Raw genomic sequence first — 57,671 nt, forward strand, 5'->3', positions numbered from 1 at the left:
ACCAATATATCCAACTAATAATGAAGCTAAAAAAGCTCCTAAGTTAATTCCTATATAAAAAATTGTAAATCCTTTGTCTCTTCTAATATCTCCTTGCTTATATAATCCACCAACCATGGTAGAGATATTAGGTTTTAATAAACCTACTCCAGCAATAATTAATCCCAGTCCTGTATAAAAAGCCCAATATTCTTCAATAGCTAAGATTCCATGTCCTAAAACCAAAAGAAAACCACCAATCATAACAGATTTTTTTTGTCCTATAAGTCTATCGGCGATGATACCTCCTGGGATTGATGCTACATATACTAGCATGGTATACCATCCATATAAAGCTAAAGCTTCAGTTTGTGTCCATCCTAATCCTGCGTTTTTGTCTGTTGTTTGTGCTACTAAATACAAAACAAGAATAGCTCTCATACCATAGTATGAAAAACGTTCCCACATTTCAGTAAAAAATAGTATAAACAAACCAGATGGATGTCCTAAAACTGTTTTTTGATTGTTTTTACTCTCTTCATATCTCAATTCCATAGAGTTGTTTAATTTAGAAACTCAAAAATACATTTTTGAATTTTGTTTTCTTTTGATATGTAAAATAAAAAAAGCTGCCTATTGGCAGCTTTTTTTATTGTGAAATGTATTTTATAACCATTTGTTGTATCCAAATACAAAGTTTATTCCAAATCTTAAATTAACTTGTTTAAGATCTTCTAAAGCTCCAAGAACTTTATTAACGTTGTCTGTAGCCAAGTAAATTTGTAATGGACCTAGTTTTGTAGCTAAGTTTAAACCAAAATCAATATCCCCTTGTGCATTTTTAATCCCTACTACACCATAAGTTGTTCTGTCTAATGCTACATTATAACCAAGTGCTATGGTAGAAGTGTTTTCAGTGTTTTTAAGATCATTAAACATAGTTGCTCTAAATTGGTGAATTCTACCTAATTTATAGCTAGCAGATACATAAGAATTTGTTGCTAAGGAAGTTTTATAGCTCTCACCTTCTCTTTCTCCATGACCTACCTTATCTTCTAGTTCATCACCTAATTGATTTAAAACATTTCCATCAGTATCTAAATCAACACCATTAACTACTAGATTAGTAACATCATCTAAATAATATTCTGTTATCTTTTCTTTCCACGTAATTGAACCAATGTCGTTAACAGCTACTTCAATAACTAAATTTGGAATGATCTCATAACTAGCTCCAACATCCAAACCAAATCCACTATTTGCTGTAGAAAATTCGTAATCTTCACCGTCTTTATATCCAGCAAGTCGAGATACGGCATCTTTTGTGTTTATAGTCCATGTTAAGTCATCATTTACTGTAACTTTAGCCATTCCATTTTCTTGGGTAGATCCATTTGCTAATCCAATAATGTATTTTGCACGTACTCCAATAGCTAATTTATCATTAAAAAATTGTTGAGTAAATCCGATACCTCCTTCTGCGTAAGAAGTAGTATTTATTTCATCATTAAATAAAACTTCGTCAACAATACCATTAGCTAATAAATTAACAATACCATTCTTACTCATATTCCAATTCATGTTTTCTTTTACATTAGTAAAGAAACTGATTGAACCGTGTTTACGTTTAAAGGCTAAGTTTAGAATGTTTATGGTAGCTTTTTGATTTAATTGGTTATAGTCTCCTTCAATTGTATTGTATACATTTTTATAATTATATTCTAACTTTTCTGTTCCAGCTATAGGTGTTAATAAGTCAGAAGAAGCAAATCCATTTCCTACTGCTAAACCAATTCCCGGCAGTCCAAAAGAGAATGAGTTTTTAGGAATGTATACAGGAGATACATCTGTAGATTGTTGAACGTAATCTCCTAAATGAAAGAAAGAGATTTCACTTTGAGCTTTAACACTGTTGTAACCTAAGACAGTGAAAGCTATAACTGCTATTAATTTTTTATAATTTTTCATGTCTATGTCTTTAGTTGTTAGGGTTAATTGCTAAATCTCCTTTAAGCGCTAAATCAATTCTTACTTGATCTGTACTTTTAACTTTCACAGGATTTGGATTACCATCATTAGTTGTGTCAGTATCAAATATAATAGATAGCTTAACTTCCTTGGCATCTTCAAGAGAATTAATTTCAGATTCATTAAAGGTGATTGCAAAATCATTTCCATTCATAGGGACATGAGCATTTACAGTATTGTTATTAGCATCTTTCAAGTTGTTGTCAGCATCTAGAGTGTAAGTAGAAAAACCGTTCGCATCAACAGGAGCAGCAACAATAGCTTCTATATTTTTGGTAAATAAAGAAGCTCCATTTTCATCAACAAAATCTAAAATAATAGAACCATTGAAAGGAATGGTGTTTTTTGTAGCAATTCTTAATGATAATTCTTTTGCATTGTCTTGAATATCATCATCTAAATCTAACTCAATTGGGTCTGGATTAAAAGTTACATCATCAAAAGTAACATGTAATGGTAATTCTACGTCTACAGAAACATCTAATGAATTGTTGATATTAAAAAAGTTATTATTGGTACCTGTTGAGTTTGGATTAGAAGTTCCACTAACATTTAAAATAAATTGTGATGGTTTTTCACCAAGTAACTGAGCCAAGTTAGAGTTACTACTGTTTAAGGTAATAACAGATTCTACCCCTCCTGTATTTAAACCAGCATCTATAATAGCATATGTTCCATTTCCGGTATCATTGTTGCTTTCAATATTGTTCCCAGATGTGTCGGTGATAATTAAAGTATTGTTATTAACTGCATCTGTTGAAATACCTTCTAAGTTGATACCAATAGGGAAACCATATTGATTGGTTGCAGTAAGTTTTAAAATTGGACTTTCAAAAATTAAAGATCCATTTCCAATTTCATTAAAAAAGTCTAAATCAAAACTTTGTCCACCCACATTAAATCCACTTTTTTTGAAATCTCCTTCAGCAGTATTCACTATAGGGCTCTCAAGGGCAATTGTGTAGGTTAACTTATCATCTGAACTAACAAGATCTCCAGTTTCAAAGGTAACAGTAGCATCTAATTGCACAGCTATGTTGTTAAATCCACCTTTAGTATCTGGATCATTCTCAATATTTGTGTAGGTAAAATCAAAGTCATATCTATTTAAATCTACTGATATAGTAAATTCATCAGAGCCTGAGTTGTTGTTTAATGTAAATTTTCTACAATAGCTACCCGGGTATTCAGGATTTTCTATTAGTCCAGGCTCATTTGGGTCTTTTCTTTTAAAAGAAGGTATGGTAAATATAATTTCTGTTTGAGCCTCAGTAGTAGTTGATAAAGTAATGGTAAAAGTACCAGAAGAAAAATCAGCAGCTGTTAGATCAGAATCTAAATTTAATGTTTGAATCTCTTTAAATGAATCTTCTACTTTATCATCTGGAACTAATCCTGATATGTAAGGTGCTTGCCCGATTAACCCAGAATCTTCTAGAAGATTAAAATTACCATTAAAAACCTGATCTTCAACACTTACGAAATCTGAGTTTCCAGATCCATCCAAAGTTTGTGAATAAGAGAAACTAATAATATCATCAGTACCTGTGTTAACTGTTAGATCTTCATTTAACTCTTGGAATAATTGATTTGCTGTGTAGTTGATATAACCAATTGGTAATCCTGAAATAGATATATCAAATGTTGGTTCTTCGATTTCCTTATCAAAAAAAGAAGTGTCAAAGCTTTCGGAACAGCTAACTGTGCTAACACACAAAGCTGTAAGAGCAAGAATATGAATTCCTGACTTTTTCATGTAGTTTTTCATAATCTAAATTATAGTTGTTTAAACAAAAATAGTGAAATGAACTATGTTTAACAAATGTTATATTGATTAACACTAGTTATTTTTAACTGGTATCTTAGCACTTTCTCTTTTTGTTAATGTTTAAAATGAATAATATATAAATGTTTAATTTTTAATAAATTATAGTTCTTAAGATGTTTTACAGCAAAACTACTTATTATGTAAATTTATTCACTAGCCTAATAAGACAAAAGAGTAGCCCAATAAGACATTTGTCTAGGTGTTTTGATTTATTAGAAAATTCTAATAACTATTAATTGAGAGAAAGAGAGTTATTTTCTTTATAAGTAAAGTTTAAAATAAGCAGTGTATATTTGCGGTGAATTTATAGTAAGTATCTAAATGTCAAAATTAGTCTCAGGTTTTTCTAAACTTAACAAAGAAGAAAAGATAGCATGGCTATCAAGTTATTTTTTAAAAGACAACACAAATGCCAGTGATATTCTCCGTTTGTATTGGAATTCTGACAAAAAATTACAACAATTACATGATGATTTTATAGAAAATACAGTTTCTAATTATTACATGCCTTTTGGAGTTGCTCCCAATTTTATAATCAATGGTAAGCATTATACTATCCCCATGGCAATTGAAGAGAGTTCTGTAGTTGCAGCCGCTTCGTTAGTCGCAAAATTTTGGTCTGATAAAGGTGGATTTAAAGCAGAGGTTGTCAATACTATTAAAGTTGGACAAGTACATTTTATGTATGATGGTGATAAAAGGGACTTACGAGAATATTTTTCTACAAAAAAAACTGACTTAATATCTGTAACCAATGATATTACAGAAAACATGCGTAAGCGTGGAGGAGGAATTTTAAATATAGAACTAAGAGATAAGACAGCTGAGTTAGAAAATTACTATCAGTTACACGTTACTTTTGAAACCATGGATTCCATGGGAGCCAATTTTATCAACTCATGTTTGGAGGCGATGGCTCAAGAATTTAAAAAAGACGATATTCAAATAGTAATGAGTATTTTGTCTAATTATGTTCCTGAGTGTTTGGTTAAGGCAGAGGTAAGTTGTGAGGTTGAAAAATTACATCCTACAAACGGTGCTTTGTTTGCTAAAAAAATGAAACAAGCTGTTGATATTGCTAATGTAGATCCTCACAGAGCGGTGACCCATAATAAAGGAGTCATGAATGGAATTGATGCAGTGGTGATCGCTACGGGGAATGATTTTAGGGCTGTAGAAGCTGGAGTACATGCATATGCGGCAAGAACAGGGAAGTATAAAAGTTTAACATCATGTAAGGTAGAAAATGGAATTTTTACTTTTTCTATAGAAATCCCTTTGGCTTTAGGAACCGTTGGAGGTTTAACAAGTACACATCCATTGTCTAAATTGTCTTTAGAAATGTTGCATAATCCATCAGCAAAAGAATTAATGCAAGTAATTGCTGTGGCAGGTTTAGCACAAAATTTTGCAGCTTTAAGAGCGTTAACTACTACTGGAATTCAACAAGGTCATATGAAAATGCATTTAGGGAATATTTTAAATCAATTAGAAGCAACTCCAGAAGAAAAAGAAGCGGTAACCAAAGAGTTATCAGGAAAAACGGTAAGTTATAGTGGTGTGTCTGACGTATTAAAAAAAATAAGAGCTTAATGCAACAATTTTATAGCAATGGTAAATTATTAATTTCGGGTGAATACCTTGTTTTAGATGGGGCTGTTTCTTTGGCTTTACCTACTAAATACGGACAGTCTTTGGAGGTGAATGATACCATCACAAATACCATCTGTTGGAAAAGTTATACTGTTGACAAAGAATGTTGGTTTAATGCAGAGTTTAAAATTGATGATTTTGGAATCATTAATAATTCATCTATCAAAAATGATGGAGATAAAATTGCCAAAACACTTCAAGAAATATTAACAACTGCAAGATTATTAAATCATAATTTTCTTAAAAATTGTAAAGGATTAGAAGTTAATACGGCTTTGAGTTTTCCAAACCAATGGGGATTGGGAACTTCATCAACTTTAATTAATAACATTGCTACTTGGGCAAATGTAAATGCTTTTGAGTTGTTAGAAAAATCTTTTGGAGGTAGTGGTTATGATATTGCTTGTGCACAGAATAATCACGCGATTACATACCAAAGAAATGGAATTCATCCTGTTGTAAAACAAGTAGATTTTAATCTATCTTTTAAAAACGAATTATTTTTTGTGTATTTAAATCAGAAACAAGATAGTAAGGAAGGAATAAAAATGTATCGTTCTTTAGCTTTTGATAAACAACAATATATAGATGAGGTGAATGGTTTAACAAATAAAATGATTGCTTCTAAAAATATTGAAGAGTTTGCTGAAGTATTAACAGCACATGAAACTTTTTTAGGGAATATTTTAAGAGTAAAACCTGTAAAAGAAAAATTGTTTTCAGATTTTACCGGAGCGGTAAAAAGTTTAGGAGCTTGGGGAGGTGATTTTGTTTTGGTAACGGGTACTGAAAAAGAAGTAAAGGATTACTTTTTAAACAAAAACTATTCAACAATTATTTCTTACAACGATATGATTTTGAGTTAGTAGTTATCAAAATCAATATCGTCTAAGTTATCAAATTCATCAAAATGACTATCAAAGTCGTCGTCATCTAAATCAAACTCGTCTTTTTCGGTTTTATCTGCTTTGAATTCTTTTTCAGGAGCTTCTTCTGGAAGATTTCCAATAGATAAAATTAATTTAGGCAATTCAGAAGAGGTGGTTTTAGTTACTTCAATAAGCTCACAATAAAAAGTCCACATATTCATATAGTCATATACATAAATCAATTTTTCTTCAGGGTCTTCTATGTTTTGCTCAATAGTTGTTGTTGACATAGATAAAGCTCCAGGATCATCATCCATAGAAAATAAAGGAATTTCTTCTCCTTGATTCCACTCGTCATCAGATCTATAAAAAGAAGCCATTTCTTGACTATTAAAACCAAATACTTTGGCAATTAAATTGTGTAAGTCTTCTAAGGTACTTGATGAGTCTACCAAAAGGGTTCTGATTACATCTTCTTTAGTGTCTAAAACAACTCTTATTTTGTATATCATTTCTTCTAATTTATGAATGCAAAAGTAGCTATAAAACTCAATAAATATGTAATTTTACAAGAATTAAAATAGGAAGAATGGATTTTGAAAAAGCATTGATTAAAATAAATCAAGTTAGTAAAAACACTTTAATGGAAACATTAGGAATTGAGTATACTGAAATAGGAGAGGACTATTTGGTAGCTACAATGCCAGTAAATTCAAGAGTTCATCAGCCTATAGGAATTTTACATGGAGGTGCTACAGTTGCTTTGGCAGAAAGTGTTGGTAGTGCTGCTTCGTTTTTATTTGTGAACTCGAATGACTTTGTGGTTAAGGGAATTGAGATTTCTGCAAATCACTTAAAGAGTAAAAAAGACGGGGTAGTTACTGCAAAAGCAACAGTTGTTCATAGAGGAAGAACAACCCATTTGTGGCAAGTAGCTATTACAGACGAAGAAGGAACGCTAATTTCTTTGTGTAAAATAACCAATATTGTATTACCTAAGTAAACTTTTAATTTGAAGTATTCCGAACAAATAAATTATGCTTTTGAGGCAAAAAAGCCTTTTGTTGCTTATAAAAATCCAAACGAAAATAAGGTTCATGTTATTATTCAAAAGAATGATGAGTTGATTGAATTTGATGATTTTAATTCATCGGGATATGTTTTTGCTCCATTTAATAGTGATGAAAAAGCCTACTTAATTCAACCTGATCTTTATTTTACTGATGAGGTGAAAAGTTTTGAATTTGATTCAGAATTCATTGAAAATAAAGAGCAAGAAGTAGAAAAGTCAACTCATATTAACATTGTTAAAAATGCCATAAAAACCATCCAAGATACTGAAGTTTCAAAAATTGTAGTGTCTAGAAAAGAAGAAGTTTCGGTATCTGATTTTAACTTACTAGAGGTATATAATAAGTTAATGAGTAAGTATCCTAATGCTTATGTTTATGTGTGGTATCATCCTAAAGTAGGACTTTGGATGGGAGCTACCCCAGAAACTTTATTAAAGGTAAAAGATGGGCATTTCTCTACCATGGCTTTAGCAGGAACTCAGGCTTTTAAAGGAAATTTAAATCCTGTTTGGGGAGCTAAGGAGTTAGAAGAACAACAAATGGTAGCCGATTTCATAAAACAACATTTAGAAAATGTTGTTGAAAGTCTAGAATTGTCAGAGGTTGAAACTGTAAAAGCAGGGAGTTTATTGCATTTAAAAACCAATATTACAGGAAAGATACATCAACAAAAGGATATTGCTTCCTTAGTAAAATTATTACACCCAACACCTGCAGTTTGTGGTTTGCCTAAAGAGTTGAGTAAGATGTTTATTTTAGAAAATGAAAATTATAATAGGTCTTTTTACAGTGGTTATTTAGGAAACATAAATATGAATAATGAAACCTCTTTTTTTGTGAATTTAAGATGTTTTCAGTTTATCAATAATACAATTGTTTTGTATGTTGGTGGAGGAATTACAGCCGAAAGTATTGCTGAAAAAGAATGGGAAGAAACAGTAGCTAAAAGTCAAATAATAAAAGCAGTTCTTTAGTTTTCTTTTTTAATTCTTTCTAACAAAGTCTTTTTAAATTTGTGTTCTGCATAATTAAGTTTTAGTATTTGTTTATAATCTAATACTTTACTTAGTTCCTTCACATAATTTATTTTTGCTTGATTGATTTGCTCTTCTTTATCTTGAATTTTTTTTACTAAAGTTTCAGCTTGTTTTTCAGTAACTTTTTTAAAATCCACGCCTCTCTCAATACTGTGCTTTTCACCATATAGCTTATACATGCTATCTCTAAAGCCATTGTAAATTGGCCAGAATTTTTCTGCTTGTTTTGGAGTTAGTGATATTTCGTTAGAGATAAAGCAAACTTTAGCACTTCTTATTTTTTCACGAGAATTTTCATCATTTCCTTGTCCAAAAAAGCTAATGCTCATGAATAGGAAAAATAAAAGTAGGGTAAACTGTTTTTTCATAAGATTAATATTCTAAAATATCATATTCATTTAGCTCTATATCTAATTGGTCTATGTCCATTTCAATATTGTCTAAGCTAGTAAACATGATATTATCTGTGTTGATTAACGTGTTGTTTAAAATATCATTGGTTTCAATACCATCATCAGAACTAAGATAATTAATGATTTCTTCTCTACTTAACTTATCAATGGTGGATTGATTACTGTTATTAAAGATAAAAAATCCAAAAACAATAACGGCAGCTGTAGTTAAATAAGGTAGTAATGATATAATTTTACTTTGTGGTTTTTTTACTTTAAAGTTTTCAAAATAAAGTTCAGGTGTTTTAAAACCAGATTCTTTTGGTAAACTTTGTTCAAAAACATCAATAGCAATTTTTTCTGATAAATTATCAAAGTAATTTTCAGGTGTTTTAAAGGGATTTTTTCCTTTGGTTAAATCCTTTAAAAATTGGTCGCTATGTTGATGGTTGTTACTCATGTTATTTATTAGATACACTAATAATCAAAAGGTTTAATTGTTTTTTATAAAAGCTTCTATTTTTTTTACGGCATGATGATAGGAGGCCTTTAAAGCTCCCACAGAAGTTTCTAAAATCTCTGACATTTCTTCGTACTTCATTTCATCATAATATTTCATATTAAAGACAAGTTGTTGTTTTTGTGGTAGCTCCGCTATTGCTTTTTGTAAAAGTATTTGAATAGCATCTCCATCAAAAAGTTCATCATCTTGTAAAGAACATCTAAGTTCTTTTTGGTAATCATCAATATCTAAATTATTCTTTTTAGCTTTTTTATTAAGAAAGGTAATGGCCTCGTTTGTAGCAATACGATACATCCAAGAGAAAAGTTTGCTTTCCTCTTTAAATCCACTAATATTTTTAAAAACTTTAATAAAGGTGTTCTGTAGGACATCATCAGTATCATCGTGAATAATCACTATTTTACGGATGTGCCAGTACAAGCGTACCTTGTATAGCTTAACCAATTCATCAAATGCCTTAGATTGTGTCTTGGCATTTTTTAAATCGTTAATTAGTTTTTGTTCGTTATCTATCAAACTAATTTAGATATTTACGTTCTTTCTATAGCCAAATAATCCTTTAAACTTAATTGTTTCTGCAATTCCTTCAGGTAACATAGACTCCCATCCATCTTCGTTAGTGCTAATTTTTCTAAATACATCATGACCTTGAATTTTCATGTGAGCCACGTCGTATTCCTTAATGTCTATAATTTTATTAGCTTGTTTAAAGTATTTGTATAGTTCTTTAACTTTATGGTTAAGTCTTAAATTGGTACTATCAATAATAGTTTTTTCATCTGCTCCTAAAATAGGATATAAATATATTTTTAAGTTATTAGAAAATAATTTTCCAACCCCTTCAAGTATACTTCCTTTTAAATTGTTATAGTATTTAATATCAAAAATATTCATAATACTATCAGTTCCCATGGCAAAACCAATTTGTTCATTTGTAAATTCACCAAAGTATTCTACCAACTTATAATATTCCTGAAAGTTGGTAATCATTACAATTTGACCTAATGAACACAATAAATCTGCTCGATCTAAAAAGTCACGTTCATTTATTTCTCCTTCGTTTTTTAAGTTGGAGAGCGTAATTTCAAAAATGGTTCTAGTAGCTGCTGGATCTACTCTTTTGTTTTCAAAAAATAATTTTTGAGATCCTTCATATACATCCATATTTACCTTGGTAACAGGTCTAAATCTACCTCTTAATGCCAAAATATTTTTTTTGTATAATTCCTGAGCAGGTAAAAGATTTTTACCTAAAGAATCAAACATTACTGCATTGGTCATTCCGTTTTTAACCAACTGTAAACTCATCAATCGGTTATCTACATAGGTAAAACGTGGACCAGAGAAATTAATCATATCGATTTCAATCTCGTCTAAATCAATATTATCATATAAAGATTTGATTAAATCTTTAGGGTTGTCGTTGTAATAAAAAGCACCATAAATAAGATTCACTCCCAAACGTCCTAATGTTTCTTGTTGTAAAGTGGCATCTGTTTGTTTAAAACGAGTGTGTAGTACAATTTCATTATAACGTTCGTTAGGGTCTAATTGAAACTGAATTCCTACCCAACCATGTCCTTTGAATTTTTTAGCAAAATCGATGGTTGCAACAGTATTAGCATAAGAAAAATAAATTTTTTCAGGATGTTTAACTCTGTCAAGTCTGTCTTCAATTAATTGAATTTCGTGACGCAACATCTTTTTTAACCTACTTTCGGTTACATATCGGTTATGTTCTTCAACCCCATAAATAGCATCAGAAAAATCTTTGTCATAAGCACTCATGGCTTTTGCAATGGTTCCAGAGGATCCACCAGCTCTAAAAAAATGTCTTACTGTTTCTTGTCCGGCTCCAATTTCGGAAAACGTACCATAAATGTTTTGATTAAGATTGATTTTAAGAGCTTTGGTTTTACTGGTTAGGATATTTTCTACAGGAATGTCACCTTTATGTATTACAGCCATGTTTATTTATTCTATGTTCTTTCCCAAATATACCAATTTTTGTGCCGTAACTAACTGTGTTTTCGTATTTTTGAGTAAGATTTTTATAGATGAAGATAACTTTTTTAGGCACAGGTACTTCCCAAGGTATTCCGATGTTATTATCTGAAGAGCCTGTCAATTTTTCAACAGATAGTAAAGATAAAAGAATGCGTTCTTCCATACATATTCAATGGGACAAAGTTTCTTGTTTGATAGATTGTGGAGCTGATTTTAGAATGCAAATGTTAAACAATAACATTAAAAATATTGATGGTATTTTGTTTACCCATGAACATTCTGATCATATTGCAGGATTAGATGATATTAGACCTTTTTGTTATAAAATTGGACCGATGCCTGTTTATGCTTTACCAAGAGTTATGGATAGTTTGGCTAAAAGATATGATTATATTTTTAGTACAGAAAATAGATATCCAGGAGCAGCTGCTGTAATTCCAAATATTGTTGATAAAATACCTTTTGATTTTAAAGGAAATACCATTATTCCTATTGAAGTAGATCATGGAAATTTGCCTATTTTAGGATACAGAATTGATGACTTTGCTTATTTAACAGATGTAAAAAAAATTAGTAAAGTATCTTTAGAAAAACTAAAAGGAGTAAAAACCATTGTATTGAGTGCGCTTAGAATTGAAACACATCCTACTCATATGAATTTAGATGAAGCTTTAGAAATGGTAAAAATCATCAACCCAGATAAAGCTTATTTAACGCATATTAGTCATCGATTAGGTTTTCACGAAGAAGTGAGTAAGACTTTACCTAAGAATGTTTTTTTAGCCTATGATGGTTTACAAATTGAATTGTAAACATAATTATTTGTAATTTAGGTTGGTAACAATCAATCTAAAATCATGACGAACAAATTATTACTTATTATACTGGCTATTTTACTACCACCGTTAGCAGTTTATTTAAAAAGGGGAGCAGACAAACATTTACTCATCAATATAGTTTTGTGTTTTGTTTTCTTTTTACCAGCTATTATACATGGAATGTGGGTAGTTATGCAAGATTAAAAACATTTCTTTTAACTTAAAAATCAAGGATGTCATTCATAATGACATCTTTTTTTATACCTAAAAACTATATTAATAGTTGTTTAACTATTTTTATAGTTGTAAAACTAAAAAAATAGTTTTATGTTTGTTTCAACGAACAATTTGTATGTAAGTATGTTTTGAAATTCAATAATAAAAAACGATATGGAAAAATTAACAAATAAAGAAGAAGAGGTAATGCATGTTATATGGAAGTTAGAAAAAGCTTTTGTAAAAGATGTATTGGCAGAAATTAAAGGAGATAAGCCTCATTATAATACTTTATCTACCATTGTTAGGAATTTGGAAGAGAAAGGATATGTAAGTTATCATGCTTATGGAAAAACACATCAATATTATCCTGTGGTTAAAAAAGAAGAGTACAGAAAACAATTTATGAATCAGGCCATTGACAATTATTTTAACAACTCTTATAAAAACATGGTGTCATTTTTTGCCAAAGAAGAAAAGATAAGTGTAGAAGAGCTAAAAGATATTATAGCTTTAATAGAAAACAAAAAATAGCATGGAATATTTATTAAAAGTAAGCGCTGTTATTGTTGTTTTTTATTTGGTTTATAAAACGCTTTTACAAAAAATCACTTTTTTTGAAGCAAATAGGTGGTTTTTAATTTTAGGAATTTTTATATCCTTCTTATTTCCATTAATTGTGATTCCTGTATATCATGAATATACAACCGAAGTTGTGTCAAATGTTCAGTTTCATGAACTTTCTATGCTAGCAGAAACTAGTATTGAGGAATCTTTTGATGTGTTAGATTATTTATTGATGATCTATGTTTTAGGAATTACTATTTTTTCTCTTCGTTTTTTCTTTAGATTGATTTCTTTGGCTAGGGTGATTAATAAAAATGAAACTCACAAAAAAGAAGAAGGATTTATTTTTATAGAAACTACTACTGAGCTTTCTCCTTTTTCATTTTTTAAATGGATTGTTTACAATCCAACTCAGTTTAATCAAAAAGAGTTAGGACAAATTATTACGCATGAAAAAGTACATGCCAAACAATATCATTCTGTAGATATTTTATTGATGGAAATTTGTTGTGTTTTTCTTTGGTTTCATCCTTTTGTATGGTTGTATAACAAAAGTTTAAAACAAAACTTAGAATTTTTAGCAGATAAATATGCTTTAAATCAATTTAACGATACAAAAAGTTACCAATATACTATGTTAAAAGCCAGCATTCCCAGTTATCAAATGGCTTTAAGTAATCACTTTTACAATTCATTAATCAAAAAAAGAATCGCTATGTTACAAAAATCAAAATCAAAAAAAATCAATTTACTAAAGTATGCGCTGGTAGTTCCTGTGTTGACTTTGTTTTTAATGAGCTTTAATACCAAGGATGTTTATGTGGAGAAAGTAATTAAACGAGAGGGAAATTTTCTCAAAAATTCAATTGAAAAGTTTGAGAATGTTGAGAAAGCTATGATTACTCAAGATAGTACTCGCTTAAGAGTACGTGCTTTAGATTTTAAAGGAACTCCATTGTTTTTTGTTGATGGAAAAGAAATACCCCAAAAAGAGTTCGAAAAAATAAATCCAAGTGATATTTATAGTATTTCAGTTTTAAAAGATAAACATGCCACTGATAAATATGGTAAAAAAGGAAAAGATGGAGTTGTGGAGATTACAATGAAAAAAAATAATGATTCAACAACTCAAGTTTCAAAATCTTATCCTGATATAAAAGTTGTATCCAATGAAGATGGAGCTAAAACCGAATCTTTTGGTATAAGACAACATACAATAGAGGTAGATGCTAAAGATTTAAATTCAACAAAATATCCTTTATATATTATCGATGGAAAAGAAGTTTCCGATGATGAGTTCAAAAAAATAAATCCAGACGATATTCAATCAATAAATGTTTTAAAAGACAAACATGCAACTGATAAATATGGAGAAAAAGCAAAAGATGGAGTGGTAGAAATTACAATGAAAAAAGAGAATGAATTTATTATGGTTTTAAGGAAGAATACCTCTGATGATCAGTTAAAAAAATATAGAAAAATATACAAAGAAAAATTTAAATGTGATTTGGTTTTTGAAGTTATAAGAAACTCTAAGAATGAAATAACTTTTTATGACATACAATATTCTTTTGATGGAAAGAGAACATCAACAGATAAGAGTAGAGACGATGAAACACCTATAAATCCAATATTCATAAAGTATGACGCAAACACAAAAAGTCTAAGTACTAAATCTCTATAAACGAAAAAAGGATAATTAAAAATTTCAGTTATTAAAAAACGCTCAACCTAGGTTGAGCGTTTTTATTTTATATACGTTTTAAAATCCAATCTTTATAATCATAAAAATTATTCGGATGTATTCCGTGTCCTACTGGATATTCTTTATAAGTACTATCAACACCAAGAGAAGTTAAAAAATCAGGAGCTTTTCTAGCCCAATCTACAGGAATTATTTGATCTACTGTTCCGTGAGAAATAAAATAATCAACCTTGTTTTTAGTAGGTTTTTCTATTAAAAAATCGTGGTTAAAATATCCACTCATCGCAGCTACATGTTGTACTTTTTCAGGAAATGTAAAAGAAAAAGCATAACTTAAAATAGCTCCTTGACTAAATCCTGTTAAGAAAATATTGTTTTCATCAACCTTATATTTTTGAATGATTTCCTCTAAAAAAATATTCAATTTTTGAACAGAAGCTTTTCCTTCATCAGGATCAGAAAACTTATTTTCATCGGCATCAAAAGTAATACTGTACCAAGCATAGCCACCAAAAGGCAAAGCAATAGGGGCTTGTACACTTATTACCAATGCTTCTTTTGGCAATTCACTAGCAAAAGAGAATAAATCTTCTTTGTTGCTTCCGTATCCGTGAATTAATAATATTAAAGGTGTTTTGTCTGTTTTTATACTTGGTTCTTGTACCAAATATTCTAAAGATAAATCTGTCATTAAGCTAAAGTTAAAATCCCATTGTTATAAGTTCCATATACTTTACCAGTTGCTTTTTTGCCTATATAAGCACTGTTTGTTGAGGTAGATAGAATATCTTCTTCCGTAAAAGTTTTAGTCCCTTTGGTGGTGAATAAACTTAAATTTGCTTTTTCTCCTTCTGTAATAGTTGAGTTTGATAATCCAAAAATTGTTTGTGGAGCTGTTGTAATTTTTTCAATCAATAAATCTAATCCTAAAGTATCTTGTAAACTCACAAATAGACTTTCTAATCCAATAGTCCCGTCAATGGCGTGACTAAATTCTAGTTTTTTGTTTTCTATATCAATAGGGTCGTGGTCAGAAGTAATAAAATCAATGGTTCCATCTTTCAAACCTTCAATCAAAGCATTTACATCTTGTTGCGTTCTTAGTGGCGGAGCAATTTTGTAATTGGCATCAAAACTAGATAACTCATCATCTGTAATGGTTAAGTGGTCTGCACTTACGCTACAGGTAATATTTAATCCTTTTGCTTTAGCTTCTTTTATTAAACTTACTGATTTTTGAGTACTAATGGTTGGAATATGAAGTTTCCCTCCAGTATATTCTAGTAGAAATAAATCTCTACTTACTTGTAATTCTTCTGCCAAAGCAGGAGTTCCTTTTAAACCTAAACGAGTACTATTAATTCCTTCGTTTACCAACCCTTCGCCAGCAATATTACAGTTGTTAGGATAGCTCATCACCAGCCCACCAAAACTTTGTGTGTATTGTAAGGCAATTTTTATAAGATTGGCATTTTTAGTTCCTTTTTTATAATCGTTAAAAGCAATGGCACCCGCTTGCTGCATGTCATATAATTCTGCAATTTCTGTTCCTTCACTTTTTTTAGTCAAGCTTCCTATCGGATAAATATTTACAGGAGTTCCAGCAGCTTTGGTCTTTAAAAAATTGACCATAGATTTAGAATCTGTAAAAGGGTAGCAGTTTGAGTTTAATCCTATTTGCGTAAATCCACTTTTGGCAGCTACTTCAATTCCGTTGTTAATGGTTTCTCTGTCTTCGTAACCTGGCTCACCAAAACTAACACTAGCATCAAACCATCCGTTAGAAATAATTAAGTTTTCTAAGTTGATTTCCTCACAGTTTGTAGGACAAGAAATGTTGTTGTCTATTTTAGAAATAAGACCATTTTCTATTAAAACATCCACTGTTTGGTTATGATGCGTGCTTTTAGGGTCAAAAACGATAGCCGATTTTAATAATATATTCATGCTGTTTGCTTAATCAAAATGTTGGAAAATAGGGGATAAATTGCCCTATAAATAGGGAAATAAACAAAATTGCTCTGTTGAGCTGACTGGTATTTCGCGTAAAGATGTTTAGCGTTATTCGTCATTGTTTCAAGGATTGGTCAAAGATACAGAAACTATGCTTAACTGCAATAATTTTCTAGAATCCCTTTTGCATACTTGCTGGCAATTTGTTTGGTAAAGGCAGGGAAATCAATATGTGCACTATGGTCTGCCTTGTCTGATATAATTCTAATAATATGGAAAGGAATTTTATATTCATCGCAAACTTGAGCTACTGCAGCTCCTTCCATTTCTACGCATTGTAAATCTGGAATGTCATTTTGTAATTGTTTTTGTTTGATGTTATCGCTAATAAATTCATCACCACTAGCAATGATTCCTTTGATTATTTTAGGAGATTTGATTCCAAATTCATTGGCTTCTTCGGGAGAAACATATTCATAATATTGATTGTTAAATTCTTCTACACATTGATAAAGTTTTTCATCAACAATGGTTTCAATGGTTGATTTTCCTAATAGTGGAATTTCAAACTTTGGAAACAATGGCGTGGCATCCATATCGTGCTGAATTAAAGAGGTACCATAAACAATATCTCCAATATTTAATGTTGGATTGATGGCTCCAGCTACTCCTGAGAAAATAATTTTTGTAGGCTTAAAACTACTAATTAATTGAGTGGTAGTAATTGCAGCGGCTACTTTTCCCCATTTAGAAAAAACAATTACTACTTTTTGATTGGTGATATTACCAGTGTGATACTCTCTATTTCCTAAAACAACTGTTTTTTTATCTTGTAAAATATCTAAAAGTTCTGCCAACTCATCGTGCATGGCACTAATTATTCCAATCATTCTTTATTCGTTTAAGAGATATCCATCTCTCATGGTTAATTTTCTATCAGCCATGTTGGCCAATTTTTCATTGTGGGTAACAATTACAAAAGTTTGATCAAATTTATCTCTTAGTTCAAAAAACAAATCATGTAAATTGGCAGCGCTTTCAGTGTCAAGGTTTCCACTAGGCTCGTCAGCAAAAACAATAGCAGGTTGATTAATTAACGCTCTAGCAACCGCAACACGTTGTTGTTCTCCCCCAGAAAGTTGATTGGGTTTGCTTTCAGCTTTGTTTTTAATTCCTAAAAAGTCTAACAATTCTAAAGCTCTTTGTTTGGTGGCTTCTGCTTTTTTGTTCCCTATGTAAGCAGGAATACAAACATTTTCTATGGCAGTAAATTCTGGTAATAATTGATGAAATTGAAAGACAAAACCAATATGCTCATTTCTGAATTCTGATATTTTTTTGTCGTTTAATTCAATAGGAGAGATGCTATTAATTCTTAATTCACTCTCTTTAATTTCATCAGGTTTATCTAACGTGCTTAAAATTTGTAAAAGAGTTGTTTTACCAGCTCCAGAAGGGCCAACAATGGCAACTATTTCACCTTTTTTTATATGTAAATCAATCCCCTTTAGAACAGGAGTGTTGTTAAATGTTTTTCGAATGTTTTTTGCAATAATCATAACTAGAAAAGTAACCAAACGAAAGTACTAAAAAAGATACGATTATGGCTTTTTTGTTAAATACTTATTTTTTTATTAAAAAATATTGTTTGAATAAGGGAGTTAGTGGATGGTTATTTATATTTTTGAAGTCTATACATAATTTTAAGAGAGAGTTTTATGAATTTACACGAATTTCAAGGAAAGGAAATTTTAAAGAGTTTTGGAGTAAAAGTGCCTATGGAGCTTGTTGCAACAACTCCTGAAGAAGCATTAGAAGCTGCAAATAAGATTCATGCAGAAAAAGGATGTACTGTTTTTGCTGTAAAAGCACAAATACACGCTGGTGGACGTGGTAAAGGAGGTGGTGTAAAAATCGCTAAATCTATCGAAGAAGTTAAAATGTATGCTGAGCAAATCATCGGAATGATGTTAGTTACGCCTCAAACTTCTGCTGAAGGAAAAGAAGTACACCAAGTATTAATTTCTGAAAATGTTTATTACGATGGTCCTTCTAAACCAGAAGAATATTATATGTCTGTTTTATTAAACAGAGCTACTGGTAAAAATATGATTATGTATTCTCCAGAAGGAGGGATGGATATTGAAGAAGTTGCAGAAAAAACACCTGAGTTAATTTTTACAGAAGAAATAGATCCAGCAACAGGATTATTACCTTTTCAGGCTCGTAAAATTGCTTTTAATTTAGGATTGTCTGGAGCTGCATTTAAAGATATGACAAAGTTCGCTACTGCTTTATACAAAGCTTACGAAGGGTCAGATTCTTCTCTATTTGAAATTAACCCTGTGTTTAAAACTGCTGATGATCAAATTTTAGCAGTAGATGCAAAGGTTTCTTTAGATGAAAATGCATTATATCGTCATAAAAACTATTTAGATTATAGAGATATTCGTGAAGAACATCCAATTGAAGTAGAAGCAAAAGCAGCAGGATTGAACTATGTAGCCTTAGATGGAAACGTAGGATGTATGGTAAACGGAGCTGGATTGGCTATGGGAACTATGGATTTAATAAAGCAAGCAGGAGGAGAACCAGCTAACTTTTTAGATGTTGGAGGTACTGCAGATGCAAAAAGAGTAGAAATTGCTTTTAGAATTATATTAAAAGATCCTAATGTAAAAGCTATTTTGGTAAATATTTTTGGAGGTATTGTTCGTTGTGACCGTGTGGCACAAGGAGTTGTAGATGCTTATAATAATATGAAAAACGCGATTAATGTGCCAATTATTGTAAGATTACAAGGTACCAACGCAGTTGAAGCAAAAGCATTAATTGATGCTCAAGAAGGATTGAATGTAATTTCAGCAGTTGAATTCCAAGAAGCAGCAGAAAAAGTACAAGAAGTATTAGCATAGTTTTTAGGTACTTTTAACATATTAAAAAACGCTTTCAATTTATTTGAAGGCGTTTTTTTTATGCTAATTCCTTTGTTTTTAGTGGTAGAAAACGTTTTAGAAAATTTTATTTAAAAAGCACAGATATTAGTAAAATATTTGTATTGATATCACTACTTTTACGGCGATTATAAAAAACTTATTCAAAATAAAAATGAACTTACACGAATATCAAGGAAAAGAGATTTTAAGTAGTTTTGGCGTTGGAATTCAAAGAGGAATTGTAGCTCAGACTCCAGAAGAAGCTGTTAAGGCTGCAAAAGAATTAACAGAGAAAACAGGAACTAGTTGGTATGTTGTAAAAGCTCAAGTTCATGCAGGTGGTCGTGGTAAAGGTGGTGGAGTTAAATTGGCTAAAAATTTAGAGGAAGTAAAAAAGATTTCTAATGATATTATTGGAATGATGTTAATTACTCCTCAAACTTCAGCAGAAGGGAAATTGGTGAGTCAAGTTTTAATAGCTGAGGATGTATATTACCCAGGAGAAAGTGAAACAGAAGAGTTTTATGTTTCTATATTGTTAAACAGAGCTACTGGAAAAAATATGGTCATGTATTCCCCAGAAGGAGGAATGGATATTGAAGAGGTTGCAGAAAAAACACCTGAGTTAATTTTTACAGAAGAAATAGATCCAGGAACAGGATTATTGCCTTTCCAAGCTCGTAAAATTGCTTTTAACTTAGGATTATCAGGAAATGCTTTTAAAGAAATGACAAAATTTGTGATGTCTTTATATAAAGCATATGAAAGTTCTGATGCTGCTATGTTCGAAATCAACCCAGTATTAAAAACTTCTGATAATAAAATTTTAGCAGTAGATGCAAAGGTTTCTTTAGATGAAAATGCATTATACCGTCATAAAGATTATTTAGAGTATAGAGATATTCGTGAAGAGCATCCAATAGAAGTAGAAGCAAAAGCAGCAGGATTAAACTATGTAGCTTTAGACGGAAACGTAGGATGTATGGTAAATGGAGCAGGATTGGCTATGGGAACTATGGACTTAATAAAGCAAGCAGGAGGAGAACCAGCTAACTTTTTAGATGTTGGAGGTACAGCAGATGCAAAAAGAGTAGAAATTGCTTTTAGAATTATATTAAAAGATCCTAATGTAAAAGCTATTTTGGTAAATATTTTTGGAGGTATTGTTCGTTGTGACCGTGTGGCACAAGGAGTTGTAGATGCTTACAATAATATGAAAAACGCGATTAATGTGCCAATTATTGTAAGATTACAAGGGACTAACGCAGTTGAAGCAAAAGCATTAATTGATGCTCAAGAAGGATTGAATGTAATTTCAGCAGTTGAATTCCAAGAAGCAGCAGAAAAAGTACAAGAAGTATTGTCCTAGGAAAAATATAAACCAACATTTAGACTTTTCATAAATGTTGGTTCTATAATTATGAATTGTAAAAAATAATAAAGCTCAGTTTTAATACTGAGCTTTATTATTAAATATCGTCAAAATTAACTTCTGTGAAATCTGCAGTTGCCATGTTTTCATTATTGGCATCCTCATCCTCTTTTTTAAAGTCTTTTTGATGTCTTTCGCTAATAACTTCTTCACCTTTTTCGTTAATGATGTAGTCTGTAGCTTGTTTTAGTTGTTCTTGGAACTCAACAAAATCTTCTTTGTATAAATAAATTTTGTGTTTTTGGTAATGAAAAGATCCATCATCATGAGTAAACTTTTTACTCTCTGTCACCGTTAAGTAATAATCTCCCGCTTTGGTAGCTCTTACATCAAAAAAATAGGTTCTTCTTCCTGCCCTCAAAATTTGAGAAAAAATTTCTTCTTGCCCTTCTCTTTCTTTCATTATTTAGCTAATTATTGTTATCTACTCAAATATATAAAAATAATTATTTAGAGCACATTATTCTATTTCTTTTTCTTGTAGTTGTTGTTCGTACATATCATGGAAAATCCCATGCTGGTTTAATAGCTGAGAATGAGTTCCTTGTTGAACAATTTCACCATTATCTAATACAATAACTTTATCTGCATTTTGTGCTGCACTAATTCTGTGACTTACAATAAGCGTAGTATTGTTCTTACTAATGGATTTTAAGTTCTTTAAAATTTGTTCTTCTGTTTCAGTGTCTACAGCAGATAAACAGTCATCAAAAATGTATATTTTAGGATTCTTTATAATTGCTCTGGCAATAGAAACTCTTTGTTTTTGACCTCCGGATAATGTAACTCCACGCTCTCCTAAAATTGTATTGTATTTTTTGTTAAATAGAATAATATTATCGTGAACTACCGCTTTTTTTGCAGCTTCCATCATTTCTTCTTCTGTAGCATCTTCTTTACCAAAACGGATGTTGTTACCTATGGTGTCAGAAAATAAGAATGGATCTTGAGGCACAAAACCAATGTTATTCCTTAAGTTGTAAAGATTTAGTTCTTGAATAGGTTGATCGTCAATTTCAATAATTCCCGTAGTTACATCGTATAACCTACTTACTAAATTTAAGATGCTAGATTTTCCAGAACCCGTTTTACCAATAATAGCAATGGTTTCTCCTGGGTTTACTTCAAAAGAAATGTTTTTTAAGGCTGTAATATTGGTATCGTCATAAGTAAGAGAAACGTTTTTAAATTTAATAGCTCCTTTTATTTCAGTAACAGTTTCATTTTGATTGATAATCTCAGGTTCTTGTTTTAAAAATTCATTAATTCTTTTTTGAGATGCTTCTGCTTCTTGTACCGTAGAGGTTACCCAACCCACAATAGCTACAGGCCATGTTAACATGTTGGTGTACATAATAAACTCTGCAATAACCCCGACACTAATATTTCCTTTAATATATTCCATTCCCCCCACATATAATACAATAATATTTGCGGTACCAATTAATAAAATCATTAAAGGAAAAAAGAAGGCCTGAACCTTAAATAAACTAATGTTTTTTTGTTTGTTTTCTTCAGCAATATCAATAAAGTCATTACGGGTAATTCCTTCAATAGCATAAGATTTAATCACATTCATTCCAGAGAAAACTTCTTGAGTAAATGTGGTTAGTTTAGACAATTGTTGTTGAACAATAGTACTTCTTTTGTTAATGTTTTTACTCAATACAAAAATGGAAATTGATAATAGAGGAAAGGGAATTAAAGTGTATAAAGTAAGTTTTATATCTATTTGAACCATTTTATAAATAGCCACTGAAAACATGACTAACATGTTTATGGTATACATAATTGCAGGCCCAACATACATTCTTACTTTCCCAACATCTTCACTAATACGATTCATCAAATCACCTGTACGGTTTTTCTTGTAAAAGTTTAAACTCAATCTTTGATATTGTTGATAAACCTGATTTTTTAAATCATATTCTACCAATCTAGAAGTTACAATAATGGTTTGTCTCATTAAAAAAGTAAAGAATCCAGACAAAACAGCCAATCCAATAATAAGTAAAATATTGTTGAGTAATTCAGTTTTTACAACGGATAAATCTGTTAATATACCTTTGTGATAATCGGTAGCAGCGTTTACTGAGTTTTTAACAATTTCTGGAACTTTAACAGCTAAGTACCTTGAGGCAATGGATATTAAAATTCCTAGCAATAAACGATATCTGTATTTGTAAAAAAATTGATTGATATATTGTAATTCTTTCATCGGAAAGGGAGTGCATTATTTGTGGATACGAAGATACTATATTCTTGTTATTAAACTAGTTTGATTTCATGTGGAAGCATCACATAAAATGTACCGAAATAATATTTTTTAGTTAATGTTTCAAAATAATTTAATTAAGTGTTACTTTTGTACTCTCAAAAACTTTAAGTTCTTTCTAAATGATTAACAGAAGACATATTCGTGTAAAGGTGATGCAATCCGTTTACGCGATGATTCATGCCAAAAGTGATAATATTGTTAAAGAAGAAAAATTCTTAAGACAAAGTATAGATAAAATGTACGACTTGTACATACTGTCTTTAGATATGTTGGTAAGAGTTAATCAAATTGCAGAAAAAACTTCAGAAATTTCTAAGAAGAAGTATTTTGTAACTAAAGAAGAGCTAAATCCAAACAGAAAATTTATAGATAATAAAGTCATCAAAACTTTAAAAGAAAGTGTGTCTTTACAAAACTATATAGAAGAAAACAATTTAAACAATTGGTATTTAGATGATAAATACGTTTCTATTGTTTACGATAATTTATTAGCAAGTGATTTGTATAAAAATTACATGGCAGATGAAGAGACTTCTTTTAAGAAAGATCAAAAATTTGCAGTTAAGTTTTTTGCTGAATTTATTGCTCCTAATGAAAAATTAGCTGAATATTTTGAAGGTGAAAATATTAGCTGGGTAGATGATATTCCTTTTGTAAATACTTGGGTAGTAAAAACATTACAGGAGTTAAGAGCTAAGGATGATTTTATTATTGGTAGACTTTATAAAAATAGTGATGACGAGGCTTTTGCTTCAGAATTATTCAAAAAAACTGTTTTAAACTTACCTAAGTTTGAAGAAGAAATTGCTGATAAAACACCAAACTGGGAAACAGATCGTATTGCAGATTTAGACATGATTTTAATTAAAATGGCTATTTGCGAGTTTTTAAAATTCCCATCAATTCCAGTTAAAGCTACTATTAATGAATATTTAGAAATAGCTAAAGACTACTCAACAGAAAAAAGTAGCACGTTTATTAATGGAGTTTTAGATAAAATTTGGAAAGATTTTCAGGATACAAATAGGCTGAATAAAATCGGTAGAGGAACTTTGTAATCAGAAAACAAACCCATAAGTTTACTGTAAATTTTAAGATAATAATTTAATCAACAAATAGTTTAAAATGATAGCATTACAAGAAGGGGCAATGAGTCCAATGTTTTTAGTTATTATGGTAATTTTCGTAGTATTTTTTATGATTATTCCACAAGTAAGAAGAAGTAGAAACGAAAAGAAATTTAAAGAAAGTTTAGTAAAAGGAACTAAAGTAGTAACTACAGGAGGAATTCACGGAAAATTAGTAGAGGTGAATGAAGGAACTGTAATGATTGAAACCAATGCAGGTAAATTGTTAATGGAAAAAACAGCCTTGTCAATGGAGTTAACAAAAAAATATAACGCTCCTGAAAAAAAATAATTATTTCAGAAAAGTCATAAATCAAACACCTTTAGAGAAATCTAAGGGTGTTTTTGTTTGTAATAATATCATGTTGTTTGCCTTTCATTTCCTATTTTAGCTATTATGAAGAAAACTAAAAAGCAAACTATTTTTAAATTCAATAAAAAGAGAGACTCCGTGTTTCTAATTTTTGTTTTGGGAACTTTTGTTTTTTGGTTTCTTAATAAATTATCAAAAGAATACAGTCAAATAGTTTATTATCCAATTCATTATTCATCATTATCAAATGATTATGTGTTTCAAGAAAATCCACCAAAAGAATTAGGGTTTAGAATTGAAGCCAACGGATTTTATTTTTTAGGAGTTGCTTTTAGTAAGCCCGAAATTGAAGTTTCGGTACAACATTTAAAAAGAAAAAACACTTATGATTATTACTTGGTGAATGATGATCTTAAAAAGCAAGTAAGAAATTCTATTAAAGAAAATATTACTTTGGTTGATGTAATTTCTGATACCTTATTCGTAAAATTAGGAAAGAGGAGTTTTAAAAAGGTTCCAGTTGTGCCCAATATTAATATAAGTTATCACTTAGGATATAAATCCTTTTCAGGAAATATAATTGTTCCCGATTCTATACAAATTTCAGGTCCCGAAATGCAGGTGGCTAAAATAAATCAAATAGCTTTAGAACCTTTAAAAAAAGTCAATGTACAAGAACCTGTAAACGAAGAAATTGCTATTGTAAAACCCAATATTCCTAAGATTACATATTCTGATGATAAAGTACGTTTAAAAGTTGAAGTCGAAAAAATTACAGAAAAAACATTAACGGTTCCTGTTCAAATTATCAATGCTCCCAGTGATGATGAGATAGTGATTTATCCTAAAAAAATAGAACTAAGTTGTTTGGTAAGATTGTCTCAATTTAATGAAGTCAAAGCTTCTGAATTTTTAGTGGTCTGTGATTATAACAAAAGAACAAGTAAACACATGACTCCTGAAATAAGACAAAAGCCAACCATGGTTTCTTCTGTAAAGTTAAATATTGATGAGTTAGAATATTTAATTCTAAAATAAATGATAGTAGGATTAACAGGTGGAATTGGTAGTGGTAAAAGTACTGCCTTAAAAATGTTTGAGTCTTTAGGGGTTCCAGTATATCAGGCGGATGTTGAAGCTAAAAAGATCATGGTTCATTCCAATGAAGTAAAAGAAAGTATTATTCATTTGTTAGGAGTTGAGTCTTATCATAATAATGAGTTGAATAGAACTTATATTGCCCAGAAAGTATTTAATAATAAAAAATTATTAACTGCGTTAAATACTATTGTACATCCTGCGGTTCATAAACATTTTCAAGAATTTGTAGCAAAGCAAAAAGCCCCATATTTGGTATATGAGAATGCTATTTTATACGAAAATAAAAGTGAGCATCTTTGTGATAAAGTGATAGTAGTAGCGGCTGAGTTAGAAGACAGAATTTCTAGGGTGATGAAAAGAGATAAAGTAGACAGAGAAACTGTATTGTCCAGAATGAACAATCAATGGAGTCAAGAAGATAAAATAAAAAAAGCTGATTTTGTAATTCATAATAGTGATTTAGAAAAACTTGCTAAAGAGGTAGCAGCATTGCATTATCAATTATTAAAGATGAGTGAGGTTTAGACAAAATCTAAAATGAGATTGTATAAAATATTAAAATCAACCATTTATATTTGCTCACGAAGAAGTATTAAAGAATGAAGTACATAGTTTTTTTATTTTCTGTATTGGTATCCAGTAGTTTGTTTTCGCAAACTGGTGGTGAAACTTTATATACTTTTCTAAATATACCTACTTCTGCCAAGCAAGTTGCTTTGGGTGGAGTTACTCTTACTTCTAGAGAAGATGTTTCTCAAACTTTGTGGAATCCAGCATCAGTAAACTCGAAAATGGAGAATGATCTTTCATTAAATTATATCAAATATATTTCAGGAATAAATGTAGGGTCACTTTCTTATGCAAAATCAATCAATCCTTTGTACGGAACAGCTTTTATAGGAGTTCAATATTTTAATTATGGTGATTTTGAAAGAACTGAGGCTAGTGGGCCAACTGTTGTAGGAATTTTTTCAGCAAGAGACCTTTCTTTTAATATTGGGTATGGATATACTTTAGAATCGGTTTCTTTTGGAGCCTCATTAAAATATATTTCATCTAAAATTGATACTTACATTTCCTCAGCTCTTTTATATGATTTAGGAATTACTTATATGCATCCTACTAAACCTTTTGTAATGTCCTTGGTGTTAAGAAATTCGGGTAAACAATTATCTGCTTTTATTGATAAAAAAGAATTGATTAGAAATAACGCCATTTTATCAATGGAATATAGACTAGAACATGTTCCTCTTAAAGTATATGGGGCTATTGATGAGTTGAATAATTGGAGCATTAGTGAACCTAATCCATCAAGATCTAAAACAGATTTAGACAACAAAGTAACTCCAGAAGCTGTAAGTGATATCAACAATGCATTAAGGCATGTATCTATTGGAGCTGAATTGTGGCCAGAAAAAATGATTAACCTTAGAATAGGTTATAATCATCGTAGGGCTCAAGAATATCAATTAAACGAAGTAAGAACAGGAGCAGGATTGTCTTATGGTTTTGGATTCAATACCAAATTTTTAAGATTTGATTATGCTTATGCAAAATTTCAAGAAGGAGCAAAATACAGTACCTTTGGGTTAACTGTACATTTATAAATTATGACATCAAAAATTACCATTGCTATTGATGGATTTTCATCCACAGGAAAAAGTACCGTAGCCAAACAATTGGCAAAAGAATTAGGATATATTTATGTAGATACTGGGGCGATGTACAGAGCAGTGGCTTTGTATGCAATTCAAAATAATTATATAAATGAAGGAGATATAAATGTAGAGAAGTTAATAGAGAGCTTAGATAAAATAAATATCGATTTTAAATACAATGCTCAATTAGGTTTTTCAGAAGTGTATTTAAATGGTGTAAACGTTGAAACTGAAATTAGAGGTATGGAAGTTTCTTCTTACGTAAGCAAAGTAGCTTCTATATCTGCAGTAAGACAGAAATTAGTGGCTTTACAACAAGAAATGGGAAAAGCTAAAGGAATTGTAATGGATGGAAGAGATATAGGTACAGTTGTGTTTCCTAATGCTGAATTAAAGTTGTTTATGACAGCATCTGCAGAAACCAGAGCACAACGTAGGTTTGATGAATTACAAGCCAAAGGAAATACCGAAGTTTCTTACAAAGAAGTGTATAACAATGTAGTAGAACGTGATACTTTAGATACTACAAGAACAGATTCACCACTAGAAATAGCAAAAGATGCTATTGAAATAGACAATTCAAATTTATCTAGAGAAGAACAGTTCAATAAAATTTTATCGTTGGTAAACGCTAAACTTTAAGGTATATTTAGATATTTATGTGTTTGTAAAGAAATTTTCCATTTTGGATTTTTCATTACATAATCTACAATCATAGGAGTCATTATTTCTTTTTTACTCCATTCTGGTTGTAAATATAAGCCACATTTATCAGAAACTTTAGCCGCTTGTTGCTCAGCAAATTCAAAATCACTTTTATTATAGATTATCATTTTTAGCTCGTGAGCTTCAGGATAAATACCCTCTAAAGGTAATTTTGTTTTCTTAGGAGATAAACAAATCCAATTCCACTGTCCGCTTAATGGATAAGCACCAGAAGTTTCAATATGTGTTTGTAATCCTTGATTTTGTAAAGACGAAGTTAAATATTGCATGTCCCACATTAAAGGTTCTCCACCAGTAATGACAATAGTTTTATAAGGACTAGCATTTTTAACAATTAAATCAGCATGTGTTGGTGGATGTAAATTTGCATCCCAACTTTCTTTAACATCACACCAATGGCAACCCACATCACAACCTCCTACTCTAATAAAGTATGCGGCAGTACCAGTGTGAGCTCCTTCTCCCTGTATTGTGTAGAATTCTTCCATTAAAGGAAGCATAATACCTTTATTTACAAGTTCATTAGTTTTGTTATCCATTGGGTTTGTTTTGGTGCGCAAAGATACAAGAAAATAAAGAATATAAATTAATTGTTGTTCAAAGGTTTTGTTATCGATATCCTGAAGGATTTACGTAACTTAGTGCTTTAAATTTTAAAACTATATGAAAAGAGTATTTGCCCTATTAGTAGTTATTGTCATGGTTGTTTCATGTCAATCTAAAGATACAACTATTGATTTAGACAAAGTTGGACCTATTACAAAGACCACAAATGTTAAAGAATTGACTAATTTATTTAAAAATGATTCTATTGTTTCTAGATTAAGCGAAGGAGATTTAGGAAATATGAATGATTATATTGGAGATAACGATACTTATCTAGTTTATCAAAAAGGAGGAAAATTATTACTTTCTATATCACCAGTAAATCCATTAGATAGTGTATCTAAAATTAAGAGTGTTACTGTTTTTAGCGACGAATTTACAACTAAAAAATCTGTAGGGTTAGGATCTACGTTTAATGATTTAAATATCAATCATAATATAGAAAAGTTAGAAGCTAGCTTTAAATTGATTACAGTTTTTGTAAAAGACATCAATGCAACATTTACTATTGATAAAGAAGATGTTGGGATTAAAGTATTTACTTTAGGAGATATTGATAAAGCTCAAATTCCAGAAAACTCAAAATTTACTTCTTTTACAGTTTGGTTCAATTAAGAATAAAACTGATATTAAAATCATAAAAAAGGCATCCTAAATTTAGGATGCCTTTTTTATGATTTATTATGTCTTAAATAATTAAGCTCTATTTTCTCCAGCTAATAAAGTATTCTTTAATAACATGGCAATAGTCATTGGTCCAACACCTCCTGGGACAGGAGTAATAAAGTCAGCCTTAGGTGCTACAGATTCAAAATGAACATCTCCAGCCAAACGGAAACCATTCTTTTTTGATGGGTCATCTAAACGAGTAATTCCTACATCAATAATAGTAACTCCCTCTTTTACCATATCACCAGTTAAGAATTCAGCAACTCCTAAAGCCACAACAATAATATCAGCTTTTAATGTTAATTCTTTTAGGTTAGCGGTTCTTGAATGTGCTACAGTTACAGTAGCATCTCCTGCTGCTCTTTTTTGAGACATTAAAATACTCATAGGCCTACCTACAATATGAGAACGACCAATGACTACTACGTTTTTACCAGAAGTTGGAACTTTATAGCGCTCTAACAATTCCATTACTCCGTAAGGAGTTGCAGGTAAAAAAGTAGGCAATTCTAAAGCCATTCTACCTACATTTGTTGGATGGAAACCATCTACATCTTTGGTCGCATCAACGGCTAACAAAACTTTGTGCTCATCAATATGTTTAGGTAAAGGTAATTGAACGATATAACCATCAATAGCATCATTGTTGTTTAATTCTTCAATTTTAGTTAACAATTCAGCTTCTGTTGTTTCTGTTGGTAATTCTATCAAAGTAGAATCAAAACCTACTAGTTCGCAAGCTTTCACTTTAGCTCCAACATAGGTTTTACTGGCACCATCATTTCCAACAATAACAGCTGCTAAATGAGGTGTTTTTTTATCTTGAGCTTTTAATTCTTTTACTTTTTCTGCAATTTCAGCTTTGATGTCTGCAGAGGTTTTTTTACCGTCTAATATTGTCATCTCGTTATTTTTAGTACTGAGTACAAAGTACACAGTAGTAAGTTTTTTATTGTTAGTTATAAACTAATTACTATTGATTACATTCCTGGCATTCTACCTTTCATTCCTTGCATCATCTGCATCATTTTTCTAGAACCACCACCTTGCATCATTTTCATCATTTTGCTCATTTGGAAAAATTGTTTTAACAATTGGTTTACTTCGGTAATAGAAGTTCCAGATCCTTTGGCAATTCTCTTTTTTCTAGAAGCGTTGATTACTTTAGGCTCTGTTCTCTCTAAAGGAGTCATAGATTTTATAATCGCTTCAATTCCTTTAAAAGCATCATCATCAATATCAACATCTTTTAAGGCTTTTCCAGCACCTGGTATCATTCCAACCAAGTCTTTCATATTCCCCATTTTTTTGATTTGCTGAATTTGACTTAAGAAATCATCAAAACCAAATTGATCTTTGGCAATTTTCTTTTGTAATTTTCTAGCTTCTTCTTCATCATATTGTTCTTGGGCACGTTCTACTAAAGAAACTACATCTCCCATTCCCAAAATACGATCGGCCATACGTTCTGGATAGAAAACATCAATCGCTTCCATTTTTTCTCCAGTACCAATAAACTTAATAGGCTTGTTAACTACGGATTTAATAGTTAATGCAGCTCCACCACGAGTATCACCATCTAATTTTGTTAATACAACTCCATCAAAATTTAACAAATCGTTAAAAGCTTTTGCCGTGTTTACAGCATCTTGCCCTGTCATAGAATCTACTACAAATAAAGTCTCTTGTGGGGTTACGGCTTTATGAATGTTAGATATTTCTGTCATCAAAGCCTCATCAATAGCCAAACGACCAGCAGTATCTATAATCACTGTATTTTTACCATTGGCTTTTGCATAGGCAATAGCATTTTGTGCAATTTCTACAGGATTTTTATTTTCAATTTCAGCATATACTTCAACGCCAATTTGTTCTCCTACAACTTGTAACTGGTTAATAGCGGCAGGACGATATACATCGGCTCCAACCAAAAGTACTTGCTTTGTTTTTTTAGTTTTTAAATAGTTGGCTAACTTTCCAGAAAAAGTAGTTTTACCAGAACCTTGTAAACCAGCCATTAAAATTACAGTAGGAGATCCAGTTAAATTAACTCCAGCAGTTTCTCCTCCCATTAATTCGGTTAACTCGTCTTTTACAAGTTTAACCATTAACTGACCAGGATTTAAGGTAGTTAATACATCTTGTCCTAGTGCTTTCTCTTTAACTCTTGTTGTAAAATCTTTAGCTATTTTAAAGTTTACATCGGCATCTAACAATGCTCTACGTACTTCTTTTAATGTATCTGCTACATTTACTTCTGTTATTTTTCCGTGTCCTTTTAAAAGATGTAAGGCTTTATCTAGTTTATCTGATAAATTATTAAACATATGCTGTAATTTACTTTGTTAAAGTTGAGCTGCAAATATACAAGAATATCATAACTTTTAAAGGGTTTATACCTAACAAAAAACCCTCCAGATTTGGAGGGTTTAATTGTAAAACATAAAAACAAATACTATAATTTTTCTTAAAATGATTAAACGACCATGAAACGAGTAGTCTAACATTTATTCCTCATAAATTTATGTATTAAGTATTTAAATATCATTGACTTATGTTAGGTTATTGTGATTTCTTGAATTTTAAGGCCAAAGAATTTACACAATATCTTTTTCCTGTGGTTTTTTTTGGACCATCCATAAACATATGTCCCAAGTGTCCATCACAAATATTACAGATAATTTCTGTTCTGGTAATTCCGTATTTGTCGTCCTCATGAAAACCAACATTATTTCCTATATGATTGTCAAAAGATGGCCACCCTGAACCTGAGTCGAATTTACTTTTAGAGGTAAATAAGGGAGTGTTACAGGCAGCACAGTAATAAGTCCCTTTTTTATAAAAGTGATCATATTTACCAGAAAAGGCAGGTTCTGTTCCAGCTTTTCTAAGAACCTGATACTGTGCAGGAGTTAATATTTTTTTCCATTCAGCATCGGTTTTGATAATTTTCTTTTGAGCAGATATACTACCAATAAAAAAAACGGTGAATAAAGTAAAAAAGCTAAGTTTTGATTTCATTTTTTTGATATTTAAAAATTAAGTCGAATCTCTAGCGGAATCATTACTTAGTTTTCTGTCAAATGTTATATTTGTGTAAAACAAATTTATTTGCAACATGAAAAAAACAATATCATTAATAATAGTAACGGCAATAATGGTAGCTTGTTCTACAGTGCCTATTACAGGAAGAAAACGTTTAAATTTTGTTTCTGATGCAGAGGTGCTTCCTACAAGTTTTGCACAATATGATGCCTTTTTAAAAGAAAACACCCTATCTACAGACAAAGCAAAAACGCAAGAAATAAAAGCTGTTGGAGCAAGAATTTCTGCGGCAGTTGATAAGTTTATGCGTAAAAATGGAATGAGTGCAGAAGCAGATAATTATCGATGGGAGTTTAATTTGGTAAAAGATGATCAATTAAACGCATGGTGTATGCCAGGGGGGAAAGTAGTTTTTTATACTGGAATTTTACCTGTGGCTAAAAACACAGATGGAATAGCTGCAATTATGGGGCATGAAGTAGCCCATGCTTTTGCTAAACATGGACAAGAGCGTATGAGTTCTAGTCAAATTCAGCAATATGGTGCGATGGCTATTGAAATAGGAACAGGCGATGCAGATGCTAAAACCAAAGAAATGTGGAACATGGCATATGGTGTTGGTTCTCAGTTAGGGATGTTAAAATACAGTAGAACACACGAAACTGAAGCAGATAAATTAGGATTGGTTTTTATGATTATGGCCGGTTATAATGGAGAAGAAGCCGTTAGAGTTTGGGAACGTATGAGTGAAATAGGAGGAGGTGCACCACCAGAATTTTTAAGTACTCACCCATCTAATAGTACAAGAATTGCAACCTTAAAAAATTACTTACCTGAAGCTAAAAAGTTAGCGGCTAAGTATAATTAATAATATCAAACAATAATAAAAAAGAGATACTTTTAAAGTATCTCTTTTTTATTTTGACTTATTTATATTTCTTTTACCATGATGTAAAAGTTTTTATCAACTTTAAATTGTCGGTATTTTCCACTTATTTTTTTCCATTCTTTTTCTTTAGGGTAAATCCATTTTTCTTTATTGTCTAAATAGATTTTAATAGGTATATTAAAGTCATCTACTACGTTTTCCCATGCATAGTATATGTAATTACTTCTTTTTTCTACGAGTAGGGTTGGAATCTTAGTGGTGCTTAAGTATTGTTTAAAAAAGCTAGTTAAATCCATCTTAACTTTTTTATTAATATATTCAATTACTTGATTTCCAGTTACTGTTTGGTGATGAAATTCATTATTGAGACCTCTTAAAATATTTCGCCATTTTTTATCGTTATTAATAATTTGACGTAAGGTATGTAACATTAAACTTCCTTTAGGATACATGTCCGAGCTACCTTCATGATGTACATTGTAAGTACCAATAATAGGACGATCGTTTTTTACCAGAGCTCTTTGTCCTTGCGCATATTCATTTCCTGCTTTAATTCCGTAATGGTAATCTACAAACAATGCTTCTGAGTAGGAAGTAAAAGCTTCGTGAATCCATAAATCAGCAACATCTTTGCAAGTAATATTGTTAGCAAACCATTCGTGACCAGATTCATGAATAATAATAAAGTCAAACTTTTTTCCCCATTCGGAGGTTCCCATAGGATAACCTAAATAACCTTTTAAATAGTTGTTTCCGTAAGCCACACAACTTTGATGTTCCATACCTAAATATGGCGTTTCAACAAGTTTGTATCCGTCTTCGTAAAAAGGATATGGACCAAACCAATATTCAAAAGCTTTTAACATTTTAGGAACATCTTTAAAATGTTCTTTGGCTTTTTTTAAATTAGTAGAAATCACGTAGTAATTGCAATCTAAATTTCCTTTTTCTCCCTTATAAGTTTCGCTAAAATGATCATAATTTGCAATATTTAAACTAACTCCGTAATTGTTAATAGGATTGATGACTTTCCAAGTATAAGAAGTGGTGTTATCTTTGTTTTTTTTAGTTTTGATCTTTCTACCGTTAGAAACATCCATCAAAGGATCTGGACAAGTCACAGTAATTTGCATATTTTCTGCTTCATCAGCAGGATGATCTTTACAAGGCCACCAAATACTTGAACCAATAGATTGGTTTGCTGTAGCTATAAAATCATTTCCATTTTGATCTTTGCTCCAAACAATTCCACCATCCCAAGGAGCTTTAATTGCTTCTTTTGGTTTTCCATGATAATAAATGGTGATTTTTTCAGAAGTGTTTACTTTTTGTTTTTTTATCAGATTGATAAAGTAACTAAAGCCAATTTTATAATGAGATAGTTTTTGTTTGTTTTGAATAATAGAATCTATTACTAAAGGAGGTTGTAGTTCTATTTGTAACTTTTGATGTGGTTTTAAAACGTTATAAGTGATGGTGTTACTTCCTTTGATACTTTTTGTTTTTGGAAAAACATGAATATCTAAAGTATAATTAATAACATCCCACCAAGCCCTTTCAGGGGTAATACTTCCTCTTAGAGTATCTTGTTGACTAAAATTATTTTGAGCATACAAAATGTTGCATACAAAAATGCAGAAAAACACAAACTTATACATAGCAATATTATTGATTGTGCTTTACTAAAGTGGTGTTTACTCTTGTATTATGTGGCTGGTTCCTGTTTGTACAAAATCACTTCCTTCGTAAGCACCTTTAAATTTATAATAATTATTTTTAATGGCGGTAATTCTTACTTTAAAAGGAATACTATCTAATTTACTTTTTGGATTTGTTTTAAGCAACTCATATTCAAAATTAGAAATCCATCGAATATGAAAAGTATCTGTTTTGCTTTTATAAGTTTCTATTTGTAGATTCTTGTTTCTGTAAAAAGTAGAACTGTCTTTTCTTTCTCCCAAATAGGTTTTAAAATGTCCTTCTCTAAAAGACATAACATCCGTTTTATTTCCTGTATTACAGGAAATAAAAACGAATGCTGATATGATATATAGTAGAAATCTCATCAATTTAGATTCCTGTATAGTTAGCTGGAGTAATGACTTTTAACTCATTTTTAATGTCATCAGAAACTTCTAAAGTGTCTATGAAATTAGCAATGGTTGTTCCTGTAATTTTTTCGTTTACACGAGTCAATCCCTTTAGTGCTTCGTATGGATTTGGATATGCTTCTCTACGTAAAATTGTTTGAATCGCCTCTGCAACTACAGCCCAGTTGTTTTCTAAATCTTTAGCAAAAGCATCACGGTTAATTAACAATTTACCTAAGCCTTTTAAAGTAGAAGCAAAACCAATTAAAGTATGTCCAAAAGGAACTCCAATATTTCTTAAAACAGTAGAATCTGTTAAATCACGCTGTAATCTAGAGACTGGTAATTTAATAGCCAAGTGTTCAAAAATAGCATTGGCAATTCCTAAATTTCCTTCAGAGTTTTCAAAATCAATAGGATTTACCTTATGTGGCATTGCTGATGAACCAACTTCTCCTTTTTTAATTTTTTGTTTAAAATAATCGTTAGAAACATAGGTCCAAACATCTCTATCTAAATCAATAATAATACTGTTAATTCTTTTTACTGTATCAAAAATAGCAGCCATGTGGTCATAGTGCTCAATTTGTGTAGTAGGGAAAGAGTGGTGTAATCCTAATTTGTTTTCTACAAAATCAGTTCCAAAAGATTTCCAATCGATATTTGGATACGCAACGTGGTGTGCATTGTAGTTTCCTGTTGCTCCACCAAATTTTGCTGCATGAGGAACTTGTTTTAGCAATGTAATTTGTTGATTGATACGTTCTACAAAAACCATGATTTCTTTTCCTAAACGAGTAGGAGAAGCTGGTTGTCCGTGAGTACGTGCCAACATAGAAACATCGCTCCATTCAGCAGCCAATTCTTTTAGTTTGTTTACTACAGCTTCTAATTCAGCATTGTAAACTTCATCAAACATATCTTTTATAGATAATGGAATGGCAGTGTTGTTAATATCCTGAGAAGTCAATCCAAAGTGGATAAATTCTTTAAAAGGTTGTAATTCTAAAGCATCAAACTTTTCTTTGATAAAGTACTCAACTGCTTTTACATCGTGGTTGGTTACTTTTTCAATATCTTTAATTTTTTGAGCATCAGCAGTAGTAAAGTTTTGATAAATCTTTCTTAAATCTGCATATAAATCTGCGTTAAAATCCTCTAATTGTGGCAAAGGAATTTCGCACAAAGCAATAAAATACTCAATTTCAACTTTTACTCTGTATTTAATTAATGCTTCTTCAGAATAGTAAGCAGCTAAAGATTCTACTTTTCCTCTATATCTTCCATCAATAGGAGAGATGGCATTTAAATTTGATAAACTCATGTTTTTGTAAATATGTTTAAGCGACAAAAGTACGTCAAATTAAGAAAAGTTAAAAGATGTTTTTTTGTAATCCTTAAACTTTGTAATTTCCATTTTATTATAAGTAAATATAATAGACACAACACTAGTCTAAGTCTTACGTTATAGAGAATAGCATCACGTTAAAAAATATTTTCATGTATAAAAAAAGTACCTTCTTTTTATTGTTTTTTTTGCCTTTGTTCATTTTTGCTCAAGAAATTAACCAATATGATGAGCAAGGAAAGCGACATGGCTTTTGGGAAAAAAGATATGATTCAGGTAGAGTTCGTTATTCTGGAACTTTTGAACATGGTAAAGAAGTGGGAGAGTTTTTGTTTTACGAAAATAAAATCATTAATAATTATCCAAGCATTAGAAAGTTTTTTGATGATAAATCAGACACTGCAAAGGTTACTTTTTATGACATTTATGGTAAAAAGAAAAGTGAAGGGACTATGTTGGGTAAAAATAGAATTGGTGTTTGGAAATATTATGATTCACAAGAAAGATTAATATTAGTAGAAAATTACGATAATAATCAACTAAACGGAGAAAGAAAAGTGTTTTATGATAATGATAGCATTGCTGAAATTAGTGAGTATAAAAATGGAAAGTTAGATGGAATTACAGCTCGTTTTTCTAAAGATGGAATAAAGTTGCACGAAATGACTTATCAAGATGGTTTGTTACACGGGCGAGCAAAGTTTTTTGAAGTGAATGGAAATATTAAAGAATCTGGGTTGTACTATAAAGATTACAAAGTAGGAAGATGGGATTATTATATTGATGGAAAATATATGGGATACAAAGAGCCTAATAAAAAAAGAGACCATCCATCTGATGAAGCTATTTTAGCTAGTATTGATGAAAAAGCAGAGAAACCTAAAGAATATCCTAAAATTACAGATGAAGAAATATTAGAAAATATAGAACGCAAAAAAGAAAAGGAATATTCATACAATCCACCTTCTGATGAAGAGATTTTAGAAAATATTAAAAAGAAAAAAGCACCTAAAAAAGAATACTCAAAAGCTACAGATGATGAAATTTTAAGGAGCATTGCTTCTAAAATGGAAGCAAAAATAAAAGAGATTAAAAGGGCAGAGGATGCAGAAATTTTAAAAAACATTCAAAAAAAGAAAGAGCAAGAAGAAAAGGATAGAATTAGAAAACTAACTGATGAGGAGATTTTAGAAAACATTAAAAGAAAACAAAAGGAAAGTGAAAAATAATAGAAAAGCTTGTTTATTTGATCATATAAACAAGCTTTTTTTTGATCTATTGTTTAGGTTTCTAACTCTTATTTTTATACTATCTTTGTAACCTCAATTTTTTGAATATGAAACGTGTAGTAGTTGGACTTTCAGGAGGAGTAGATAGTAGTGTTGCAGCACATTTATTACAGCGACAAGGGTATGAAGTGATTGGTTTGTTTATGAAAAACTGGCACGATGATTCTGTAACTATTTCTAACGAATGTCCTTGGTTAGAAGACAGTAATGATGCCATGTTGGTGGCAGAAAAATTAGGAATTCCTTTTCAGGTTGTTGACTTGAGCGAGGAGTACAAAGATCGTATTGTGAATTACATGTTTAAGGAATATGAATTGGGAAGAACTCCTAATCCTGATGTGCTTTGTAATCGTGAAATTAAGTTTGATGTTTTTATGAAAATTGCATTGAGTTTAGGAGCCGATTATGTGGCTACAGGGCATTATTGTCGTAGAGGAATTACACAAGATGCTAATGGAAAAGAAGTATATCAATTAAAAGCTGGAATTGATAATAATAAAGATCAATCGTATTTTTTATGTCAGTTGTCTCAAGAGCAATTGTCTAAAGCTTTGTTCCCAATTGGAGAATTAACAAAGCCGGAAGTAAGAGAAATTGCCAAAGAATTAGATTTGGTAACGGCAGAGAAAAAAGACTCACAAGGTTTATGTTTTATTGGTAAAGTACGTTTGCCAGAATTTTTGCAACAAAAATTACAACCTAAAGAGGGAGTCATTGTTCAAATTCCAAGTACTTTTGATGGATATACTAGAAATGTTCCTGCTTTTGAAAACAAACTAGAAGAATTGGCTTTCCATAGTCAAAAATATACCTATACTGTTGCCAATGGAAAAATAGTAGCAAAACACCAAGGAGCACATTATTTTACCAAAGGACAGCGTAAAGGTTTGGCAGTTGGTGGAACACAAGAGCCTTTGTTTGTCATTGAAACCGATGTTAACGAAAATGTAATTTATACGGGAGAAGGTAAAAACCATCCAGGATTATATAGAAAAGTATTGTTTGTTAGCAATGAGGAATTACATTGGATTCGTGAGGACTTAGCTTTACAAACAGGTGATTCCATGGAAGTGTTAGCAAGAATTCGTTATCGTCAACCTTTAGAAAAAGCAACTTTATATCAAGTACCCAACGGAATGTATGTGGAATTTGAGAATCCACAATCTGCTATTCAAGAGGGACAATTTGTAGCTTGGCATTTAGAAGATGAACTTTTAGGATCGGGAGTAATTGCGTAACTTCACTACAAACTAAAATCAGAATGAGAAAGTTTGTGTTTTTGATGTTTTTATGCTCAAGCATGTTACAGGCTCAAGAACACGCATGGGTTTATTTTAAAGACAAGCCTAATGCTCAAACGTTTCTTAATAATCCTTTAAGTTTTTTATCGCAACGCGCTATAGACAGGAGAGATCGTCAAAATGTTAGTATTACTATTCAAGATGTTCCTGTTGAAGAAACTTATATATCATCAGTAAAAAATAGTAATGGAATTGTTGTAAAAGCAATTTCTAAATGGTTGAATGCCGTTCATGTTTTTGGATTAGAAACTGATATTTTGAATCTTCAAAATTTAGCCTCGGTAGATAGTATTCAGTTTGCTAATAAAAGTATAGGAGTCATCAATCCACCAAATACGACTTCAAACAAAGTTTTTAAAATCAACAAATTTGCTGCAAATACTGTTTCTAATTATGGAGTGGCTACCAATCAAGTAACCATGTTGGGAGTTGAAAAATTTCACAATGCAAATATTGAAGGACAAGGAATGCAAATAGCCATTATTGATGCCGGGTTTTACGGCGTAAATACAGCAGGAGCTTTTGCTCATTTGTTAGATAATGATGATGCTAATGGGGAAATTTTAGGAGGATATGATTTTGTAAATAATTCTGAAGATTTTTATATAAATACAGGAACCACTCACGGAACACAAGTACTCTCAACCATAGCAGCTATCAAAGAAAACGAATTTATAGGAACGGCTCCCAAAGCAAGTTTTTATTTGTTTGTAACTGAAGATGATACCAATGAAACTCCTTTAGAAGAGAGTTTATGGGTGCAAGCAGCTGAGCAAGCAGATAGTTTGGGAGTAGATATTATCAATACTTCATTAGGATATAGTGAGTTTGATGAAAATAAGTATAATTATACTTATGCTGATATGGATGGAGAGACTACGTTTATTACTCGTGGGGCTAATATAGCAGCTCAAAAAGGAATGGTTTTGGTAAATTCTATGGGAAACTCAGGAAATGATGCTTGGCGTTATTTAACAGCTCCTGCAGATGCCAAAAACATCATTTCTGTTGGTGCAGTTGATGCCAATGAAAATATAGTAGGTTTTTCCTCTTTTGGTCCTTCGGCAGATAATAGAGTAAAACCAGAAACTTTAGCGCTAGGAGGAAATGTTTTTGTAGTGAACGAAGATGATGAGCTGGTTGTTTCTAATGGGACTTCTTTTTCAGGACCTATTATTGCTGGAGCAGTGGCTTGTTTATGGCAGGCTTATCCAAACAAAACAAGTTTAGAAATCAGACAAATGGTTATGGAAAATTCAAAAGATTATTCAAATCCAACAGATCAAAGAGGGTTTGGGGTTTTAAATATGAATAATTTGGCTTCTCAGTTATTATTTGATTCAGCCTATATAGCCCCCCCCTTTTATATTATACAAGGAAATCATAGTATATATATACAGTTGAATAAAAGTTATAATGAAGTTTCTGTTCAGGTTTTTTCTACGTTAGGAAATTTTTTAGCAAATGAAAAACTAACAAAGAACCACACAGGTTTTTTTATAGAAAATATATCACCAGGAATTTATTATATCAAATATCAATATAAAGGTGTTAGTAAAGTCATGTCCTTATTTAATTAAGAAAAATGCAATACAATAGAGTTACAGAATTATTTAATATAAAATACTCCATCATTCAAGGAGGAATGGTTTGGGTAAGCGGATACAAATTAGCATCAGCAGTTAGTAATGCAGGAGGTTTAGGATTAATTGGAGCAGGTTCTATGTATCCTGATGTTTTTAGAGAACATATTAAAAAATGTAAAAAAGCTACTGATAAACCTTTTGGAGTCAATCTTCCTTTGATTTATCCAGAGATTGATAAAATGGTGGATATTGTAGTAGAAGAAGGAGTGAAAATTGTGTTTACCTCGGCCGGGAATCCTAATACATGGACGTCAAAATTAAAATCGCATGGAATTAAAGTAGTACATGTGGTAAGTAGTATAAAGTTTGCAATGAAAGCTCAAGAAGCTGGTGTTGATGCTGTAGTAACAGAAGGTTTTGAAGCAGGTGGACACAATGGACGTGAAGAAACAACTACATTTACACTAATTCCAATGGTAAAAGAATATTTATCAGTTCCGTTAATTGCAGCTGGAGGAATTGCCAGTGGTAGAGGAATTTTAGCGGCAGAGGTGTTGGGTGCAGATGGAGTTCAGATAGGAAGTAGGTTTGCAGTCAGCACAGAATCATCAGCGCATATAAAATTCAAAAATTTAATTACGGAACTGCAAGACGGAACTACACAATTAACTTTTAAAGAGTTGGCACCAGTTAGAATTATCAAAAATAATTACTATCAAAAGTTATTAGCTTTGTATCAAACAAATCCATCAAAAGAGACTTTAAAAACCTTTTATGACAATGCTAAATTAAAAACGGGTATTTTTGAAGGAGAGGTAGAGGATGGAAAATTAGAAATAGGTCAAATTGCAGGATTGATTAAGGATGTACAACCTATTGCTAATATTATGAATGAAATGATTACAGAATATAATGCTGTAAAGCAGAATTTAAAATAAAGAGAATGACAAATAATGATGTGTTTAGAAGATTGAAGTATGCTTTTAATTACAATCCAGAAAAAATAATTTTACTTTTTAACCATGTTGGAGTTAAGGTAGTGCGTGAGGATGTTTCTAAATGGTTAGAAAAAGATACCGAAGAAAAAGAAAACCTATCTCTATCGGATGAGCAATTTGCTAGTTTTTTAAATGGGATGATTATTGATAATAGAGGTAAAAAAGATGGACAAATTCCTGTAGCAGAAAAAGAATTAGATAACAATATTGTTTTTAGAAAGCTACGAATTGCACTTAATTTAAAGGATACTGATATTTTAGCCTTGTTAAAATTAGCAGGATTAAATTTTGGAAAATCAGAGTTATCCGCTTTTTTTAGAAAACCAGGGCATCAGCATTATAAAAAATGTCAAGATCAAGTATTAAGGAACTTTTTGAACGGATTGTTTTTAAAACATCACGAAACTCAAAAAAAATAAAAAATCAAGAAGCCAAAACATATTTGTTTTGGCTTCTTTGCTTTTGCAATTATAAAGATTAATATGAATTTCATCATTAGAATCCTTTTTTGTTTTTAAAAACTTAGTGTTTTTGTCGATTTTTAAATAATTATTTAAATCTATTTATGTACTTGATAATCATGATAAATAGACAAAAAATCAATGTACATTTGCAGTTTTAAAATAAGAATTAAATCATAATTGATATATGAAAAAAGAGTTACTTCCTCTAGCTTTAGGAGGTTTATCTATTGGAACAACGGAGTTTGTAATGATGGGGTTGTTACCAAACATTTCAAACTATTTTAATATTACCATTTCACAAGCAGGTGGTTTTATTTCGTTATATGCTTTAGGAGTGGTAATAGGAGCTCCATTAATTGTTTTTTTATCAGGACGTTTTTCTGCTAAGAAAATATTATTAGGGCTTATGATTGTTTTTACTGTTTTTAACTTTTTAAGTGCTTTAAGCCCAAACGCTACTTTTATGTACATTTTTAGATTTTTATCAGGATTGCCTCATGGGGCATTTTTTGGAGTAGGATCAATTGTTGCGAGTAGATTGGCTAAAGAAGGTCAGGAGGCTAAAAACATTTCTATGATGTTTGCTGGATTGACTTTTGCAAATTTATTAATGGTACCTATAGGAACACTTTTAGGCCAGGCTTTTTCTTGGAGATTTACACTTGGAATTGTTGCACTTATTGGGTTAATGACTTTGTTGTCATTATTCTTTTGGTTGCCTAACTTACCGATTAGAAAACAAACAGATATAAGAGGAGAGTTGTCTTTTTTTAAAACCAAAGAAGCTTGGATTATTACATTAATGACAGCTATTGGAACAGGTGGAGGATTTGCTTGGTTGAGTTATATTGCTCCTTTAATGACAAAAGTAGCGGGAATTCCAGAAAAATATTTAATGGGAATTATGATGTTGGTTGGTTTAGGAATGGTAGTAGGGAATTTTTTCGGAGGAAGATTAGCTGATAAGATAGTACCTGCAAAAGCTTGTATGGTTTTGTTTGGAGCTATTGGTGTAAACTTGTTGTTGGTCTTTTTATTTGCTCAATATTCATTGGTAGCACTTATATTATGTTTTACAGGAGGTGCTTGCTTTTTAGCATTGGGAGCTCCCATTCAAATATTAATGATTAAAACTGCAGGTAAAGCTGAAATGGTCGGTGCAGGAGTAACCCAAGCGGCTTTTAATATAGGGAATTCTATTGGAGCTTTTTTGGGAGGGCTTATTTTAACTTTAGGTTTTGGATATAAATATCCATCTTTATTAGGTGTTTTCTTAGCTTTGATTGGATTAGGATTTACTTTGTTGTTGTTAAAAAGTAATAAAACCAAGCAAGCTAAAATTCCATTAGCTAAAATGGCCACTTGTGATAAATAATAATACAAACAGTATAAAAGAAAAGAGCCAAGTAATATTCTTGGCTCTTTTTGTTTTTATAAGTTGATGGGAACACCAAAATAAAATTCTAAAACTTTTAGTTTAAAAATATAATCATATTTGGCTTTTATAAGATCTGTTTCTGCATTTACATATCTAGTTTTACTTTGGTTAAAAGTAAAAGAATCTAAAGCTCCTACTTCAAATTTTTGCTTGGCATATTCATAAGCAAGTGTTCTAGCCTCTAGAGCTTTTTGACTAGCTTCATAAGTTTTTAAAGCTCCTTTGGTATCGTTAAATGCTTGGTAAACTTTATCTCTTAAATTAAATTTAGATTGTTCTAAGTCTAGTTTTGCTTGTTCTAATTGCAGCTTTGATTTTTTAACAGCGTTTCTTGTTTGGAACCTGTTAAAGATAGGAATACTTAAACCTAAACCATATGAAAAACCTCTGTTGTCTCTAAATTGAGTTAAAAGATTAGTCCAGTTAAAGTTATTAGGATTAATATATGTTGTGTTAAATCCAAAAGAACCATTTAAAGTGGGTAAGTATGCTCCCTTTGATATTTTTATATCATTTTCTGCAATTTCAATAGCAAGTTCAGATAATTTGATATCATTTCTTACGGTCAAAGATTTTTTAAATATATCTTGTGGACTATTAGAAGTAATGTTATTAGGAATCAATTCATAAGTATCATCAGAAATTTCAAATTGATCAAAATCTTCTAAAACCAATAAATTAAATAATGATAATTTAGAAATTAGGATATTGTTTTCCATATCTATAATGGCTTTTTCTTGATCGGCTAAAGTGGCTTCAATTTCTAATAAATCTCCTTTAGGTTTGCTTCCTGCATTTACTAATTCTTTAGTTCTAGCTACTTCTTTTTTACTTAAATTATATTGTTCTTGTAAAGCTTTTAAGGACTCTTTGTTAAAAACAATTTGTAAAAATGCATTACATACATTTAAAGAAATATTGTCCTTCATATCATCTAACTGATATTGTTTAGATAATAAATTTAAGTTAGATCTATGAAGTTGTTTGATATTCCTCATTCCATCATAAAGCGTTACGTTAGAATTTACTCCTATACTTGTACTTTGATTTGTCGAAATAACATTAACATTATCAATGTTTGGATTTAAACCTGTTCTCCAAGAATGACTAGCGTTAGCACTTAAATTAGGTAAAAAATTCCCTTTGGCATTTGAAATGTCAATTTTAGAACTTTCAATTTCTAATTCAGATTTTTGAACAGAAATATTATTTTTTAGTGCATAATCTACACATTCTTTTAAAGTCCACTTTTTATTTTGTGCTATACTAAATACGCTATGACTAATAAGCACAATGAGTAATATTCTTGTTTTCATAATGCTATTTAATTTTTAGAATAATTAGAAGGATCTCCAGATACTTGATTCCAAACTTTAATTTTATCTTCTTTAGAAATTCCTTTGGTAACCTCTACATTAATTCCATCAGATAGTCCTAAAGAAATATCTTTTCGAACAAATTGTTGAGGTGTTTGTTCTATTTCAACATAAGGTTTTTCTGTTTCTTTATCGTATTGAACTAGGGATTCTTTAACGGCTAATATGTTTTCACTTTTGTCTAAAATTAAGGCAGCATTTGCACTGTAGCCAGCTCTAATATTGATACTATCGTTTAGTTTTAAAGATGCTTTAATTTTAAACATTACAGCTCCTTGTTCGTCTACACCTTTTGGAGCAATAAAGGTTAAATCAGCATTAAATTTTTTTGTATTGATAGCTCCAATAGTTATTTCTAAAGGAGTGTTTTCTTTTAGTTTACCAACTTCAGCTTCATCAACTTTTCCTTCAAAAATCATATGGTTAAGGTTGGCAATAAAAGCAATGGTGGTACCAGCGTTTAAGTTATTACTTTCAATAACTTGATCTCCTTGTTTTACAGGTATTTCTAAAATGGTTCCAGAAATAGTGGCTTTAATGTTTGTATTGGCAGATGAAGATCCTGTTGCAGAACCTAGTTTGATGATCTTATAATCTCTTTCTGCATTGGCTAAATCCTGAACAGCTTGTTTGTATTGTAAATCAGCGGTGTTAAATTCTTGATTAGCAATTACACCTTTCTCAAACAATTTTTTACTTCTTTCGTATTCTTTTGTTGTATTGTCTAGCTTAAGTTTAGCAGTTGTAACTCTACCTTTTGCGCTATTTAAAGATTGCTCATTTGGGACTACTTTAATTTTAGCAATTAAATCTCCTTCTTTTACCTGAGCTCCTTCTTCCACAAAAATTTTCTCTATAATACCAGATATTTGAGGTTTAATTTCTACTTCATCCTCAGGAATTACAGTTCCTGTAGCTACTGTTTTTTTAACAATGGTAGTCGTAAATGGCGTTTCTGTTTTATATTCTATGGCAGATTTACTGTTCTTGTCTATAAAATATTTTAGAACAAAAGCCAAAGCTCCAAATAAAACTATGATGATGATAATTTTGATAGCTTTTTTCATGATTTGATATATGTTTTTTCTTTTTTATTAACTATTTAATGCTTCTATTGGATTTACTTGTGTGGCTTTGGTTGCTGGAATTAATCCTATTAAGGTTCCTAACAAGGCTAGAATTCCAATGGCTACTAAAATTATTGGAATAGATACAGAAGAGTTTACCAAAACAGCATCGGCACCTTGTCCCCATATTTTATCAATAAAAATTAATACCAATCCTCCTCCAATAATTCCTAAAAAACCAGCAACTAAGGCTAATGTTACAGCCTCTAATATAATTTGTCTTTTTATCATAAGGGGAGTCGCTCCAATAGCTCTTCTAATTCCTATTTCTTTGGTACGTTCTTTAACGGTTATAAGTAAAATATTACCAATAGCAAAAACTCCTGCAATAAGCGTAGCAATCCCCACAAACCAAGTTAAAAATTGCATTCCTGTTAAAAAACCATTCACTCTTTCAAATTCTTTTCCTAGATTAAATCCTCCGATAGCGCGTTGATCATCGGGGTGAATGTCATGAAGGTTTTTAATTAAAAGTTTAGTATCTAGCTCTACTTGTTTAATATCACTGTCTGCTTTTCCAGTAACCATCATCATTCCAATTTTTTGTCCTGAGTTGTATATTTGTTGAAATGTAGTAAATGGAATATGGATATCTGAACTCATTCCTACATTTCCATTTTTAAAAACACCGACCACAATAAAATTAATTTTGTTGAGTTCTATATTTTCTCCAATCGGGTTTTCTTTTTCTTTAAAAAACTGCTTATAAATATCTTCGGAAAGTACAATTACCTTTCGTTTTTTATCTATATCAGATTGATTGATGAACCTACCAATGATTAAATTTTTCTTTTGAACTTTGTCTAGTACAGGAAAATCTCCGTTAATGGTATAATCACCTGTTTGAAAATTTCTAATTAAAGTTCCGTTTCTACTATTTCTAGGGACTACAAACTCAATTCCATCAACTTCTTTTTTAATGTTTTCTACGTCATTTAGATTTAATAGAATACGTTTTCCTTCTTGAAATCCGTGGAATGCTTTTTCAGTAGATCCACCCCAAATAAATACGCTATTGGTAGCAAAGTCACCAAAAAGTCTTTTAAAAGAATTTTCCATTCCCCTTGCACAACCCAATAGAGCAACAAGTAAAAAAATTCCCCAAGTAACTCCAATAACGGTAATAAATGTTCGCATTTTATTTTTACGAACACTTTCGTAAATTTCTTGCCAAGTATCTTTTTCAAATAAAAATTTCATAGCTATTCGTCTCTTAGTGCAACAATGGGTTTTATTTTAGAAGCTCTTTTGGCAGGTACATATCCAGCAATACAACCTGAAATGACTAAAGTAATCATAGCACCTATAATAATAGAAGTGTCTACTGTTGGATTGGTAATAAAATATTGTTCCAAGCTGTTACCTATTAAATTAACAGATCCAATCCCAATTAAAATTCCCACATAACCAGCTATAGATGTGATGGTAATAGATTCTAGTAAAATAAGCGCTACAATAGATTTTGGAGATGCACCTAATACCTTTCTTACTCCTAATTCTTTGTTTCGTTCACTTACTACATAAATCATAATATTACTAATACCAACAATTCCAGCGATCAAGGTTCCAAATCCTATGAAAAAGATAAGCAGTGTTAAGACCATCATAATCATATTTGTTTCTTTCACCGCTTCGGCATTATTTCTTACTCTAATAGCCCCTTGGTCTTTAGGGGAAACAACTAATATTTCTTTTAGTTGATCTTCAATAGATTTAGAAAAAGCTTCTACTTGTGGGTAACTCATGTTTTTGTTGTAGGTCAAATTTATTTGATCTACATAATCGTTATTTGCATACAAAACCTGAGCAGTACTTAGTGGAATGTATATAATTCTTTCAGCATTGTCATCTCCTTCTTTATTAAAAATTCCAACTATTTTAAAGCTAATTCCTTGTAGATTGATGTATTTTCCAACAGCATTTTTAGTTTTAAATAAATCTTCTTTAACCAATCTACCGATAACTGCTATTTTTTCTTTCTGATTTATGTCTGGAATATTGATAAACCTTCCTTTTGAAAGCTTAAAAGTTTCAATAAATTGACTTGCTGGTTGTGCTGCGGTAATAGAATAGCTATTTTTTTTATCCTGATAGGTGACATTAAAATTTTTAAAAACCTGAGCAGAAATGTGATCAATTTTATTTTTGTTGTGTCTTTTTAGGTAGTTCATTTCTTTGTTAGACAACCTAATTCTTTTTCCAGATTTGTTTCCTTTGTAAGGAATAGAAGTTCTACCAGAATAGATATATATAGCGTTAGGAGTATTGTTTACAAAAGAACTAGAAAAAGTGTTTTGTAGTCCGTTTGAAATTCCAAAAAGTAAAGTAAAAATTAAAATAGCAAATGCAATGGTAAAGCCAGAGAGAATACTTCTTAATTTATTTTTACTAATGCTTTGGAATATTTCTCCCCATAAATCTCTATCAAACATAATTAAATATTTATGTGGTGGGCTATTTTTTCATCACTCATAATAACACCATCTTTTAATCTAACAATTCTATTGGTTTGTTCAGCAACATCTTCTTCGTGGGTAATAATCACTACAGTCATTCCCTCTTTGTTAATGTTTTTTAACAACTCCATAGTAGTTTGAGTGGTTACAGAATCTAAAGCTCCTGTAGGTTCATCAGCCAAGATGATTTTTGGTTGAGTAACTAAAGCTCTAGCAATAGCTACACGTTGTTTTTGTCCACCAGATAATTCGTTTGGTAAGTGAGTTGCCCAAGGTTTTAAACCTACTTTGTCTAAATATTCTAAAGCTATTTTTTCACGTTCCTTTTTGTTGTATCCACCTTTGTAATAAAGAGGTAAAGCTACATTTTCAATAGCTGTTTTATAGGATATCAAATTAAAAGACTGAAAGATGAAACCTATAAAATGATTTCTTAGTAAAGCTGCTTTTTTTTCGTTAAGGTTTTTGATGACTTCATTATTCAACTTATAAGTTCCTTCATCATGAGAGTCTAATAAACCAATAATATTTAAAAATGTTGATTTACCTGAACCAGATGAACCCATTATGGAGATAAATTCTCCTTCTTTTACATGAAGATTAATTCCTTTAAGTACGTGTAAAGAATCGTGTCCTACTTTATAAGATTTGTGTAGGTTTTCAATCTGAATCATAACTTTTTCTTTTTCGATTTAAATATATAGATTATTTTACAGTTTCAGGAATTTTAATTTTGTATAATTTTCTAGATCTGTTATTTAACTCATTTTCTCTTAACCAAGGATTTAGAATTTTTAATTCTTTGTAATTGGTGTTAAAATTTTTAGCAAAACTAGCTATGTTAGTTATGGCAGTATCTACTTTTACGGTTTTGTACGTTGGTAATTTATACAAGTCATTTTTTTCGTAAACAAAACCATAATCATAAGGTTTGCTTAAAATTTCTTTTACGGCAATTATTCTTGGGATGTATCTAGATGTTTCATCGGGTAACAAAACATCATAATAAGAAGTAACCATTTGTTCTTCCATTCTTCTTCCAAGTCCATTAATTCCAATATTGTATGATGCAGCAGCGGCAGTCCATGTTCCAAATTCTTCTTTGGCTTTAAGAATGTATTGACAAGCAGCGTTGGTTGCTTTTTCTAAATCATAACGTTCATCAACATTACTATTCACCTCTAAACCATATTCTCTAGCGGTAGCTGGCATTAATTGCCAAAAACCTTTGGCACCTGCAGGAGAAGTAACGTTTTGTAACCCACTTTCAATGACTGCTAAATATTTAAAATCATCAGGAATGTTATTTTTTTTAAGAATAGGCTCAATGATAGGAAAGAATTTATGAGCTCTTTTAATCAATAGCAATCCGTTAGATTGCCAATATGTGTTTACTAAAAACTCTTTATCTACTCTCTCTTTCACATCAATATTATGAATAGGAATTCCTTCTCCAGCAAATTGAATTCCGTTTGGTATTTTTAATGCTTTGATAATATAATTCTCTCCAGTTTTTTTAGTAGATGGAGTTGCGTTGGTAAAAAAAGGTATAGATATTAAGATTGCTCCAGTGGAGACAATCCATATAAGATGTTTTTTCATAAGAATAGATTTAATAAATAAGTTACAAAAATTAAGCCAAACAACGAAGGATATGTTGTTGAATAGTACTGCTTTTGGTAAGAATCATTACATGGGTTCCATTCTTAATGATTTCACAATTTTTGATATAGTGAATAGGAATAATTTTATCAGCATCTCCGTGAAGATGGAACAGGTCTACGTGATTATTACATCCTTTCCAGTATAAAAAGGAACGAACTGCCCATTGGGTGTAAAGTTTGTTTCTAAGAGGTAAAAATTTTCTATAAACGCTTAAAGTATTCCTAACCTTTTTACTTCCGTTTTTGTGTAAAAGGTTTTCAGACCAATTTATAAAACTAATGGGAAGTAGTTTATGAATTTTTGTTGCTTTTACAGTTTTAAAAAAAGGACTGTATTCTTCAGGGCTTTTTACGCTTGAAATAAGAATGATTTTTTTAGCTGGAATGATTTGTGCAATTTCTTGAGCCAAAACTCCACCAAAAGAAACACCTACTAAGACAGGATTTTTTTCAGTAATCTGTTTTGCAAAACGTTTGGTATAATCTGTTAAAGATTCTTTTTTAGAATGGGGCATAATCCATTCTAAAAAATGCATTTTATATTTTTCTTTTGGTAATTGTATGCGTTCAAAAATGGCTGAACAAGCAGACATTCCTGGTAAAAAATAAACGTGTGTAATGTTTTCTGTTTTCAATGGGGGGATTAAATCAATTCCCTCAAATTTACAATTTTTTCTGTAGGTTGATGAATCCAATCAAAACGAACAGAACCGTCTTCATCAATTTCTGTCAATTTAATTTCATGTAATTCATTTACCAAACTAGGGTTCCAAGGTGTTTTTACTTTAACGTAGTTTTCTGTAAATCCGTGAATATAACCTTCTTTGTTTTCACTTTCAAACAAAACAGTGTGTATACTTCCTAGTTGACTTTCATAAAAAGCTCTACGTTTTTTAACAGATAAACCACGTAACATTTTACTACGTTTTGCTCTTACATTTTTAGGAACCACTCCGTCCATATCTGCTGCTTCTGTATTGTCTCTTTCAGAATAGGTAAATACGTGTAAATAAGAAATGTCTAAGTCACTCAAAAACTTATAAGTCTCTAAGAAAATCTCATCCGTTTCTCCAGGAAATCCAACAATGACATCCACACCAATACAAGCATTAGGCATGGTTTCTTTAATTCTAGCCACACGGTTTATATACAAATCACTCATATAACGACGTTTCATTTTTTTCAAAATGGTATCGCTTCCGCTCTGTAATGGAATATGAAAATGAGGAACAAAACTGTTTGAGGTGCTTACAAATTCAATAGTTTCATCTTTTAACAAGTTAGGTTCAATAGAAGAAATTCGCAATCTGTGAATTCCATCTACTTTATCTAAGGCTTGTACCAGTTCGTAAAAAGTATGTTCGTGTTTTTTGTTACCAAATTCACCTTTTCCGTAATCTCCAATATTTACTCCCGTTAATACAATTTCTTTAATTCCGCGTTCAGAAATTTCTTTGGCATTTTTTAACACATTTTCCAATGTATCACTTCTAGAAATTCCACGAGCTAGAGGAATGGTGCAATAAGTACATTTGTAATCACAACCATCTTGTACTTTTAAGAAAGCACGAGTTCTATCACCAATAGAATAAGATCCTACATAAAAATCAGCTTCTTCAATTTCACAAGAATGTACTTCTCCTAAATCGTTTTTAGACAAATCATTAATGTAATCAGTTACTTTAAATTTTTCGGTGGCTCCCAAAACCAAATCCACCCCATCAACAGCGGCTAATTCTTCTGGTTTTAATTGAGCATAACATCCCACGGCAATTAAAAAAGCATTGTCGTTTTTCTTTAAAGCATTTTTTACGATGGTCTTAAAACGTTTGTCCGCATTGTCGGTTACAGAACATGTATTGATGACATAAATATCAGCCTGTTCTTCAAAATCTACACGAGTAAAACCCTCGTCTTGAAAGCTACGAGCAATGGTAGAAGTTTCTGAAAAATTAAGTTTACAACCCAATGTGTAAAAAGCTACTTTTTTTTGCGGACTCATTCTTGTAAATTTACGGGGCACAAAGGTACGTTTTTTCTACGATATTGAGGTATTTGTTATGAGTTGATTTTTGTGTTTTTGTATAGGTAATAAATTCATTTGTAGTAAATTAACCCGATGATTAAAAAAATAATAAGTTTTTTATGTATTGTTTTGTGCTTGATTTCTTGTCAAGATAAAGTAAGTAAACACGACCTTTCTGAGGTGTTTAGGTACAATGAAAAAGACAATATCACTTCTTTAGATCCTGCTTTTGCTAAAAATGAACCCAATGTTTGGGCCACCAATCAGCTATTTAATGGCTTGGTTGTTTTTGATGATAGTTTAAATGTAAAACCTTGCATAGCCAAATCGTGGAGTATTTCTAATGAGAATAAAACTTATGAATTTATATTAAGAGATGATGTTTATTTTCACAAAAACATCGCTTTTGGAAAAGACAGCACCAGAACAGTTACTGCACATGATTTTGAATATAGTTTTAATAGAATATTAGATCCTAAAGTAGCTTCTTCGGGAAGATGGGTGATGCAAAATGTAAAAAGTTTTAAAGCTGTTAACGATTCTGTTTTTAGAATAAATTTACAAACTGCTTTTCCTCCATTTTTAGGATTGTTGTCTATGCAATATTGTACTGTGGTTCCTAAAGAAGCGGTGGAATATTACGGAACTGAATTTAGATCAAACCCAGTGGGAACAGGACCTTTTCAGTTTAAACTGTGGGTAGAAAATACAAAGTTGGTGTTTAGAAAAAATCCATTGTATTTTGAGAAAGATGAAAAAGGAAATAAATTACCGTATTTAGAAGCCGTGGCGGTGACTTTTTATGCCGATAAACAAACGGAGTTTTTACAATTTATTCAAGGAAATTCCGATGTCTTGTATGATTTGCATACTTCTTATAAAGACGAATTACTATCGCCTACAGGAATTTTATTACCTAAGTACAAAGACAAATTAGCTTTAGATAAAACACCTTACTTAATTACCGAATACATTGCCTTTTTTATGGAGGGAGAAACAGTTGATAACAATTTATTAATTAGAAAAGCGATAAATGTTGGTTTTGATAGAGCCAAAATGTTACGATATTTAAGAAACAATATTGGAAATCCTGCTACCGGATTTATTCCAAAAGGATTGCCTGCTCATCATCAAGAAAATATAGATTTATATCAGCCAGAAAAGGCCAAAGCTTACATAGAGCAGTATAAAAAAGAGACAGGAAATTTACATCCTAGTATTAAAATAGCTACAAACTCTAGTTATACAGATTTGTTTGAATTTATTCAGAGAGAGTTACAAGGAATAGGGTTAAACATCGAATTAGAAATTTTGCCATCGCCTATTTTAAGACAATTAAAAGCGAATGGGAAATTGCCAACTTTTAGAGTAGGTTGGATTGCAGATTATCCGGATGCAGAAAACTTTTTATCACTTTTTTATAGTAAGAATTTTGCTCCACAAGGACCAAATTATTCACATTATAAAAATCCTGTTTTTGATGAGTTGTATGAAAAATCATTAGGAATTACCGATAGAAATGAACGAGTGAAAATTTACAAACAAATGGATAGTATTATTATGGAAGAAGTGCCTGTAGTTTCTTTATTTTATGATGAAATTATTCGTTTTAAACATGAGAATGTAAAAGGATTAACCACTAATCCTACTAATTTATTGAATTTAAAAAAGGTATACAAAACAAAATAGTAATGGAAAATACATCAACAATTACATGGGAAGATTTCGCTAAAGTTGACATGAGAATTGGAACCATCATCAATGCAGAAATATTTAAAGAAGTAAAGAGACCTGCTTATAAATTAATGATAGATTTTGGAGAGATAGGAATCAAAAAAAGTTCAGCACAAATCACAAAATTGTATCAGCCAGAAAAATTAATAGGAAAACAAGTGGTAGCAGTTGTAAATTTTCCTGCAAAGCAAATTGCAAATATGATGAGTGAGTGTTTGGTGATTGCAGGAGTAGGTCAAGAGAACGATATTGTTTTAATACAACCAGAAAGGAAGATGCTTAACGGAACTAAAATAGGTTGAATTTAGTTTCTTGTAGTTTTCGTACTTGTTTTAAAATGTTTTTCTTGGAGATAAAAGGTAATAATTTCATCGATATTTTTTGACTAAAACTCAGTCCAGAAATACGATCTAGCTCACCAGAAATCATGGCATTGTAACCGTCTTCTGCTACAGATTTAGCACTCGCAGTTTTTTTAAACAATGCTGTTTTATCCATGCCAGAAACAGCTCCAAAATTAGTTTCGGTAGCTCCAGGCATTAAATTAGTAACCGTAATATTGGTGTTTCTTAGTTCTTCAGAAATAGCGTTGGAGAAAGAGGTGACATATGCCTTAGTAGCAAAATAAACAGCTTGTAATGGACCAGACATTAAACTTGCTGTGGAAGAAACATTTAATATTTTTCCTTCGTTTCTGTCTACAAAATCTTTCAGAAAGATATGAGTTAAAGCTGTTAGCGAAACAACGTTGAGTTGAATCATATTTAAGTCATCATACAAATCTCTTTCATGAAATTTTCCAACTCCCCCAAATCCTGCATTGTTAATTAAATAATCAACAGTAATGTTTTGAGAGATCACTTCGGTATAAACTTCTTGTGCAGCATTTAAAAAGGTTAAATCTTTTTGAATCACATATACGGAGACTTTAAAAATAGATTCAATGTCGTTTTTTAGCTCTAACAAAGTGTTAAAATTTCTAGCTACTAAAACCAAATTCCCTTTGTTTTTAGCATGTATGTAAGCCAATTCCTTTCCAATGCCACTGCTTGCTCCTGTAATTAATGCTGTTTTCATAATTAATATAGTAAAGGTTTATTTTGCTATTGATATAATGATAAATGTAGAGAAAACATATTTGATAATTACTGACAAACAACAGTTTAACATAGATTTAATAAGTGTAAAAGTTCATGAAATCTTATGTGTAAATCATTATAGTACGATTTAAAACTTCGTATCTTCGCGCAGATTTTAAAATACCCTTATGAATATCAAACAGTATACTTCAGAATTTAAAACAAACATAGCTTTGGCTGTACCTGTAATGTTAGGGCAGTTAGGACATGTATTGGTTGGTTTTGCTGATAATATTATGGTGGGAGAATTAGGGGCACCAGCTTTGGCTGCGGTTTCTTTGGCCAATTCAATCTTTTTTATTCTAATGGGACTAGGTGTTGGTTTTTCTTTTGCCATGACTCCTTTAATTTCGGAAGCAGATGCGGCTAAAAATTATATGGAAGGAAAAAAAAGCTACCAACATGGGGTGATTATTTTATCTGTTTTAGGAGTTGTTTTAGCAGGAATTTTGTTGCTCATGGAGCCTTTGTTAGGGATGATGAATCAACCTGAAGATGTAGTTGTTTTAGCCATTCCATATTATAATGTATTGGCTTTTTCTATGATTCCTTTATTGATTTTCCAAGCCATTAAACAATTTACTGATGGATTGAGTTTAACAAAATATGCTATGATTGCTATTTTGGGATCTAACTGTATTAATGTATTATTGAACTATATTTTAATTTACGGAAAGTTTGGAACTCCTGCTTTAGGAGCTGTAGGAGCTGCTTATGGAACTTTGGTGTCAAGAGTTTTAATGATTTTTGTATTGCTTTATTTCATCAGTAAAAGAAAAAAGTTTCAGCCTTATAAAATAGCTATTTCTTGGTTTTCATTAGAAAAAGAAAGAGTTATTAAGATATTTAAATTGGGGTATCCAACTGCTTTGCAAATGTTTTTTGAAATCGGAATTTTTGCCTCAGCGGTATTGTTGTCTGGAATGATTGGTACTGATGAACAAGCAGCAAATCAAATAGCATTAAACTTATCAACCATGACATTTATGGTGGCTACAGGAGTAGCGGTTACGGCAACCATTCGTGTAGGAAATCAAAAAGGATTAAAAGATTATTACAACTTAAAAAGAATCGCCATTTCTAATATTGTTTTAATGATTATCATTTCTATTGTTGCAGCCATTGGGTTTATGAGTTTAAGAACTTATTTACCTTGGATTTATATAGATGATGAAAACGTAGTAAACATTGCGGCTAAATTGTTAATTATTGCTGGTTTATTCCAAATATCAGATGGAATTCAGGTAGTGGTGCTAGGAGCGTTAAGAGGTTTACAAGATATGTATGTGCCAATGTGGTTGGTTTTTGTGTCTTATTGGATTATTGGTTTTCCGATTTGTTACTATTTAGGATTAAAAACTGACTTGGGAACTTTTGGAGTTTGGATTGGCCTGTTGGTAGGATTAACAGTTTCTGCTACTTTATTGTATATAAGGTTTCAACGTTTAACAAAAAGATTACTTTTGTCAGAGCATTCATAAATAAATTAAAAAATATATGGAATTACCAAGGTTTATATTAGCAGATAATACAGAGTGTCCTGAAGATATTTTTGTGATTCATACAGAATTTCCAAGATTTATTATTAACTTAAAGGATGATGAAATTGAATTGTGGGACGATTTAGAAGGAAGTGATGAAGAAGAGCTTTCTATGCAAGTAGCACAATTTATTGAAGAAGCTTCTGAGTTTTACGATGAAGAAATGAAAAAGTATTCTGAATAATATAGATATCATCATCAATATTTGAGCTTAGAATAAAATGGCAAAATTAGTTAGAATATATCCTGAAAATCCCAACGAAAAAGAGATTCTTAAAATTGTTGAGGTGCTTAAAAATGGAGGTGTGATCATCTATCCATCGGATACTGTTTATGCTTTAGGTTGCGATATTACCAACTATAAAGCCATGGAAAGGGTGGCTAAAATTAAAAACATCAAACTAGAAAAAAACACATTTTCTATTGTTTGTAACGATTTAAGTCATTTGTCAGATTATGTAAAACCTATTGATACCAGTACGTTTAAAATCTTGAAAAGAGCTTTTCCGGGGCCTTATACTTTTGTGCTTCCTGCCATTAATAATATGCCCAAAGCTTTTAAAAAACGTAAAACGGTTGGGATTCGTGTTCCAGACAATAGTATTACAAGAAGAATTATAGAATTGTTAGGAAATCCTCTGGTGTCTTCTTCTATTTATGATGAAG

At 30.9% G+C, this 57,671-nt stretch carries 59 protein-coding genes (2 of these 59 cut by a window edge); 29 read left to right on the forward strand and 30 right to left on the reverse strand.

All coding sequences use genetic code 11. From position 1 onward, the window contains the following. The 3 genes from BUB70_RS10965 to BUB70_RS10975 all read right to left on the reverse strand — a co-directional run. Positions 1-534, reverse strand: the 5' portion of a protein-coding gene (locus BUB70_RS10965) for a peptide MFS transporter (RefSeq protein ID WP_073121490.1). 837 nt of this gene lie to the left of the window's left edge; 534 of the gene's 1,371 nt are visible here — the first part of the coding sequence; the start codon lies at positions 532-534; its stop codon lies beyond the left edge, outside the window. Between the two features lie 111 nt (positions 535-645). Continuing rightward, positions 646-1,947, reverse strand: a complete 1,302-nt coding sequence (locus BUB70_RS10970) for a DUF5723 family protein (RefSeq protein WP_073121491.1) — start codon at positions 1,945-1,947, stop codon at positions 646-648. 10 nt (positions 1,948-1,957) lie between these two features. Continuing rightward, positions 1,958-3,763, reverse strand: a complete 1,806-nt coding sequence (locus BUB70_RS10975) for a hypothetical protein (protein WP_143155291.1) — start codon at positions 3,761-3,763, stop codon at positions 1,958-1,960. 393 nt (positions 3,764-4,156) lie between these two features. On the opposite strand from BUB70_RS10975, the gene BUB70_RS10980 reads away from it, so the two are divergent. Beyond that, a complete protein-coding gene (locus BUB70_RS10980; protein WP_073121494.1) occupies positions 4,157-5,428 on the forward strand; it encodes a hydroxymethylglutaryl-CoA reductase, degradative in 1,272 nt (423 codons plus the stop codon). Further along, positions 5,428-6,354 carry a GYDIA family GHMP kinase gene (locus tag BUB70_RS10985; RefSeq protein ID WP_073121496.1) on the forward strand — a complete coding sequence of 309 codons (927 nt, stop codon included), beginning with the start codon at positions 5,428-5,430 and terminating at the stop codon, positions 6,352-6,354. Before BUB70_RS10980 ends, BUB70_RS10985 begins: the two co-directional genes overlap by 1 nt. Here BUB70_RS10985 and BUB70_RS10990 read toward each other — a convergent pair. Beyond that, positions 6,351-6,869, reverse strand: a complete 519-nt coding sequence (locus BUB70_RS10990) for an IS1096 element passenger TnpR family protein (protein WP_073121498.1) — start codon at positions 6,867-6,869, stop codon at positions 6,351-6,353. The two genes, BUB70_RS10985 and BUB70_RS10990, sit on opposite strands and share 4 nt — an antisense overlap. 77 nt (positions 6,870-6,946) lie before the next feature. On the opposite strand from BUB70_RS10990, the gene BUB70_RS10995 reads away from it, so the two are divergent. Beyond that, complete coding sequence (locus BUB70_RS10995; protein WP_073121499.1) at positions 6,947-7,360, forward strand: PaaI family thioesterase; 414 nt, start codon at positions 6,947-6,949, stop codon at positions 7,358-7,360. A gap of 9 nt (positions 7,361-7,369) precedes the next feature. Beyond that, positions 7,370-8,404: a chorismate-binding protein gene (locus tag BUB70_RS11000; RefSeq protein WP_084730266.1), complete on the forward strand. Its 1,035-nt coding sequence runs from the start codon at positions 7,370-7,372 to the stop codon at positions 8,402-8,404. On the opposite strand, the gene BUB70_RS11005 is transcribed toward BUB70_RS11000, so the two are convergent. The 4 genes from BUB70_RS11005 to BUB70_RS11020 are packed head-to-tail and all read right to left on the reverse strand — an operon-like array spanning position 8,401 to position 11,350. Continuing rightward, positions 8,401-8,835 (reverse strand): hypothetical protein, encoded by a 435-nt coding sequence (locus BUB70_RS11005; RefSeq protein WP_143155292.1) that lies wholly within the window; start codon positions 8,833-8,835, stop codon positions 8,401-8,403. The two genes, BUB70_RS11000 and BUB70_RS11005, sit on opposite strands and share 4 nt — an antisense overlap. Positions 8,836-8,839: 4 nt before the next feature. Next, complete coding sequence (locus BUB70_RS11010; RefSeq protein WP_073121502.1) at positions 8,840-9,319, reverse strand: hypothetical protein; 480 nt, start codon at positions 9,317-9,319, stop codon at positions 8,840-8,842. A gap of 33 nt (positions 9,320-9,352) precedes the next feature. Beyond that, positions 9,353-9,895, reverse strand: coding sequence for an RNA polymerase sigma factor (locus BUB70_RS11015; protein WP_073121687.1), 543 nt, complete (start codon positions 9,893-9,895; stop codon positions 9,353-9,355). Positions 9,896-9,904: 9 nt separating this feature from the next. Then, positions 9,905-11,350 carry a nicotinate-nucleotide adenylyltransferase gene (locus tag BUB70_RS11020; RefSeq protein WP_073121503.1) on the reverse strand — a complete coding sequence of 482 codons (1,446 nt, stop codon included), beginning with the start codon at positions 11,348-11,350 and terminating at the stop codon, positions 9,905-9,907. An 89-nt stretch (positions 11,351-11,439) separates the two neighbouring features. On the opposite strand from BUB70_RS11020, the gene BUB70_RS11025 reads away from it, so the two are divergent. From BUB70_RS11025 to BUB70_RS11040, 4 genes are all read left to right on the forward strand, one after another. Next, positions 11,440-12,201, forward strand: coding sequence for an MBL fold metallo-hydrolase (locus tag BUB70_RS11025; RefSeq protein WP_073121505.1), 762 nt, complete (start codon positions 11,440-11,442; stop codon positions 12,199-12,201). A gap of 45 nt (positions 12,202-12,246) precedes the next feature. Next, positions 12,247-12,411, forward strand: coding sequence for a YqaE/Pmp3 family membrane protein (locus tag BUB70_RS11030; protein WP_200777494.1), 165 nt, complete (start codon positions 12,247-12,249; stop codon positions 12,409-12,411). 186 nt (positions 12,412-12,597) lie between these two features. Continuing rightward, complete coding sequence (locus tag BUB70_RS11035) at positions 12,598-12,957, forward strand: BlaI/MecI/CopY family transcriptional regulator (protein WP_073121508.1); 360 nt, start codon at positions 12,598-12,600, stop codon at positions 12,955-12,957. 1 nt (position 12,958) lies between these two features. Beyond that, positions 12,959-14,674 (forward strand): M56 family metallopeptidase, encoded by a 1,716-nt coding sequence (locus BUB70_RS11040; protein ID WP_073121510.1) that lies wholly within the window; start codon positions 12,959-12,961, stop codon positions 14,672-14,674. A 67-nt stretch (positions 14,675-14,741) separates the two neighbouring features. Here the strand turns inward: BUB70_RS11040 and BUB70_RS11045 are convergent, their stop codons facing one another. From BUB70_RS11045 to BUB70_RS11060, 4 genes are all read right to left on the reverse strand, one after another. Then, positions 14,742-15,386 carry an alpha/beta hydrolase gene (locus tag BUB70_RS11045; protein ID WP_073121511.1) on the reverse strand — a complete coding sequence of 215 codons (645 nt, stop codon included), beginning with the start codon at positions 15,384-15,386 and terminating at the stop codon, positions 14,742-14,744. Then, positions 15,386-16,642: a dihydroorotase gene (locus BUB70_RS11050; RefSeq protein ID WP_073121513.1), complete on the reverse strand. Its 1,257-nt coding sequence runs from the start codon at positions 16,640-16,642 to the stop codon at positions 15,386-15,388. Before BUB70_RS11050 ends, BUB70_RS11045 begins: the two co-directional genes overlap by 1 nt. 161 nt (positions 16,643-16,803) lie before the next feature. Continuing rightward, entirely contained in the window at positions 16,804-17,538 is a 735-nt protein-coding gene (locus BUB70_RS11055) for a 5'-methylthioadenosine/adenosylhomocysteine nucleosidase (RefSeq protein ID WP_073121515.1), read from the reverse strand. Between the two features lie 3 nt (positions 17,539-17,541). After that, positions 17,542-18,207 (reverse strand): ABC transporter ATP-binding protein, encoded by a 666-nt coding sequence (locus BUB70_RS11060; protein WP_073121516.1) that lies wholly within the window; start codon positions 18,205-18,207, stop codon positions 17,542-17,544. 159 nt (positions 18,208-18,366) lie between these two features. Between BUB70_RS11060 and sucC (BUB70_RS11065) the strand changes: the two genes are divergently transcribed. Together sucC (BUB70_RS11065) and sucC (BUB70_RS11070) are read left to right on the forward strand one after the other, a co-directional pair. Further along, a complete protein-coding gene (gene sucC, locus BUB70_RS11065) occupies positions 18,367-19,563 on the forward strand; it encodes an ADP-forming succinate--CoA ligase subunit beta (protein ID WP_073121518.1) in 1,197 nt (398 codons plus the stop codon). A 193-nt stretch (positions 19,564-19,756) separates the two neighbouring features. After that, positions 19,757-20,953 carry an ADP-forming succinate--CoA ligase subunit beta gene (sucC, locus tag BUB70_RS11070; RefSeq protein WP_073121520.1) on the forward strand — a complete coding sequence of 399 codons (1,197 nt, stop codon included), beginning with the start codon at positions 19,757-19,759 and terminating at the stop codon, positions 20,951-20,953. Positions 20,954-21,053: 100 nt separating this feature from the next. On the opposite strand, the gene BUB70_RS11075 is transcribed toward sucC (BUB70_RS11070), so the two are convergent. Both BUB70_RS11075 and BUB70_RS11080 read right to left on the reverse strand, forming a co-directional pair. After that, positions 21,054-21,419 carry a PUR family DNA/RNA-binding protein gene (locus tag BUB70_RS11075; protein ID WP_073121522.1) on the reverse strand — a complete coding sequence of 122 codons (366 nt, stop codon included), beginning with the start codon at positions 21,417-21,419 and terminating at the stop codon, positions 21,054-21,056. A gap of 57 nt (positions 21,420-21,476) precedes the next feature. Continuing rightward, positions 21,477-23,234 (reverse strand): ABC transporter ATP-binding protein, encoded by a 1,758-nt coding sequence (locus tag BUB70_RS11080; RefSeq protein WP_073121524.1) that lies wholly within the window; start codon positions 23,232-23,234, stop codon positions 21,477-21,479. Positions 23,235-23,413: 179 nt separating this feature from the next. On the opposite strand from BUB70_RS11080, the gene nusB reads away from it, so the two are divergent. From nusB to cmk, 6 genes are all read left to right on the forward strand, one after another. Beyond that, positions 23,414-24,352 (forward strand): transcription antitermination factor NusB, encoded by a 939-nt coding sequence (gene nusB / locus BUB70_RS11085; protein WP_073121526.1) that lies wholly within the window; start codon positions 23,414-23,416, stop codon positions 24,350-24,352. A gap of 67 nt (positions 24,353-24,419) precedes the next feature. After that, entirely contained in the window at positions 24,420-24,713 is a 294-nt protein-coding gene (gene yajC / locus BUB70_RS11090; RefSeq protein ID WP_073121528.1) for a preprotein translocase subunit YajC, read from the forward strand. Between the two features lie 105 nt (positions 24,714-24,818). Beyond that, positions 24,819-25,772, forward strand: a complete 954-nt coding sequence (locus tag BUB70_RS11095) for a YbbR-like domain-containing protein (RefSeq protein ID WP_073121530.1) — start codon at positions 24,819-24,821, stop codon at positions 25,770-25,772. Next, positions 25,773-26,360, forward strand: coding sequence for a dephospho-CoA kinase (coaE, locus tag BUB70_RS11100; protein ID WP_073121532.1), 588 nt, complete (start codon positions 25,773-25,775; stop codon positions 26,358-26,360). It begins immediately after the preceding gene. A 74-nt stretch (positions 26,361-26,434) separates the two neighbouring features. Beyond that, positions 26,435-27,442, forward strand: a complete 1,008-nt coding sequence (gene porQ / locus BUB70_RS11105) for a type IX secretion system protein PorQ (RefSeq protein WP_073121534.1) — start codon at positions 26,435-26,437, stop codon at positions 27,440-27,442. A 3-nt stretch (positions 27,443-27,445) separates the two neighbouring features. Next, positions 27,446-28,135, forward strand: a complete 690-nt coding sequence (cmk, locus tag BUB70_RS11110) for a (d)CMP kinase (protein WP_073121536.1) — start codon at positions 27,446-27,448, stop codon at positions 28,133-28,135. On the opposite strand, the gene BUB70_RS11115 is transcribed toward cmk, so the two are convergent. Beyond that, positions 28,132-28,758, reverse strand: coding sequence for a 7-carboxy-7-deazaguanine synthase QueE (locus BUB70_RS11115; RefSeq protein WP_073121538.1), 627 nt, complete (start codon positions 28,756-28,758; stop codon positions 28,132-28,134). The two genes, cmk and BUB70_RS11115, sit on opposite strands and share 4 nt — an antisense overlap. Before the next feature lie 124 nt (positions 28,759-28,882). On the opposite strand from BUB70_RS11115, the gene BUB70_RS11120 reads away from it, so the two are divergent. Further along, positions 28,883-29,440, forward strand: coding sequence for a hypothetical protein (locus tag BUB70_RS11120; RefSeq protein WP_073121540.1), 558 nt, complete (start codon positions 28,883-28,885; stop codon positions 29,438-29,440). Positions 29,441-29,521: 81 nt separating this feature from the next. Here BUB70_RS11120 and BUB70_RS11125 read toward each other — a convergent pair whose 3' ends face one another. The 3 genes from BUB70_RS11125 to msrB form a co-directional block, all read right to left on the reverse strand. Continuing rightward, positions 29,522-30,397: a bifunctional 5,10-methylenetetrahydrofolate dehydrogenase/5,10-methenyltetrahydrofolate cyclohydrolase gene (locus tag BUB70_RS11125; RefSeq protein ID WP_073121542.1), complete on the reverse strand. Its 876-nt coding sequence runs from the start codon at positions 30,395-30,397 to the stop codon at positions 29,522-29,524. 77 nt (positions 30,398-30,474) lie between these two features. Further along, entirely contained in the window at positions 30,475-31,821 is a 1,347-nt protein-coding gene (gene ffh, locus BUB70_RS11130; RefSeq protein ID WP_073121545.1) for a signal recognition particle protein, read from the reverse strand. Positions 31,822-32,056: 235 nt separating this feature from the next. After that, positions 32,057-32,515 carry a peptide-methionine (R)-S-oxide reductase MsrB gene (gene msrB, locus BUB70_RS11135; RefSeq protein ID WP_073121547.1) on the reverse strand — a complete coding sequence of 153 codons (459 nt, stop codon included), beginning with the start codon at positions 32,513-32,515 and terminating at the stop codon, positions 32,057-32,059. 97 nt (positions 32,516-32,612) lie between these two features. On the opposite strand from msrB, the gene BUB70_RS11140 reads away from it, so the two are divergent. Further along, a complete protein-coding gene (locus BUB70_RS11140) occupies positions 32,613-33,407 on the forward strand; it encodes a M48 family metallopeptidase (protein ID WP_073121550.1) in 795 nt (264 codons plus the stop codon). Between the two features lie 62 nt (positions 33,408-33,469). Here BUB70_RS11140 and BUB70_RS11145 read toward each other — a convergent pair whose 3' ends face one another. The 3 genes from BUB70_RS11145 to purB form a co-directional block, all read right to left on the reverse strand. Next, the gene (locus BUB70_RS11145) at positions 33,470-35,086 is read right to left on the reverse strand and encodes a M1 family metallopeptidase (protein ID WP_073121553.1); all 1,617 of its coding nucleotides are present in this window, start codon (positions 35,084-35,086) and stop codon (positions 33,470-33,472) included. Positions 35,087-35,122: 36 nt separating this feature from the next. Beyond that, entirely contained in the window at positions 35,123-35,422 is a 300-nt protein-coding gene (locus BUB70_RS11150) for a hypothetical protein (protein ID WP_073121554.1), read from the reverse strand. Positions 35,423-35,498: 76 nt separating this feature from the next. Then, complete coding sequence (gene purB / locus BUB70_RS11155) at positions 35,499-36,842, reverse strand: adenylosuccinate lyase (RefSeq protein ID WP_073121557.1); 1,344 nt, start codon at positions 36,840-36,842, stop codon at positions 35,499-35,501. A 176-nt stretch (positions 36,843-37,018) separates the two neighbouring features. Here purB and BUB70_RS11160 point away from each other — a divergent pair, with 176 nt between their 5' ends. The 6 genes from BUB70_RS11160 to BUB70_RS11185 all read left to right on the forward strand — a co-directional run bounded on the left by BUB70_RS11160 (position 37,019) and on the right by BUB70_RS11185 (position 43,879). Further along, the gene (locus BUB70_RS11160; protein WP_073121559.1) at positions 37,019-38,095 is read left to right on the forward strand and encodes a toxin-antitoxin system YwqK family antitoxin; all 1,077 of its coding nucleotides are present in this window, start codon (positions 37,019-37,021) and stop codon (positions 38,093-38,095) included. A 107-nt stretch (positions 38,096-38,202) separates the two neighbouring features. After that, positions 38,203-39,393: a tRNA 2-thiouridine(34) synthase MnmA gene (gene mnmA / locus BUB70_RS11165; RefSeq protein ID WP_073121561.1), complete on the forward strand. Its 1,191-nt coding sequence runs from the start codon at positions 38,203-38,205 to the stop codon at positions 39,391-39,393. Positions 39,394-39,416: 23 nt separating this feature from the next. Beyond that, complete coding sequence (locus BUB70_RS11170) at positions 39,417-41,036, forward strand: S8 family peptidase (RefSeq protein WP_073121563.1); 1,620 nt, start codon at positions 39,417-39,419, stop codon at positions 41,034-41,036. Positions 41,037-41,041: 5 nt separating this feature from the next. Next, entirely contained in the window at positions 41,042-41,980 is a 939-nt protein-coding gene (locus tag BUB70_RS11175) for an NAD(P)H-dependent flavin oxidoreductase (protein ID WP_073121565.1), read from the forward strand. A gap of 5 nt (positions 41,981-41,985) precedes the next feature. Further along, positions 41,986-42,459, forward strand: a complete 474-nt coding sequence (locus BUB70_RS11180) for a YehS family protein (protein ID WP_073121567.1) — start codon at positions 41,986-41,988, stop codon at positions 42,457-42,459. A gap of 229 nt (positions 42,460-42,688) precedes the next feature. Continuing rightward, on the forward strand, positions 42,689-43,879 hold the full coding sequence (locus BUB70_RS11185) for an MFS transporter (protein ID WP_073121570.1): 1,191 nt from the start codon (positions 42,689-42,691) through the stop codon (positions 43,877-43,879). Positions 43,880-43,935: 56 nt separating this feature from the next. Here BUB70_RS11185 and BUB70_RS11190 read toward each other — a convergent pair whose 3' ends face one another. From BUB70_RS11190 to mtaB, 8 genes are read right to left on the reverse strand one after another with little or no spacing between them, the layout of a single operon-like run. Beyond that, on the reverse strand, positions 43,936-45,258 hold the full coding sequence (locus tag BUB70_RS11190) for a TolC family protein (RefSeq protein ID WP_073121572.1): 1,323 nt from the start codon (positions 45,256-45,258) through the stop codon (positions 43,936-43,938). Between the two features lie 8 nt (positions 45,259-45,266). Then, positions 45,267-46,385, reverse strand: a complete 1,119-nt coding sequence (locus BUB70_RS11195) for an efflux RND transporter periplasmic adaptor subunit (RefSeq protein WP_073121574.1) — start codon at positions 46,383-46,385, stop codon at positions 45,267-45,269. Between the two features lie 27 nt (positions 46,386-46,412). After that, positions 46,413-47,645 (reverse strand): ABC transporter permease, encoded by a 1,233-nt coding sequence (locus tag BUB70_RS11200; protein WP_073121576.1) that lies wholly within the window; start codon positions 47,643-47,645, stop codon positions 46,413-46,415. 2 nt (positions 47,646-47,647) lie between these two features. Continuing rightward, the gene (locus BUB70_RS11205; RefSeq protein ID WP_073121578.1) at positions 47,648-48,877 is read right to left on the reverse strand and encodes an ABC transporter permease; all 1,230 of its coding nucleotides are present in this window, start codon (positions 48,875-48,877) and stop codon (positions 47,648-47,650) included. Positions 48,878-48,879: 2 nt separating this feature from the next. After that, positions 48,880-49,575, reverse strand: a complete 696-nt coding sequence (locus BUB70_RS11210) for an ABC transporter ATP-binding protein (protein WP_073121580.1) — start codon at positions 49,573-49,575, stop codon at positions 48,880-48,882. 31 nt (positions 49,576-49,606) lie between these two features. After that, positions 49,607-50,503 carry a lytic transglycosylase domain-containing protein gene (locus tag BUB70_RS11215; RefSeq protein WP_073121582.1) on the reverse strand — a complete coding sequence of 299 codons (897 nt, stop codon included), beginning with the start codon at positions 50,501-50,503 and terminating at the stop codon, positions 49,607-49,609. Between the two features lie 31 nt (positions 50,504-50,534). Next, the gene (locus BUB70_RS11220) at positions 50,535-51,200 is read right to left on the reverse strand and encodes a YqiA/YcfP family alpha/beta fold hydrolase (RefSeq protein WP_143155293.1); all 666 of its coding nucleotides are present in this window, start codon (positions 51,198-51,200) and stop codon (positions 50,535-50,537) included. Between the two features lie 8 nt (positions 51,201-51,208). Beyond that, entirely contained in the window at positions 51,209-52,567 is a 1,359-nt protein-coding gene (mtaB, locus tag BUB70_RS11225; RefSeq protein ID WP_073121585.1) for a tRNA (N(6)-L-threonylcarbamoyladenosine(37)-C(2))-methylthiotransferase MtaB, read from the reverse strand. A gap of 117 nt (positions 52,568-52,684) precedes the next feature. Here mtaB and BUB70_RS11230 point away from each other — a divergent pair, with 117 nt between their 5' ends. Then, complete coding sequence (locus BUB70_RS11230; protein ID WP_073121587.1) at positions 52,685-54,280, forward strand: ABC transporter substrate-binding protein; 1,596 nt, start codon at positions 52,685-52,687, stop codon at positions 54,278-54,280. A gap of 2 nt (positions 54,281-54,282) precedes the next feature. Beyond that, positions 54,283-54,627 carry a tRNA-binding protein gene (locus tag BUB70_RS11235; RefSeq protein WP_073121590.1) on the forward strand — a complete coding sequence of 115 codons (345 nt, stop codon included), beginning with the start codon at positions 54,283-54,285 and terminating at the stop codon, positions 54,625-54,627. Here BUB70_RS11235 and BUB70_RS11240 read toward each other — a convergent pair. Then, on the reverse strand, positions 54,614-55,402 hold the full coding sequence (locus tag BUB70_RS11240; protein WP_229742987.1) for an SDR family NAD(P)-dependent oxidoreductase: 789 nt from the start codon (positions 55,400-55,402) through the stop codon (positions 54,614-54,616). The genes BUB70_RS11235 and BUB70_RS11240 overlap by 14 nt on opposite strands. A gap of 190 nt (positions 55,403-55,592) precedes the next feature. Here BUB70_RS11240 and BUB70_RS11245 point away from each other — a divergent pair, with 190 nt between their 5' ends. The 3 genes in view from BUB70_RS11245 to BUB70_RS11255 are tightly spaced (at most 37 nt apart) and all read left to right on the forward strand, a layout consistent with a single transcriptional unit that may run on beyond the window. Further along, positions 55,593-56,945: an MATE family efflux transporter gene (locus BUB70_RS11245; protein ID WP_073121596.1), complete on the forward strand. Its 1,353-nt coding sequence runs from the start codon at positions 55,593-55,595 to the stop codon at positions 56,943-56,945. 16 nt (positions 56,946-56,961) lie between these two features. Next, positions 56,962-57,189, forward strand: a complete 228-nt coding sequence (locus BUB70_RS11250; protein WP_073121599.1) for a hypothetical protein — start codon at positions 56,962-56,964, stop codon at positions 57,187-57,189. Positions 57,190-57,226: 37 nt separating this feature from the next. Continuing rightward, positions 57,227-57,671 carry the 5' portion of an L-threonylcarbamoyladenylate synthase gene (locus BUB70_RS11255; protein ID WP_073121601.1) on the forward strand. 176 nt of this gene lie beyond the right edge of the window, so 445 of the gene's 621 nt are visible here — the first part of the coding sequence; its start codon is at positions 57,227-57,229; the stop codon falls past the right edge of the window.

It is taken from the genome of Wenyingzhuangia marina (assembly GCF_900130035.1).
GTDB lineage: Bacteria > Bacteroidota > Bacteroidia > Flavobacteriales > Flavobacteriaceae > Wenyingzhuangia > Wenyingzhuangia marina.

Excerpts from the sequence above, each read along its gene's own strand:
- mnmA (WP_073121561.1), top strand. The coding sequence starts at position 38,203 with ATGAAACGTGTAGTAGTTGGACTTTCAGGAGGAGTAGATAGTAGTGTT.
- BUB70_RS11045 (WP_073121511.1), bottom strand. The coding sequence starts at position 15,386 with ATGACAGATTTATCTTTAGAATATTTGGTACAAGAACCAAGTATAAAA.
- BUB70_RS11005 (WP_143155292.1), bottom strand. The coding sequence starts at position 8,835 with ATGAAAAAACAGTTTACCCTACTTTTATTTTTCCTATTCATGAGCATT.
- BUB70_RS10970 (WP_073121491.1), bottom strand. The coding sequence starts at position 1,947 with ATGAAAAATTATAAAAAATTAATAGCAGTTATAGCTTTCACTGTCTTA.
- BUB70_RS11205 (WP_073121578.1), bottom strand. The coding sequence starts at position 48,877 with ATGTTTGATAGAGATTTATGGGGAGAAATATTCCAAAGCATTAGTAAA.
- sucC (WP_073121518.1), top strand. The coding sequence starts at position 18,367 with ATGAATTTACACGAATTTCAAGGAAAGGAAATTTTAAAGAGTTTTGGA.
- msrB (WP_073121547.1), bottom strand. The coding sequence starts at position 32,515 with ATGAAATCAAAACTTAGCTTTTTTACTTTATTCACCGTTTTTTTTATT.
- BUB70_RS11160 (WP_073121559.1), top strand. The coding sequence starts at position 37,019 with ATGTATAAAAAAAGTACCTTCTTTTTATTGTTTTTTTTGCCTTTGTTC.
- BUB70_RS11175 (WP_073121565.1), top strand. The coding sequence starts at position 41,042 with ATGCAATACAATAGAGTTACAGAATTATTTAATATAAAATACTCCATC.
- BUB70_RS11180 (WP_073121567.1), top strand. The coding sequence starts at position 41,986 with ATGACAAATAATGATGTGTTTAGAAGATTGAAGTATGCTTTTAATTAC.
- BUB70_RS11050 (WP_073121513.1), bottom strand. The coding sequence starts at position 16,642 with ATGAATATATTATTAAAATCGGCTATCGTTTTTGACCCTAAAAGCACG.
- coaE (WP_073121532.1), top strand. The coding sequence starts at position 25,773 with ATGATAGTAGGATTAACAGGTGGAATTGGTAGTGGTAAAAGTACTGCC.
- BUB70_RS11185 (WP_073121570.1), top strand. The coding sequence starts at position 42,689 with ATGAAAAAAGAGTTACTTCCTCTAGCTTTAGGAGGTTTATCTATTGGA.
- BUB70_RS11075 (WP_073121522.1), bottom strand. The coding sequence starts at position 21,419 with ATGAAAGAAAGAGAAGGGCAAGAAGAAATTTTTTCTCAAATTTTGAGG.
- BUB70_RS11240 (WP_229742987.1), bottom strand. The coding sequence starts at position 55,402 with ATGAAAACAGCATTAATTACAGGAGCAAGCAGTGGCATTGGAAAGGAA.
- BUB70_RS10990 (WP_073121498.1), bottom strand. The coding sequence starts at position 6,869 with ATGATATACAAAATAAGAGTTGTTTTAGACACTAAAGAAGATGTAATC.
- BUB70_RS11250 (WP_073121599.1), top strand. The coding sequence starts at position 56,962 with ATGGAATTACCAAGGTTTATATTAGCAGATAATACAGAGTGTCCTGAA.
- porQ (WP_073121534.1), top strand. The coding sequence starts at position 26,435 with ATGAAGTACATAGTTTTTTTATTTTCTGTATTGGTATCCAGTAGTTTG.
- BUB70_RS10985 (WP_073121496.1), top strand. The coding sequence starts at position 5,428 with ATGCAACAATTTTATAGCAATGGTAAATTATTAATTTCGGGTGAATAC.
- BUB70_RS11060 (WP_073121516.1), bottom strand. The coding sequence starts at position 18,207 with ATGATTATTGCAAAAAACATTCGAAAAACATTTAACAACACTCCTGTT.
- ffh (WP_073121545.1), bottom strand. The coding sequence starts at position 31,821 with ATGTTTAATAATTTATCAGATAAACTAGATAAAGCCTTACATCTTTTA.
- BUB70_RS11040 (WP_073121510.1), top strand. The coding sequence starts at position 12,959 with ATGGAATATTTATTAAAAGTAAGCGCTGTTATTGTTGTTTTTTATTTG.
- BUB70_RS10975 (WP_143155291.1), bottom strand. The coding sequence starts at position 3,763 with ATGAAAAAGTCAGGAATTCATATTCTTGCTCTTACAGCTTTGTGTGTT.
- BUB70_RS11140 (WP_073121550.1), top strand. The coding sequence starts at position 32,613 with ATGAAAAAAACAATATCATTAATAATAGTAACGGCAATAATGGTAGCT.
- BUB70_RS11190 (WP_073121572.1), bottom strand. The coding sequence starts at position 45,258 with ATGAAAACAAGAATATTACTCATTGTGCTTATTAGTCATAGCGTATTT.
- BUB70_RS11055 (WP_073121515.1), bottom strand. The coding sequence starts at position 17,538 with ATGATTGGAATAATTAGTGCCATGCACGATGAGTTGGCAGAACTTTTA.
- nusB (WP_073121526.1), top strand. The coding sequence starts at position 23,414 with ATGATTAACAGAAGACATATTCGTGTAAAGGTGATGCAATCCGTTTAC.
- BUB70_RS11235 (WP_073121590.1), top strand. The coding sequence starts at position 54,283 with ATGGAAAATACATCAACAATTACATGGGAAGATTTCGCTAAAGTTGAC.
- BUB70_RS11115 (WP_073121538.1), bottom strand. The coding sequence starts at position 28,758 with ATGGATAACAAAACTAATGAACTTGTAAATAAAGGTATTATGCTTCCT.
- BUB70_RS11195 (WP_073121574.1), bottom strand. The coding sequence starts at position 46,385 with ATGAAAAAAGCTATCAAAATTATCATCATCATAGTTTTATTTGGAGCT.
- BUB70_RS11125 (WP_073121542.1), bottom strand. The coding sequence starts at position 30,397 with ATGACAATATTAGACGGTAAAAAAACCTCTGCAGACATCAAAGCTGAA.
- yajC (WP_073121528.1), top strand. The coding sequence starts at position 24,420 with ATGATAGCATTACAAGAAGGGGCAATGAGTCCAATGTTTTTAGTTATT.
- BUB70_RS10980 (WP_073121494.1), top strand. The coding sequence starts at position 4,157 with ATGTCAAAATTAGTCTCAGGTTTTTCTAAACTTAACAAAGAAGAAAAG.
- mtaB (WP_073121585.1), bottom strand. The coding sequence starts at position 52,567 with ATGAGTCCGCAAAAAAAAGTAGCTTTTTACACATTGGGTTGTAAACTT.
- BUB70_RS11230 (WP_073121587.1), top strand. The coding sequence starts at position 52,685 with ATGATTAAAAAAATAATAAGTTTTTTATGTATTGTTTTGTGCTTGATT.
- BUB70_RS11145 (WP_073121553.1), bottom strand. The coding sequence starts at position 35,086 with ATGTATAAGTTTGTGTTTTTCTGCATTTTTGTATGCAACATTTTGTAT.
- BUB70_RS11020 (WP_073121503.1), bottom strand. The coding sequence starts at position 11,350 with ATGGCTGTAATACATAAAGGTGACATTCCTGTAGAAAATATCCTAACC.
- BUB70_RS11035 (WP_073121508.1), top strand. The coding sequence starts at position 12,598 with ATGGAAAAATTAACAAATAAAGAAGAAGAGGTAATGCATGTTATATGG.
- BUB70_RS11245 (WP_073121596.1), top strand. The coding sequence starts at position 55,593 with ATGAATATCAAACAGTATACTTCAGAATTTAAAACAAACATAGCTTTG.
- cmk (WP_073121536.1), top strand. The coding sequence starts at position 27,446 with ATGACATCAAAAATTACCATTGCTATTGATGGATTTTCATCCACAGGA.
- BUB70_RS10995 (WP_073121499.1), top strand. The coding sequence starts at position 6,947 with ATGGATTTTGAAAAAGCATTGATTAAAATAAATCAAGTTAGTAAAAAC.
- purB (WP_073121557.1), bottom strand. The coding sequence starts at position 36,842 with ATGAGTTTATCAAATTTAAATGCCATCTCTCCTATTGATGGAAGATAT.
- BUB70_RS11095 (WP_073121530.1), top strand. The coding sequence starts at position 24,819 with ATGAAGAAAACTAAAAAGCAAACTATTTTTAAATTCAATAAAAAGAGA.
- BUB70_RS11120 (WP_073121540.1), top strand. The coding sequence starts at position 28,883 with ATGAAAAGAGTATTTGCCCTATTAGTAGTTATTGTCATGGTTGTTTCA.
- BUB70_RS11210 (WP_073121580.1), bottom strand. The coding sequence starts at position 49,575 with ATGATTCAGATTGAAAACCTACACAAATCTTATAAAGTAGGACACGAT.
- BUB70_RS11215 (WP_073121582.1), bottom strand. The coding sequence starts at position 50,503 with ATGAAAAAACATCTTATATGGATTGTCTCCACTGGAGCAATCTTAATA.
- BUB70_RS11080 (WP_073121524.1), bottom strand. The coding sequence starts at position 23,234 with ATGAAAGAATTACAATATATCAATCAATTTTTTTACAAATACAGATAT.
- BUB70_RS11010 (WP_073121502.1), bottom strand. The coding sequence starts at position 9,319 with ATGAGTAACAACCATCAACATAGCGACCAATTTTTAAAGGATTTAACC.
- BUB70_RS11030 (WP_200777494.1), top strand. The coding sequence starts at position 12,247 with ATGACGAACAAATTATTACTTATTATACTGGCTATTTTACTACCACCG.
- BUB70_RS11200 (WP_073121576.1), bottom strand. The coding sequence starts at position 47,645 with ATGAAATTTTTATTTGAAAAAGATACTTGGCAAGAAATTTACGAAAGT.
- sucC (WP_073121520.1), top strand. The coding sequence starts at position 19,757 with ATGAACTTACACGAATATCAAGGAAAAGAGATTTTAAGTAGTTTTGGC.
- BUB70_RS11170 (WP_073121563.1), top strand. The coding sequence starts at position 39,417 with ATGAGAAAGTTTGTGTTTTTGATGTTTTTATGCTCAAGCATGTTACAG.
- BUB70_RS11025 (WP_073121505.1), top strand. The coding sequence starts at position 11,440 with ATGAAGATAACTTTTTTAGGCACAGGTACTTCCCAAGGTATTCCGATG.
- BUB70_RS11150 (WP_073121554.1), bottom strand. The coding sequence starts at position 35,422 with ATGTCTTTTAGAGAAGGACATTTTAAAACCTATTTGGGAGAAAGAAAA.